Below are 49,411 nucleotides of genomic sequence, written 5' to 3'. Positions count from 1 at the left end.
GGTGTTAGGTTACACCTCGGAGCCTTCCGTTCCCCGCTTCAATTCCAGAGTTGTGATTTCTGAAACTGGGGGTGGCTATCGCCGTTACTCTCAACTTGTAACGATTATTACAAGTGTATTGACCTTGAGTTCCCTTGCCTAGTTTGGTATCTGACGATACTAAACGTCGGGACATATAAACAGTTATAAGGTTGGTCATGGTTGACCTCTTAGATTCAGTCGGGGGACTGAAGACCTTACTAGGCGGTTATTTCAGGCATTTCAGCCCTATTTCATGCCTAAACGTTTCGCACCATATTGTCCATTCTACCAAGCCGGAAGGAGCCGCATTCCTAAAACTCACCCTTGGCTCATTTTGTTGTTTCTCCCTACTCCCATCACCCCATCACCCCTGCGCCGGCACTCCTGCGGAAACCTTTTTAAGTGGCTAGAAGCTAGATATATCAATGGTCTTAATTAATTCTTATCAATCGAATTAAATTTTTGTAAATAAAATTCTCGATCGGATTAATTATTTTTTCCAAATTCCGCTAGACTTATTTAGTAAGTTCAATCGAGATTCAATATTCCATAGCTAAATTTCTATAGCACGGGCTAGAAGGGAAGTTTAGCGAGGGATTCCTTTACCCATAATTCAGCACACATACTTGCTTTAGCAGCAGGCAGGAGAATTCTATGTCAAATTTTTCGAGACGGAAATTTTTAACCACGGCGGCAGTTTCAGCGGCAGGGGCTGTTGTCCTCAAAGGTTGTGTGGGTAATCCCCCCGACAGTACCGGTGGAACCAGCACCACCGCGCCCGCTTCCCCGGTTGCTTCTCCCGTAGCGGTAGCCCCCGGAGAGGCCCCCGAAACCACCAAAATTAAATTAGGTTATATCCCGATTGTTGAATCAGCACCCTTAATTATTGCCAAGGAAAAAGGCTTTTTCGCCAAACACGGGATGCCCGATGTGGAAGTCTCCAAACAAGCAAACTGGGGATCCGCTAGAGATAACGTCGAAATTGGGTCAGATGCGGGCGGAATTGACGGGGGACAGTGGCAAATGCCCATGCCTTACCTAATTTCCGAGGGACTAATCACCAAAAATAACGTTAAAGTCCCCATGTATGTGTTAGCGCAGTTAAACACCCAGGGTAACGGAATTGCGATCGCAGGTAAACACGAGGGCAAAAATATCGGTTTAGACCTGAAACCCGCCAAAGATTACATCCTCGGCATGAAAACGACGGGAACTCCCTTTAAAGCCGCCTATACTTTCCCGAAAGCTAACCAAGACTTCTGGATTCGTTACTGGTTAGCGGCTGGTGGTATTAACCCCGATACGGATATTAACCTAATTGCCGTACCCGCAGCCCAAACCGTGGCCAACATGAAAACGGGAACCATGGATGCGTTTAGTACCGGTGATCCTTGGCCGGCGCGAATTGTGGCCGATCAGATCGGTTTTATGTCAGCTTTAACCGCAGAAATCTGGCCCTATCACCCGGAAGAATACCTCGCTGTCCGCGCCGATTGGGTGGATAAAAACCCGAAAGCCACCAAGGCCCTATTAAAAGGAATTATGGAAGCGCAGCAATGGCTCGATCAAGAGGCAAATCGGGCAGAAGCGGCGGCAATTCTCGCTAAACCGGCTTATTTCAACCTCAAAGAAGAAATTATCGCCGGTCCCCTCAAAGGAATGCAGAAAATGGGTGACGGCAAACCGGAAATCACCGACAAAAATAAAGGAGTTTTCTACTGGAAAGATCCCGCCGGTAGCGTCTCCTATCCCTACAAGAGCCATGATCTCTGGTTTTTAACCGAAAGTGTTCGTTGGGGTTTCTTGCCGAAAGAAACTTTAACCACTGCCGCCGCATTAATCGACAAAGTTAACCGCGAGGATCTTTGGAAAGCGGCAGCTACAGAATTAGGAGTTCCCGCAGCCGATATTCCCACCACTACCTCCCGGGGTGTCGAGAAATTCTTTGATGGCAAGACTTTTGATCCTGCCAATCCCCAAGCTTATCTCGATAGTTTGGCGATCAAAAAAATCTAGAAAGAAGGCTAAAGATGGACTAGGCTAAAAATTTTGTCTAGTCCATCACCCGAAAGGGTGCTTTTTTCTGTAAACTATTCATCAACCCCGATCACGATCCCAAAGATTTTATTAAAAAAAAGGAAAACGGCAAAATGGCAAGTAGCGTCAGCAGAACAGGTAAAGGTGGTTTCAACTTCGGTAAATTCTGGAAAAAGCATTCCCATGACATTCTTCCCCCCATTATCGGTACCTTGGGTTTTCTGATTGTTTGGCAATTAGTCTCCATGGTGGGATTAATCAAATTACCCCCCCCATCCGACCTAATCACCAATGAGCGTACCCGTACTTATTTAATGTATCCTTTCTTTGATCGTGGGGGCATTGATAAAGGACTATTCTGGCAAACTTTAGCCAGTCTGCAACGGGTATTAATCGGTTATTCTTTAGCCGCAGTGGTGGGTATTGGCGTTGGGATTATGGTCGGTTTAAATTCTTTCTTAAATAAGGCACTCGATCCCCTTTTCCAATTCCTGAGAACAGTTCCTCCTCTTGCTTGGGTTCCCCTATCTTTGGCCGCTTTACAACAAAATCAACCTGCCGCTTTATTCGTTATCTTTATTACCGCAGTTTGGCCGATTTTGATTAATACTACCGTTGGTGTCCAACAAATTCCCCAAGACTATATCAACGTTAAACAAGTCTTGCAATTGTCCAGCAAAAAATTCTTCTTCAAGATATTAATTCCCTCGGCCCTTCCCTACATCTTCACTGGTTTGAGAATTGCGATCGGTTTAGCTTGGTTAGCGATTATCGCCGCTGAAATCGTTATGTCGGGTATCGTCGGTATCGGTTTCTTTATCTGGGATGCCTACCAAAATAACTACATCAGTGATATTATTCTCGCGCTGTTTTATATCGGTGGTGTGGGTTTATTACTCGATCGCTTTATGGCTTGGTTGCAAAATCAAATCGTTCGTCAATAGGGAATCGATGGGGAAAATTTCCCCATTTTCAAATAACTGAAACTTGAGGAAATTTAAGGAGAAAAAAATATGAGTTTGTTTGTCGCTGTCGATAATATTGATAAAGTCTTCCCCCTCAGTGGTGGCGGTGAATATGTGGCCTTGAAAGGGATCGATTTACAGATAAAAAAAGGGGAATTTATCTCCCTCATCGGTCACTCTGGTTGCGGAAAATCCACCCTCTTAAACATGATCGCTGGTTTAGATTTGCCCACAGAAGGGGTGGTGACTTTGCAAGGTCAAAGCATTCAAAAACCAGGGCCCGATCGCATGGTAGTTTTCCAAAACTATTCCCTTTTACCCTGGTTAACCGTCAAAGAAAATATCACTCTGGCCGTCGATCAAGTTCTCGCCCAACTATCAGAAGACGAAAGAAAAGCTGAAGTCGAAAAATATATCGATCTGGTCAATCTTCGTCATGCAGTGGATAAACGTCCCAACGAATTATCGGGGGGGATGAAACAACGGGTAGCGATCGCTCGCGCCCTAGCCATCCGTCCGAAAGTCCTCCTTTTAGATGAACCCTTTGGGGCGTTAGATGCCCTGACTAGAGGTAATCTACAGGAACAGTTAATGCAGCTGTGCGAAGAATACCAAATGACCTCGGTAATGGTGACGCACGATGTGGATGAAGCGGTGCTATTATCCGATCGCATCGTTATGCTCACCAACGGCCCTGGCTCAAAAATTGGCGGTATTTTGGAAGTGGATATCCCCCGTCCCCGCAAACGTATGGAAGTGGTGGAACACCCCAGTTACTACAGTCTCCGGAGCGAGATTATCTATTTCCTCAACCAACAAAAACGGATCAAAAAACTACGCGCCCGCAAAGTCGAAGTTATTGCCCGTCACGGTTTAGAAAAAGTCAATCTAGAAATCGGTTTTGTTCCCCTCACCGCTTGCGCGCCCCTAGCAGTGGCCAAAGAAAAGGGATTCTTCACTAAACATGGTCTAGATGAGGTGAATTTAGTCCGGGAAACCAGTTGGCGAGGCATTGTGGACGGGATCGCAGGGGGATTCCTCGACGGGGCGCAAATGCCTTCGGGAATGCCCACCTGGTTAACCGTCGGTGGTTATCAGGAGCAACCTTTGCCGATTGTCAGCGCCCTGACTATGACTCGTAACGGTAACGGTGTCACCCTCGCTAAACGCTTCTATGACGAGGGAGTGATTGACGGTAACGCCTTAAAACAGATGCTATTGGAATCGCGGGAACAGCGCCATATTTTTGGCATGGTTCACCCCTCCTCCATGCACAATTTGCTCCTGCGTTACTGGTTAGCGGCCTCTGGTATTGACCCCGATCAAGACGTTCACCTCGAAACTATTCCCCCGGCCCAAATGGTAGCCGACCTGAAAACCGGTAGTATTGACGGTTACTGTGTCGGTGAACCCTGGAATCTAAGGGCCGCCATGGAAGGTATCGGTTACACCGTCGCCACCGACTTAGAAATCTGGCAGGGCCACCCGGGTAAGGCCCTGGGAGTCCGGGAAGATTGGGCCAATAAATACCCTAATACCCATGTCGCTTTAGTCAAAGCACTGCTGGAAGGTTGTCGCTACTGTGCCGATGAAACAAATCAGGAAGAAATTCGTCAAATCCTCGCCAGTCGTCAGTACCTTAGTACCAATATCGATTATATCCAACTGGGTGATCCCAACTCCTACGCGTGCAGTCTCGATCAACCGATGAAAGAATATGCACACCATCTGTTCTATGGAGAAGGGGTAAATCGTCCCAGTCGTACCGAACACCTCTGGATGATGACCCAAATGGCGCGCTGGGGCCACATTCCTTTCCCCCGTAACTGGGTAGAAATTCTCGAACGCGTCTGTCGGGTGGGTGTCTTTAGTACCGCGGCCCGGGAATTGGGTCTAGGGGATATTAAATATCGTCGCACACCGATCCTGTTATTCGATGGTATCGAGTTTGATGCCGAAGATCCGATCGGTTATCTCAATAGTTTAGAGATCAAACAAAACGTCACCATGGCCGAAGTGGCTATTGATGCTCGTCCTAGTGCCAGTGAATCTCGCAAAATTGCCTAACCAGAGGTAAAAGGGGAGATTTTCTACCCTTTTACCCCTAAAATATGATCCCATTGGATTAAGCCCTGCAACTCTGCCACTTTCTACCTGTCTTTCGACTTTTTAGCGACTATAATCATGTACACCACCACCGACACAGTTAACCAGGCAACCCAGGCCCCCACTAAAGAAGCTTTTGTTACCATTGAAGGAGTTTCTAAGGTTTATCCCACTCCCAGAGGCCCCTACACCGTCCTCAAGGACGTTAATCTCAGCATCAATGAAGGTGAATTTATCTGTGTGATCGGTCACTCCGGTTGCGGTAAATCGACCCTATTAAATATGGTGTCGGGTTTTTCTTCTCCCACCGATGGCATTGTTAAAGTTAACGGTAAGAAAATTACTAAACCAGGACCCGATCGCATGGTAGTGTTTCAAAACTATGCTTTATTGCCTTGGTTAAGCGTTTTTGAAAATGTCTATCTCGCGGTAGATGCGGTGTCTCCCAATGCTCCAGAGGCGCAAAAACGCTCGATCGTGCGGGAACATTTAGCTATGGTGGGTTTAACCGAAGCTATGGACAAAACCCCTCCCCAAATCTCCGGGGGGATGAAACAACGGGTTTCGATCGCCCGGGCTCTTTCTATCCGTCCGGAGGTGTTGATTCTTGATGAACCTTTCGGTGCGTTGGATGCGATTACTAAAGAGGAATTACAGGAAGAATTGCTGAAAATCTGGCAAGATAAACGCTGTACGGTGTTGATGATTACCCACGATATCGATGAGGCTCTTTTCCTCGCTGATAAGCTGGTGATGATGACCAATGGACCGGAAGCAAAAATCGGCGAAGTGATGAATATTCCTTTCCCCCGTCCCCGCGATCGGGAGAGAATTATGGAGGATCCTGAATATTATCGTCTGCGTAACTATGCCCTCGACTTCCTCTATAATCGTTTCGCTCACGATGATGTTAGCTAGATGTGAGCATTTGTATTAGTTTGGGGTGCGGTTGACTTAATAGCGATCGCACCTAGACTTTTTTCTGGGGAAGCCTTCTTCAAGTAAAATCATTTCTAAGTAGGTAGATTTTAAAAATTGTCAGATACTCCCCTTATCAAGGGGGGATCAGCACCCCCCTTATTAAGGGGGGATCAAGGGGGGATCAGCACCCCCCTTATCAAGGGGGGATCAAGGGGGGATCAGCACCCCCCTTATTAAGGGGGGATCAAGGGGGGATCAGCACCCCCCTTATTAAGGGGGGATTAAGGGGGGATATACTTACTTGTTAGCTAAATAGAACAATTAGCAATCAAATACAATAACAATTTTTACTTTTTACTTAATCGATCATGCTCAAACAGATACGGAAACTACTTATCAATTTCGGTCAACAATGGCGCGATGAAGATTTCATGAGGTCGATTCATCTCATTGAAAACATAGTTTCTAAGGTTTTATCCGTAGCCTTAATTGTTGTTATTATTGTTTCTCTTTATGACCTAGTAGTTATCTTAATCCAAGATTTATTTACTACGGAACCCGTCGGTTTTTTTAGTAAAACTTTAATTGAAATCTTCGGATTATTTCTCAATATTTTGATCGCTTTAGAGTTATTAGAAAACGTCACTGCTTACCTAAGAAAACACATCGTACAGGTTGAATTAGTCGTAGTTACGGCTTTAATTGCCATCTCTCGAAAAATTATTATTTTTGACCCCAATAAATACAGTAAAGATGATTTAATTGCCCTCACCGTCGGAACCTTAGCTTTAGCGGCAAGTTATTGGTTAATCAGAAAAGTTAATCGCGATAATCGCTCTTGAAGTAGTGATTAAGTACCCAGACAGGATTAATCACAGATATTTTTGACTTCTGGAGTTTAGCAGTTCTGGGGTTCTCTCCTGCCAGAGTGTCAATTTAACTTTGTCCAATTACTGATTAGGGAAAGGGGTAGATTTAGAAAACCTAAAACCTAACCCTTCTAAATATTTACTCGACTCTAGAAATATTACCCGCTTTAATCCAACCTTCGCGACCATCGGACAGACGCACGCGATGCCATTGGCCATCGCTGCTGGTTCCCACCACACTGACTTTAGTATTATAATCCAGACCGCCGAGACGAGTCGATTCACTGGTAGGTTCAGAGCGCAAACTTAAACCGCTTTGCCATGTCACCCGCGCTTGATAACCCTCGGATGTAGTTTCTTTTTTTCTTGCTTCGGGACTGGGTTTCGGGGCAGCTTTTGGTGCCGGTGCAGCTGTGGGAGACTCTTTCACCTCAGCTTGGGGTTGTTCTTGGACGGGAGTAGTGGGGATGGATTTAGCAGCTTTTTCCTCCTTAGTTTCCTCTTTTTTCTCCTCGGTAAAGACGGGTTTAGGAGGATTAGAATTCATGCCAGAGAGAAGCATATAGGCGACAGCAGTGGCCCCACCGACTAAAATCGCCACTCCTAGGACAAAACCGACCATGAATTGCAATAAACCAGATAAACGCTTCATATTGGTGCTAAATTAACTGTTAGGATTAACATTAAAACGATCATCGCGAGAGGCTAAACGAGCTTTACCGGACTTAGCCCAATCCTGTAGAAATTGAATCTGTTCTTGGGCAGTGCGGGCCAGGGGTATAATCTGACTAGCGGCCTCAAGCACATCATCGGTGCTAAAGTCGCGATTTTGACTAAAACCGATGTGCATCGCTTCCACGATGGTTTGTTCGATTTCCGCCCCCGAAAAATCGGGAGTTTCGTAGGCTAATCGCTTTATATCATAACTTTTCAGATTATGGGGCCGCACTTTCCCTAAATGAACGCTAAAAATCTCCTCGCGGGACTTTTGGCTAGGTAGTCCGACAAAAAATATCTCATCGAAGCGTCCTTTTCGCAACATTTCCGGGGGCAGAGATTGGATGTTATTAGCTGTAGCGACGACAAAAACCGGCGATTGTTTCTCGGCTAACCAAGTGATAAAAGTCCCGAAAACCCGCCCGGTGGTTCCCCCGTCGCCTTTCCCATCCACTCCGGCGAAAGCTTTATCGATTTCGTCTATCCACAGCACACAGGGAGCTAAAGCTTCGGCGAGATTAATCATCTGACGGGTACGCGATTCCGATTCTCCCACCAATCCGCCAAATAAACGCCCCACGTCTAGACGCAGTAGGGGTAAGTGCCAATGATGGGAAATAGCTTTCGCTGTCAGGGATTTACCCGTCCCTTGAATTCCCACCAATAGTAAACCCCGGGGATTGGGTAAACCGTAGGCGCGGGCGCGTTCACTAAAGGCACCACCGCGACGAATCAGCCAATCTTTGAGGTTATCTAGGCCGCCGATGTCAGAAATCTGCTCTGTGGCGGGATAAAAGTCTAATATCTGGGTTTGACGAATCGATTGGCGTTTTTCTGCCAAAATTAATTCCACGTCCTCTGGCTCAATTTTGCCGTGACTGGCTAAACATTTGGCTAAAACCCGACGAATTCTCTCTAGGGATAATCCTTGGGCAGAAAGCACTAATTCATCAAGGAGTGGTTCTTTGACGGGTTGTCCGGTGGCAGCGATTAATCGCTGAATTTCCTGTTTAATTTCTTCGCCACTGGGGAGGGGAAAATCGACGACGGTGATTACTTCGGTTAGATCCGAGGGGATAGACAGTTCGGGAGCGACAATAATTAGGTTTTTGGGCTGAGATTTCAGGGAACGGGCCAGATTTCGCAATTTTCTGGCGATGGCAATATCTTCTAAAAAGCGCTGGAAATCGCGTAAAATTATGATCGCGGCGATGTTAGTCGGCAGCTTTTCGACGAATTCAAGAGCTTGGAGGGGATTACGCCGAGCAAAGTTCTCATTATTGGGATTATCTTGATAACCATCCACAAAATCCCAGACATAGACAGCACGGTTATGGCTCTGTTTGGCAATATCGGCGATCGCTTTTTCGAGACGTTCTTCTTCTAGGGTGGTAATATAGATGAGAGGGTAACGGGCCCGCAGCAGTAATTCAAATTCTTCACCAAAGCTCATAGCTATTCGTCTATAGTTTTTGCTATTTATATCGTCATCAGAAAATATAGCAGTTAGCCGTCTATTAGATATTTTAGTACAAATGCTCGGACTTCTTCTCCGCAGCTCCCTGTTCTGGTGTAGTCTTAACGAGTAATTGACCGCCTTTATCCTAAAGATGAAGTGTAACCTAATTTTGATATCGACGGCCGGCGACCGACTCCCCAAAACGAAAACTTTCTACCTCACCATTAGGATAACTGCTATGTATGAATAATATTATTGACCATGATCGTTTATTTAAGGAATTAATTTCGACTTTTTTTGTTGAATTTATTCAGTTGTTTTTTCCCGAGGTTATTAATTATTTAGAGCCTAATCAGATCACATTTTTAGACAAAGAAGTCTTTACCGATGTCACGGAAGGAGAAAAGTATGAAAGTGATTTAGTCGCCCAAGTTCAATTTCGAGGACAATCATCATTTTTCTTAATTCATCTAGAAGCACAGTCTAGCTCTCAACCGGAATTTAATCGGCGAATGTTTACTTATTTCGCTCGTCTGCATCAAAAATTTGCCTTACCAGTTTATCCCATTGTCATATTCTCCTATGATCGTCCACAAAAAGAAGCAATTCGTCAATACAAAATTGAGTTTCCTGACTTAAAAGTGTTAGAATTTAACTATCAAGTTGTCCAGTTAAATCGCTTGCATTGGCGAGATTTTCTCAATCAAGCTAATCCCGTCGCCGCCGCTTTGATGGCGAAGATGAAAATTGCCCCTCGGGATAGAGCAAAAGTTAAGGCACAATGTCTAAGATTATTGGTAACATTAAGATTAGATGCTGCTAGAATGCAATTGATTTCAGGCTTTGTCGATACCTATCTCAATCTCAACTCGTCCGAGGAGATAGAATTTCAACAGGAGATTAGCACATTTATTCAACCCGAACAGGAGGGAGTTATGCAGATTACCACCAGTTGGATGCGCCGCGGTTTAGAACAGGGTTTAGAACAGGGTTTAGAACAGGGTTTAGAACAGGGTTTAGAACGGGGTTTAGCAAGAGAAAGAAATCTAATTGTTCGCCTGATTAAACGTAAGTTAGGAGCTATTGATGTGGATATAGAGAGTCGGATTATGACCTTGAATATTGATGATCTGGAACGAGCGGGGGAAGCTTTATTTGATTTTTCGACAGTGGAGGATTTAACTAATTGGTTGAATGCTTTAGATGCTTAGTATTTTTCTCTTAAACTTCACAGAAGGCTAGGTATGGGTATGAGTATAAGCTTTGAAAATGCTATCCAACAAACTCAAGATTTACTACTTCAAATTGAGTTTTTAGATGCCAATACAATCACTCAAAAACTTACTGAGTTAGTCTCGACAGAAAATGGAGCCAGAGGATTTTTTGTCACTTACTTAACCAGCGATTTATCCTATACGGAATATCCTAGTTTAGAAGTAATCACTGCTTTAAAAACTTCCCCGATATTGGTGAATGAATTATTAGTCAAAAATCTGGCTATGTCCACGGCAATGGTTATCTATCATCGCGGTCAAGGAGATGAAGAAAACGCTCAAGGTTCTGAGAGAGTCCAGGAAAAAACTGGTCAACTAATTAAGCAGTTATTATCGCCAGCCCTGGGGGAAAAATTACAACAATTAGCCACCAGTTTAAATAGGGAACAAGGAGAATATCAAGCCTTTCTAGAGCGCTGGGGATATGACGATTGCCAACGTCAAGCGATCGCAGAAATTATTCAACCTTTTCTTCAGTAACTAGCTGATTTTTTCCCAAAGCTTTCGCCCGAAATAGGGAGCGATCGGTTCGAGCAATTAACTCTTTTACCTCTTGTTTGCTGCTAAAATGGCTTATTGAAGCAAATCGGCTCTCTTACTCTTTGTGTGATAAGTTTAACTTATATAGGAGCGATCAATCTTTGTGTCCTTTGTGTCTTTGTGGTTCGTTCCATTCGCTCGCCAGTAGGAATGTATCTGAGCATAGATTTTACCCACCAAACCCAAGAGAGCCGCAAATCCGTTGCCATAGCCGCAACAAAATCAAGGCATTTAACCACTGTACCAGTATTTCTTAGTCAAATTTGGGGAGGTAAAACCCCAAGCCGATGATGGGATTTGAACCCACGACCAATTGATTACGAATCAACTACTCTACCACTGAGCTACATCGGCACATTGCCAACTTCCGATTATATCACGGACAATAGATACACAGCTAGAAAAATTTTTTTATGAGCAAATCCCCTCGACTTGATCCCCAAAAATACGCCCGCTTGAAAGCGGAAGCGGCCAATCCCTATCGAGGGCTGCGGCAATTTCTCTATCTCGGTTTAGGGGCTTCTGGTTTTATCGGTGCGGTGGTTTTTCTGGCCCAATTAGCGGCAGCAAGGGACGTAGCCACCGCCTTACCCAATTTTGCCCTACAAATCGGTGTGGTAGCCCTGATGATTTGGTTATTTCGTCGGGAGAAAAAAGCTGGCGGTTGAGGGAGTAGCCACCGATAGCCAAAACAGTCTCTTCCCCCGGAGAATAAAAGTTAACATTAACTCTAGTCTTTTCGTGTTATGATCGAGGCGAGAGTCAAGATTGGTGTTCAAGTTCGTTTTCAGTATTAACTCGGTAAGTCTTTTACTTTAGTATTGTTCGGCTTCTCCCTGAATTTTGTGTCTCCACACCGTTTCGAGTATTGATCGAGGATTCAAGTATTATGTCTATTTTTGTTGGTAATCTCTCTTACGAGATTTCCCAAGAGGATCTAACCGAAGTCTTTGCAGACTACGGCAAGGTTCAAAGAGTCCATATTCCCGTGGATCGTGAGACAGGCCGCAAACGCGGTTTCGCCTTCGTGGAAATGGAAAATAAAGCCCAGGAAACCGCCGCAATTGCCGCCCTGGATGGTGCTGAATGGATGGGACGAGCAATTAAAGTTAACCAGGCCCGCGAGCGTGAAGAGCGTGCGCCCTTCAATGGTGGTGGTGGTGACAGAAAAAAACGCTATTAAGCTTTTTTTGTGAATAATTGTCGGAGGGTGAACAGGGTTCACCCTTTTTTTGGCGGCAATTGCGATCGCCGTTCCCCTCAAAACCAATAGAAATCTAAATGTCTGAGTCTCTCCAAAAGGTAACAAGTAAACTATAAAGGATATCGTCATCAGAATCTGAGCGGCGATCAACTCCCGAATATATGGACAACAAAAACCGATGGAGACAACCTACACCCTAGCTGATGGGACTGAAGCACTTCAATGCCCCACTTTAGTCGAAGATGATCGCACGGGCATGAGTCCCGAAACCCTAAAACGGGCTTTTCTGGACAATCTGTTTTATTTGCAAGGGGTTAACCGCACTAATGCCAGTCCCTACAATTACTATGTCGCCCTTGCCTACACCGTTCGCGATCGCCTGCTGCGTCGTTTTCTGAAATCCACCGACACCTACAAACAAGAAAAAGTTAAACTCGTCTGCTATTTCTCCGCCGAATTTCTCATGGGGCGGTATTTAGGTAATAATCTCGCTAATTTGGGTATTTACGACCTAATCAAAGAGATGATCGAGGAATTAGGTCTTGATTTTGAGGAAATCATCGAACAGGAACCAGATCCCGGCCTCGGAAACGGCGGTTTAGGGCGTTTAGCGGCTTGTTTCCTCGATTCCCTCGCTTCCCTAGAAATTCCCGCTATCGGTTACGGTATCCGCTACGAATTTGGCATTTTCCATCAAATCATCCAAGACGGTTGGCAGGTGGAAATCCCCGATAACTGGCTGCGCTTCGGCAATCCTTGGGAATTACCCCGTCCCGATGAAAGTGTGGAAGTAAAACTGGGAGGCCGGACGGAAATCTATCACGATGATAAGGGACAGGAACGGGTACAATGGCTGCCGGAACGTCGGGTTTTAGCCATTCCCCACGATACCCCCGTCCCAGGTTACAAAACCAACACGGTTAACGCTTTGCGTCTCTGGAAAGCAGAAGCGAGTGAATCGTTTAATTTTGAGGCTTTTAACGCCGGGTTATACGATCAATCCGTGGCCGAAAAAATGGACGCGGAAACCATTTCTAAAGTCCTTTATCCCAACGATAACACCCCCGCCGGTCGCGAATTACGTCTCGCCCAACAATACTTTTTTGTGGCCGCTTCCCTGCAAGATTTAATTCGCATTCACCTAAAAAGCCACAAAAATCTGCAAAATTTCCACGAAACCGCCGCTATTCAACTGAACGACACTCACCCCGCCATTGCGATCGCCGAGTTAATGCGTTTGTTAGTGGATGAAAACGGCTTAGAATGGTCAAAAGCTTGGGCAATTACCCAAAAAACCTTCGCCTATACCAATCATACCCTATTGCCGGAAGCCCTGGAACGTTGGTCGGCGGATTTACTTGGCAAACTGCTGCCCCGACATCTAGAAATTATCTATCTGATCAATCACTTTTTCCTTGAGGATGTGCGGACTTGGTTTCCCGATAACGAGGAGTTATTGGGCAAATTGTCGATAGTTGAAGAAGCTGGTTGGGGTAATAAACAAATTCGCATGGCTAATTTAGCCTGTGTGGGTAGTCACTCGATTAACGGAGTCGCTGCCTTACACACGGAGTTACTGCAAAAAGACACCCTGAAAGAGTTTGCCATGCTCTGGCCAGAAAAATTCTACAATAAAACCAATGGTGTCACCCCGCGCCGGTGGATTTTATTGAGCAATCCCCAATTATCGGCACTATTTACCGAAAAAATCGGCGATGATTGGTTAAAAGACCTGAAGGAATTGCGAAAACTGGAACAATACCTTGATGATCCTGAATTCCGTCAGCGTTGGTATGAAATTAAACAGGCGAATAAGGCCGATTTAGCGGCTTATATGCTGAAAACCCGCAATATCGAGGTGGATGTTAATTCGATTTTCGATGTGCAGGTAAAACGGATTCACGAATACAAACGCCAACATCTGGCAGTTCTGCACATTATCGCCCTTTATAATCGCATTAAACAGAACCCTCAGATCGATATCGTGCCGCGCACTTTTATCTTTGGTGGTAAGGCAGCCCCCGGTTACTTTATGGCGAAGTTAATTATTAAGTTAACTAATGCTGTGGCTGAAATTGTGAATAAGGATCCTGATGTCAGAGGTCGTTTAAAAGTGGTTTTCCTGCCTAACTTTAACGTTTCTTTGGGTCAACGCATCTATCCGGCGGCGGATCTGTCCGAACAGATTTCCACGGCGGGTAAGGAAGCTTCCGGAACCGGTAACATGAAGTTTGCCATGAATGGCTCCCTCACCATCGGGACTCTGGACGGTGCTAATATCGAAATTCGCGAGGAAGCAGGAGCAGAAAATTTCTTCCTTTTTGGCTTGACAGCAGGAGAAGTTTATGCTAAGAAGGCCCACGGTTATGAACCGATGAGCTATTACAAAAATAATCGCGAATTGAAGGGAGTGATCGATCGGATCAAGAGTGGTTATTTTAGCCATGGTGACACGGAATTATTCGGGCCGATCGTCGATTCTCTCCTCTACGATGACCAGTATATGCTTTTAGCTGATTATCAATCCTACGCTGATTGTCAGGAACAGGTAAGTGAAGCTTATCGCGATCGAGACAAGTGGACGCGGATGTCGATTCTCAACTCGGTTCGTATGGCCAAATTCTCTAGCGATCGCACAATCTGGGAATATTGTCAAGAGATTTGGAAAGTTAATCCGGTCAAGATTAGTTTAGAGGATTAAAAAACTCGGTCAAGTTCGGGTTTAGTCCTTGACTAGCCCGAATTCTGGAACCGTCGCCCCAAAAATGCTTTGTAAAAACGTCTAAACTATGATTTTTATGATTGTTTGATGGACTAGGATTTTAAGTTTTATACACTTCAATTATTTCTAGTTATAGTTAGGTTTTCTTTTAGGCTTGTGAACTCTTTTAAACTGTAAACTGATATTTCCAAAATTAAGCAATAATCCAATATCTAACCCATAAGCTTCGAGATAATTGATAGCTTGTGCTAAGTGAACATCTTCAAGTTGAATAACGGCTTTTAATTCTACCATCACTTTACCTTCAACAAAAAAGTCAACTCGTCTTGTACCTATTTGATCATCTTTATAAAAGATCGGCATTTCGTGTTCTCTCGAAAAAGATAATCCCTGTAGGTTCATTTCTTTTGCCAAAGCACGTTGATAAATTACTTCTTGAAAACCATTTCCTAAGATACGGTGAACTTCCATTGCACAACCAATAATTTTACCTGTTAGTTCACTTTCAGGGTATTGGGGATTAATAAAAGTCATGGCTAGGATTTAGATGATGAAGTGAGGATTTTGATTAGATTGTCTTTGATAATTCAATGTCAAAACTATGATTATAATGATTGAATGATGGACTATGATTGGGTTGTTTTTGACAATTCAATGTCTAAACTATGATTTAGAATGATTGAATGATAGACTATGATTAGGTTATCTTTCGACAATCACGACGATTTATTGTATTATATCACATCATGGGGTCGCTCTCTCGAAAAAAATCACAGTCGCTCACATAATCACAAAAATCATAGTTAAGACGATGATTATAATGATTGAATGATGGACTATGATTAGGTTGTTTTTGACAATTCAATGTCTAAACTATGATTTAGAATGATTGAATGATAGACTATGATTAGGTTATCTTTCGACAATCACGACTATTTATTGTATTAGATCACATCATGGGGTCGCTCTCTCGAAAAAAATCACAGTCCCTCACATAATCACAAAAATCATAGTTAAGACGATGAATGAACAACGCACCCAAGCTTATGTTAATTTAATTGAACAGTTGCTTGCTTGTACTGATGATGAGGAACTCAATAATATTCTGCAAGCAAATCAGGAATTGATTGACCCCGAATTTTTGCAGGTGATGGAAAACTATGCAACAGGGTTAGAAGAACAAGGAAATAATAATCCTGCGGCTTGGTTACGGAATATGGCGCAACAGTTGGGGACATATCTCAACCCTCAAGCGGGAACTATAGAGGAATATCAGGGGTTTTTATTAGAAGTATTACAAGCAGAAGCAGAGATTAATGATGGCCGTGCTATAATAACTGACAACGATTATTATTATAAAAATATGCAGTATAAAGTCAGTCTTAAGCAAACAGAAGAAGGATATGCTGTTTGGTGTCCTGGTTTACCCGGCTGTGCTTCTCAAGGTACAACAAAAGAAGAAGCTCTCAATAATATTCAAGATGCTATTGTGTCTTATTTAGAAGTTGCCGAGGAATTGAATCAAGGTGTAGAATCTTGTTATGTGGAAGTTGAATTAAATCATGCCTAGTCTTCCCGGAATTAATCATCAACGAGCCATTAAAGCCTTTGAAAAAGCAGGATTTAGGATTGTTCGACAGGGTAAACATATTACAATGACTGATGGAGAGCATATCTTAACAATTCCCAGAGCTAATCCAATTAATGCTTATACAATGGGAACAATTATTAAAGGTGCTGGAATGTCTATTGAAGAATTTAAAAAACTTTTGTAAAAGCATCGGATTAAGGTTATGGACGAAAAACGCCCCCAAGCATATATTAATTTAATTGAATAGTTGCTCGCTTGTACTGATGATGATGAACGAACTAATATTCTGCAAGCTAATCAGGAATTGATCGATCCCGAATTTTTGCAGGTGATGGAAAACTATGCAACGGGGTTAAAATAATAAGGATACAATAATAACCATGCAGATTGATTTAACACAAAACTTTGGGCAATATCTCAATCCTCAAGCGAGAAATATAGAAGAATATGAGGTGTTTTTAACTGTTGGGGACATTGACAATAGGCTAAGGTGTTGTTAGTATATCCAACATGAAGGCTACCGCGCTCATTCGTCGTCGCGTCATCTTGGCCCCAGACGCATTCGCAGAAGTCCCTGTCTGGCCTGTTCCCCAACCAGTTCTGCCATTGGAGCATCCTTACGTCATATACTTAGAAGTAGGATAAGAAATTGTTTAGAGAGTGATCCAAAACTTTAAAGATAAAGAAGCTCAAAAAGTTTTTGAACGTAAACATTCGCGTAAATTGCCATTAGATATCCAACAAGTGGCATTGCGAAAATTGCGGATGCTTAATCGTGCGGAAACCCTGCAAGATCTTCGTGTCCCACCAGCAAATCGATTGGAACGTCTGGTTGGTGACAGGGAAGGTCAATATAGCATTCGGGTTAACGATCAATGGTGAATTTGCTTTGTCTGGCAAAACGGTGATGCTCTAGACGTAGAAATCGTTGATTATCATTGAGGTAAAATAATGAATGAAGATAAACTAATGCCAATTCATCCCGGTGAGGTTCTTTTAGAGGAATTTATCAAGCCAATGAACCTTAGTCAGAATCAAATAGCTCTGGCTCTTGGAGTTCCTGAACAATGTATTAACGAAATCGTTCACGGAAAGCGGTGTATCACGGCGGATATAGCTCTTCGGTTAGCTCGTTATTTTGATATGTCACCGCGATTTTGGCTGGGATTACAAATGGATTACGATCTGGACGTTGTTGAAGATGAAATAGGAGATCAATTGGACAAAGAAGTTGCTGTAATGACAGTTATTTGTGCAGAAAAGTAATTTGTTTGATATGTTCTAAGGCAGAAACTTGGAATATATCAAACAAATTTGGCAGCGACCACCCTTGACAATCACGAATATTTATTGTATCACACTATATCATAAGGTCGCTCTCTCTCAAAAAAAATCAAAGTTCATCACATAATCACATCAATCACAGTACAGACAATGATGGAAGACTATGCAACAGGGTTAGAAGAACAAAGAAATAATACTCCTGTTGCTTGGTTACGGGATATAAAGTATAGAATCTTGTTATGTAGAAGTCTAAAGCATGATCTATATGATTATTTAATTGACTGTCATTCTAGCCTGACCTATAATCATGGAAAGCTCAATCAGGAAAGTGAAAATGAGACAGGTACTTACAGCGAGAATTTTTCAAGAAGATAATTGGTTTGTTGCCCAATGTTTAGAGGTTGATGTTGCTAGTCAAGGGGAAACGGAAACCGAGGCGTTAAACAATCTGCAAGAGGCTTTAGAATTACATTTTGAACCGCCTTGTGCGACAGTTATTCCCCGATTACAGAAGATAGAGGTAGAAATCAATGCCGCTTAAGCCTTTATCTTATCGTGAGATTAAACGCAAGTTGGAAGCGGCAGGGTTTGAAGTTGTTAGTCAAAAGGGGAGTCATGTTAAGTTTGCCAAGGATACTCCCGAAGGAAAAATGACAAGGATTGTTACCTCCTTATAACAGGGAACAATCGGTACAATTAGCAGTATTTTAAGGCAAGCGGGATTAAGAGTTGATGAGTTTGAGCGTTTATAGTTAATATCCTCTATAGCATTCTGTGTCATAATCGCCCTATATCAAGGGGACTCATCCTATCATAGAGTCATCCGCCAAAAAACATCATAGTCCCTCATTCAATCATTCTAATCACAGTACAGACAATGAATGAACAACGCGCCCAAGCTTATGTTAATTTAATAGAAAAGTTGCTCGCTTGTACTGATGGTGAGGAACCCAATATTCTGCAAGCAAATCAGGAATTGATTGATCCCCAATTTTTGCATATGATGGAAAACTATGCAACAGAGTTAGAACAACAAGGAAATAATCATGCGGCTCGGTTACGGAATATGGCGCAACAGTTGGGGCAGTTTCTCAACCCTCAAGCGAGAAGTATAGAGGAATATCAGGGGTTTTTATTAGAAGTATTACAAGCAGAATACGAGAGTGATAGCGATCCTGCGGTGGTTTATCCTATCCTACAACGCCGTCAACATCTGTTAGATGATACTTTTGCCCAACTGTTGCAACAATTCGCTAGAAAATGTTTTTCTAAAAGGAATATCGAAGATGTAGCAGATATTGTGGGGGTTATTGAAAACTTACGCAATAAACTTCAAGATGCTGGAGTAATTGGAAATTTATGTCACATAATTCAAGATTTTCCCTTGGGAAGTCGGGCTAATAATCTGGAAATTGCCATTACAGGCTATCAGACCCTTTTTGAAGTATATACTCGTGAAGCTTTTCCTGAATATTGGGCAATATTAAAAAATAATCTGGGAATAGCTTATAGTCAACGCATCAGAGGGGAAAAGGCAGATAATCTAGAGTTAGCGATCGTTTCTTTAAACCAGTCTTTAGAAGTCCGTACCCGTGAAGCCTTTCCTTATGAATGGGCAATGACACAAAATAATCTAGGGATAGCTTATGGAGATCGTATCCGAGGAGAAAGGGCTAATAATTTAGAGTTAGCGATTACCGCTTATAACCTGTCATTAGAAGTATTAACTCGTGAAGCCTTTTCTTATGAATGGGCGAGTACACAAAACAATCTGGGAATAGCTTATGGAGATCGCATCAGAAGAGAAAGATCCGATAATCTAGAGTTAGCGATTGCTTCTTTAAACCAGTCTTTAGAAGTCCGTACCCGTGAAGCCTTTCCTTATGAATGGGCGAGTACACAAAACAATCTGGGAGAAGCGTATAGAAATCGTATCAGAGGGGAAAGGGCTAATAATTTAGAGTTAGCGATCACCGCTTATAACCTGTCTTTAGAAGTAGTAACCCGTGATAGCTTTCCTTATGAATGGGCAATGACACAAAATAATCTAGGGATAGCTTATGGAGATCGTATCCGAGGAGAAAGGGCTAATAATTTAGAGTTAGCGATTACCGCTTATAACCTGTCATTAGAAGTATTAACCCGTGATAGCTTTCCTTATGAATGGGCAAGGTCACAAAATAATCTGGGGAATGCTTATCTAAATCGTATCAGAGGGGAAAGGGCAGATAATCTAGAGTTAGCGATTACCGCTTATAACCTGTCATTAGAAGTCCATACCCATGAAGCCTTTCCTTGTGAATGGGCAAGGTCACAAAATAATCTAGGGAATGCTTATCTAGATCGCATCAGAGGGGAAAGGGCAGATAATTTAGAGTTAGCGATTACCGCTTATAATCTGTCATTAGAAGTATTAACCCGTGAATCCTTTCCTTATGAATGGGCAAGGTCACAAAATAATCTAGGGAATGCTTATCTAGATCGTATCAGAGGGGAAAGGGCAGATAATTTAGAGTTAACGTTCGCCACTTATAACCTGTCTTTAGAAATATATACCCGTGAATCCTTTCCTTATGAATGGGCAACGACACAAAATAATCTGGGATTAGTTTATCTATATCGTATCAGAGGGGAAAGGGCAGATAATTTAGAGTTAGCAATCACCGCTTTAAACTTAACATTAGAAGTCCGTACCCGTGAAGCCTTTCCTGAACATTGGGCAAGTACACAAAATAATCTGGGGTTAGTTTATAGAAATCGCATTAAAGAGGAAAGGACAGATAATCTAGAGTTAGCGATCGCTGCTTTTAACCTTTCTTTAGAAATAAGAACCCCGACTGCTTTTCCTATAGACTGTTTAAGAACAGGACGAAACTTAGGAGATACTGCTAACCTGATCGAAGACTGGGAAACCGCCATCAAAGGCTACAACTTAGCTATCGAAGCAGTAGAAAATACCCGACTCGAAGCCTTAAACCCCCAACGACAACAAGAAATTCTCTCCGAGGCAATGGATGTTTATCATGGCATTGTTCAATCCTATCTCAACCTCAATCAACCAGATTGCGCCTTAGAATACGTTGAACGCAGCAAAACCCGCTATCTAGTCCAATTGCTTACCGACCGCGATATCTATCCTAAAGGTAATATCCCCCCAACTATTATCACGGAATTAGATCGCCTCCGTCGTGCCATTATTGGGGAAGAACAACAGTTAGCCATCCAAGAACAAACCCGCAATCGGGGAGGAATTTTAACCCTAGATCAACAAAGACAACCCATCTTAAATGACTATACTCACCTCAATCAGTTAAAACAAGAATTAAATCAACTCATTGACCGTGAAATAACTCCCATAGATCGCACTTTTAGCTTAACTCAAAAGGTTGAAAGCATTCCTCTAAGTGACATTCAATCCTTAATTGATCAAGATACTGCCATCTTAGAATGGTATATTGCAGGGGATAGTATTATGGCGTTTATTGTTATCCCCCCTAGCCCCCCTTTGAAAGGGGGGAATAGTGAGGTGAAAGGGGTTAAAGTTTGGCAATCTTCAGCAGAAGATCGAGAAAAATTGATTAATTTTATTAAAGATTATCGTGACGCTTATGAAAATAATAAAACCGCGTGGATTAATAATCTTAATGATTGTTTAAATCAACTATCAGAAATTCTCCACATTGATGAACTTTTAGAACTGATTCCTAAATCCTGCGATCGTCTCATCCTAATTCCCCATTGGTTTTTACATATTATTCCCCTTCATTGTTTACCCCTAAACAATGGACAATTTCTCTATCAACGCTTTACTAAAGGTGTAGGATACGTTCCCAGTTGCCAACTTTTAAAACTGGTAAAATTATCACAGCGAGAAAACTTTACTCGTCTTTTTGCCATTAAAAACCCCACCAGAAAAGACCTAAAACCTCTCTTAGGTGCAAATCTAGAAATCGAGAGAATTAGTCAAGGATTTGCCACTGAAAAAACCATTATTATTGGGGAATTAGAAGCATCAGAACAAACCCTAGAAAATCGTCGTCAAGAGTTACAAGAATCTCATTGTATTCATTTTTCCTGTCATGGTAAATTTAATAATGAATCCCCTAGAGATTCCGCTTTAATGTTAGCAGATCCAGACGGTAACTTAGGAAAATCAGCTAACCTTACTCTAGCAGAAGTATTTGAAAAATTTGACTTAAGAGAATGTCGTTTAGTCACTTTTTCTGCTTGTGAAAGTGGTATAATAGAAAGTAAAGCTGATAGTATTAGTGATGAATATGTGGGTTTACCGAGTGGGTTTCTATTTGCAGGAAGTTCTAGTGTCGTTAGCACCCTTTGGACAGTAGATCCCCTAGCAACCACGTTATTTATGGCTAAATTTTATCACGATCTTAAACAGATTTCTATCCAAGATCAAGGGAGTATTGCCATTGTTTTAAATAATACACAAACATGGTTAAGAACATTGAACAGTAAAAAATTAGCCAGAATTAAAGATAGTCAAAAATTCCAGCAATTACTCGATCGAGTCTTTGAGAGTAAACGGGATAGAAGAAAATTCCAAGACTTATTAGAAGCTGCGGTTAAACGTCAACCCTATCCCTTTGCCAATCCCTATTATTGGACAGCATTTATCGCAACAGGGATTTAACTCAGATATTGCAGCATTATCCAAAAGTCCAAAAAACCCGATTTTTTCTGCCTCTAAAAATCGGGTTTTTAATATCAGGGGTAAGATCTGAGTTTAAGAATCAGGATAATTTTGACAAAATTTATCCAGTCCTTGATCCTGAATATAAACAGCAACTATAGCAGATAAAATTCCCGCGACTTGCGGAGGACACATCAAATATCCTACAATAATACCTGTTAAAGTAGGGATAAGTGCGGGTAAATATTTTTCTCGCAACTTCGGTTGACAAATAGAATCCCGACATTTATTAAGAACAATAGCAAACCAACGAAAATCAGCATTATCTTCTACCCCTTCAATCCCGTTACGAGTGGCAATAGACTCAGCAGCATCTGCTAAATCTCCCTCCCATTCCTCAATAACATCAAGTGCAATTAAAGCGTTCTCATTGTCCGCAAATTGAATACGGTACTGAGCAATTTTTTCCGGTGTTAACTGCGTTGCGTCTGACATAATATGATTCTTAAAGCTAAAACCAATTTTTTCCCATTATCTCACCTTATAATCGTCTCGTCGCTAAAGTTTTTGACTTTACCGATGGCAAGTTAATCCGGTCAAAATTAGCTTAGAAGACTAAGAATAAGCGAATTTTTTGGGGTGAGAATTTACTTTTGTCAAAAATTATTACATATTCGCCAAAAAATACACTTTTTTGAGCAAATTAATGTACCCTAATTATACAAGGCGATCAATTATTTTGTCCCAAGAATTACGCGCTAAACTTATCTCCTGTTATCCCCAAAGTCAGGAAAAAGAGGAAGTCTTAATGAAGATGATTTCTGAAAGTTAATTAATCGAGGATAGGGAGAGGTTGCTAACGGTCAATATTGCCACCTGAATCGCTTTTTCGATAGCCTGTTGTTTGCTTTCTAAACTAATCCCTTCCTCTTTGCTTCTTTCGGCAATCACAGCACAAATACAAGCGGCAGTAAATCCATAAACCCCCGCCATTTTAAATAAAGTTCCCGCTTCCATTTCATAATTGAGAATATTTAAACGTCGATATTCTTCCGTGATTCCCTCTAAATGGCGCTGAAGATAAGGGTTAGCAGAAGACAGGATTCTTTCCTGTCCTTCATAAAAACTATCCACAGAAGCGGTAATACCTACATGATAATTTACTCCCAAAAATTGAGCCGATTTGACTAGAGCAACTGTCAAAAAAGGATCCGCCACTGCGGGATATTCCGGAGGAGCAATATCATTAGCTGCACCTTGCCTACATAAAGCCGCTTGGGAGATAATAATATCACCAATTTTTATTCTATTTTGAATTGCGCCACAAGTACCAATACGAATAATAGTTTTAATTCCCACCTGTATTAATTCATTAACCACAATACTCAAAGATGGCGCACCCATGCCACTGGTAGCCAGAAGGATTGGGGTAGAATTATCTAGATAGCCAAGATAACTATTTAATCCGCGATAATCCGATAGTAAACGTGCATTTTGTAAATAAGTTTCAGCAATATAGCGTGAGCGTTCTGGTTCCCCCGATAATAGGGTGATAGTCGGTTTTGCCGTGCCTAAATCCTCACTGCTAAAGTTGAGATGATAGGGTTTTTGGTGAGATAAGTTATTGGACATTTAAATCAAATTAAGAGCAGTTACTTTGGTTAAATAGGCTTTTAGTTATTATAACAACTTTAGGTTTTAATTAAAATTAAATATTTAATTATTGACAAAAGAAAATCAAGCTTAAGGACGACTATTGATGTTAAGTTCTTGCACTAATTCCTGTACTGTGGTTGAGGGATTGGCATCAAAAGGATGTTTTTTGGCTTCATCTCTATCTTGAATAAGTTTTGCTGCATTAGTGATTGCTGTTGTCTGGTATGGCTTTAATTTTTCGTACATATCCTCTCGATTTTTTGCATATTGTTCTTTTTCGTTTAATAATTTACACTTTTTCATCTGAGTATTTAAAATTTTTGGGTATTCACTTCGGGATGTGGCAATATCCAGATATTGAAAGTGTAAAATAAACCAAATTTCAAAAGCTTCATTAGAATAGGCAATCTTGATATTGTTTTCTTTAGCCAGTCTTTCTGCTTGATTAAATTGCTCTTTAGAACAGTTATCTTTATCAAAAATACACCAGATTTGATCAAATGAGTCATCTTTTTTTAGATTATCTATCATCTTAATAGCTTTTTCTACTAAACTCAAGCTATTTTTACCTTCACCTTTCACCCTAACTTCAATTTTCTTAGGAACAGTAAAAGCCTTAAAATAGTTAACTTCAGTTTTTTCTCCCTCGCAAATAATTAAAAATCTTTTTCTTGTTTCTCTAGTCTTAGTTTGGCGACGCAAATAATCGGAAGTATTCCTGTTGTTACTCATACTAATTACCAATAATTGTACTTAAATCACCAATAAAAGGTATTGCTCCATAACGACCTTGAATATAATCTTTTTCAAATGTATTATTATTATTAATATCAGCAAATTCCACCAAAGAATATAAATCTGTTGCTCCTTGATGATTTTTTTCGGTAAACCAAATTTGATCCCTCCTCAAAAATTTATGACTAAGTAAATTAATATCGTGAGTAGTAAAAATAAGTTGAGCATTTTTGGGATTAGTTTTCTGAGAATTAAATAATTCGATTATACTTCTAGTCATTAAAGGATGAAGTCTGGCATCCAATTCATCAATTACTAAAACTTCCCCTCTTTGCAAAGTGTCTAAAATCGGTGCTGACAGAGCCAAAATCTTTTTAGTTCCATCAGATTCATGATTGTCCATATCAAAAATTTCTAACTCAATCATTTTACCTGTTGAGTCATACTTTGGATGATAGGTTTTTATGGTAGCGGACTTTATTTCACCGCTAGAGTGACTGATGATATTTCTGACAACATCCGGTAAATCTTGCGGGAGACTGTCTAAGGAAATTTTTCTGCTTTCTATTTCTAGGTTGAGATTGTCAATACTTAAATCTAATTTTTTAATTAACTTAGTCACATCATCAATCAAATCTTGTCTATTAGAAAGATGCTCAAGCGTAATCGCTTTTAATAATTCCACATCTAACCCAGACACAACACCTAAGTGACTAAACCAAGAGACAATTTCCACCGCTAGAGAATTATTAAATTGAGCCGCTAGTGATAAAAACAGAGTATTTTTTTTTGTCAATCCTCTTAGTATATTACCTTGTTCAATATTTTTGCTATATTCTATTTTATCGCCTTGCCGATTAAAAATTTTAGTTTCACGACTTCTGGGTGTACAAAATAACCATTCGGAAACTACTCGCTTTTGAGTTACTTCAAATCCATATCTATAAGTTTTATTTTTTAGCTGAAAAACTATTTCAAAAAAGGATGGTTTATCAACAGTTTCGGTACTTAATCTAAAGGGTTCCACATCTATTTTGTCAGTGATTTGTAATTTTGCAGAATTCATGACAAACCGTCGCATAAAATTGAATGCCAGAATTAAATTACTCTTACCACTGGCATTTGCTCCATAAATAGCGGCACTTTTAAGTAAACTAAATTGTTGATTAACCTTAAAAACATTATTTTTATCAAGCTCATCATTACCGTAGGCATCCTCTGCAGCTACCATACTGAGAGTTACTACATCTTTAAAAGAGCGATAATTGCCGACACTAAATCCGATGAGCATTGCATATTAACCCTAACAGTCTCTAAGGAATAAAGGAGACGATACTTTTATTTTATGCACTTGTTGAGCATTTGAACAAGAATTGTCCCCAGAATCGGCAAACAATCACAGAAAAAAGGTAAGGAATTAATTTTCCTTACCTGATGATTGTAGCCTTTTGAAAACAAATTTACACTTTTGCTGACTCTTTAACTAACTTATCCCAACCCAATTCCTTGAGGTTATTGTTGCGACGCAGGGGACGAGTAGCTAATTCTAAAATATCTCGCGCATTGGTAAAACCATGGATTTGAGCAAAAGTAAATTCTACCGACCATTTAGTGTTAATTCCCCGCGCTTCTAAGGGATTTGCATGGGCCATTCCTGTAATCACTAAATCAGGTTTTAACTCGTAAATGCGCTGAATCTGATTGTAGTTATCAGGTTTTTCGATGATTTTCGGGATGGGAACACCCATATCATTACAGGTTTTTTCTAGTAATGCTAATTCGGCTGCTTGGTAGCGTTTATCCATGTAGGGAATACCGATTTCATCACAAGTCATCCCGCAACGAATTAGGAAACGTGCCAGAGAAATTTCTAGTAAATTATCCCCCATAAAGAAGACCGATTTACCGCGCACAAGTTGCAGATAATCCTCTAAACTTTCCCAAATTTTTGCCTCTCTTTCTTCTAATCCCTGCGGTTGTACTCCCAAAACAGAACAGATTTTTTCTATCCAAGCGCGGGTTCCATCCGGACCGATGGGAAAGGGTGCGCCAATTAATTTACACTTACGACGACGCATTAAAGTGGTGGCAGTTCGTGATAGAAAAGGATTGACACCAGCGACATAATAACCTTCTTCAATTACTGGTAATTCAGTAAACCGTTTGGCCGGCAACCAACCATCAATTTTAACTCCTTGTTTTTTCAATTCTAGGGTTAAATTGGTCACAATTGGGTCGGGAACGGAACCAAATAAAACTAAAGGAGGATGGTCTTTATATTCCGATTCTTCCTGTTTAATTTCTTCTTTTTTACGTCCAAAAGTTAGGAGTTTCTGGATGGCATTCCGTTCTTCTTTTTCATCTTCGTGCTTAACTTTTTCGGGACATTTATGCACCATGGAAGCGAGGACGGTATCTTCCCCTTGGGTAAAGGCATAATCTAAACCATTAGCGCGCGCTGTCACGATAGGAATACCGATTTCTGACTCTAGTTTCGGTGCTAATCCTTCCAAGTCCATTTTGATGATTTCGGTGGTACAAGTACCGATAAAAACGATAACGCTAGGGTTTCTATCTCGTTTAATTTGTAAGCAGAGGCGTTTTAATTCTTCGTAGTCTTTTAGTTGAGCGGAAATATCCCCTTCTTCTAATTCAGCCATGGCATAACGTGGTTCAGCAAAAATCATCACCCCCATGGCATTTTGCAGGAAGTAACCACAGGTTTTTGTGCCGATAACAAGGAAGAAACTATCTTCGATTTTTTGGTATAACCAAGCAACACAGCTAATCGGACAAAAGGTGTGATAGTTGCCGGTTTCACAATCAAATTGTAAAGCGCTCGGTTCTTGAGTGGCAGTCATGTTTTTAGGTTCTCCTTTAAATTGGTTTATTTACAGCCTTTCTCGTTGTAACTCTTGGCGGATTTTTTGCAGTACAGGATCCTCAGTAGGATATAAAGAATTACTTAATTCTCTTTCTTTTTTTTCTAGTTGTTTCTTCTCAGGATCAAAATTTAATCCTAAAACTTCTAGCAGTTTGTTCCCATCGGAATTAAGCTGACAAAAGGGATACATCCACACTGATAATTGAGATTCTAAAACGGTCATTGCACCTATAATGATGTCAGCACTAGGACGTTTACCACCGTCGGGAGTTTTTCGCCACGAATCTTTAGAATCCATTAAAGACTTAATCCACGGTTGATTATTTTGGTAGTAATCTAACCATTTATCTGGTAAGATTTCTTGCAATTCCTCGAAAATAATTACTTTGTTTTTTTCGACTGATAATTGTTTTTCTCGGAATCCGTTGAGATATTCAGTGTGCGAATTAGACATCAGTAATTCTTTTTCCGATTTTTCCAACTCCTTTTTTTCAGAATCAAAATTTAGTCCTAAGACTTCTACCAGTTTGTCCCCATCGGAACTAAGTTGACAAAAGGGATACATCCACACTGATAACTTAGGTTCTAAAGCTGTTGCTGCCGCTATAATTATGTCAGCACTGGGACGTTTACCACCGTCGGGAGTTTTTCGCCACCAGCCTCTAGAATCCATTAAAGACTTAATCCAAGCTTGATTATTTTGGTAGTAATCTAACCATCGCCTCGGTAAGGTGGCTTTTAATTCCTCAAAGTTGCTCATTTTGTCCCATAAGTTAGGCTATTAACTAATAAGTTAATTCTTCGCCGTAACCCACCCAGAAAAAGAGTTTATTGGTGGTTATTGGTGGGTTTTGGTGGGTTACGCTGTCCCTAACCCACCCTACAAAATAATCTAAACCATCATCAGGTCTAATTCTTCCTCGGCGTTAACTTTGGGTTTATCGGCATTAAGATAGAAATCCGATAATAAAGTGAATAATTCCCGGTCGGCAGATTCTTTGGGAATAACTCCTTCTGGTTTGGCTAAAATCTGATCGGCAATGTTGAGATAATAGTCACAAACATAACTTAACATCGGATCCTTGTCGGCCATTTCAAAGAGAGTTTGACCTTTAACTCTGGAGACGCGAATATCTTCAATTAAGGGTAAAACTTCTAACACTGGCATGGGAACATGATCTACATATTTATTAATTAAATCGCGTTTTGAGGTGCGATTACCAATTAATCCGGCTAGTCGCAGGGGATGGGTGCGCGCTTTTTCGCGGACGGAAGCGGCGATGCGATTGGCGGCAAAAAGAGCATCAAAGCCGTTATCTGTGACAATTATGCAGTAATCGGCGTAATTTAAGGGTGCGGCAAATCCTCCACAGACCACATCCCCCAAAACATCGAACAAAATCACGTCAAATTCATCAAAAGCGTTCAATTCTTTTAATAATTTCACCGTTTCCCCGACGACGTAACCGCCACAACCAGCACCGGCCGGGGGTCCCCCCGCTTCTACGCATTTGACTCCACCGTAACCTTCATAGATAACGTCTTCGGGCCAGATGTCTTCGTAGTGAAAATCTTTTTCTTGTAGGGTATCGATGATTGTGGGAATCAGAAAGCCTGTCAGGGTGAAGGTGCTATCATGCTTGGGGTCACAGCCTATTTGTAGGACTTTTTTGCCTCTTTTGGCTAAAGCAGCCGAAATATTACAGCTTGTTGTCGATTTACCGATGCCACCTTTTCCGTAGACTGCGAGTGTTAAAGGCATGGAAGTTCTCCTAAATTTGCGCTTGAATGGTGAGTTTGTTTATCAGTGCTTTGATCGCCATTATTAACCATCTACCCACTCCTTGGAAAGAGGCTCAATTTTTATCTGCTATAGCTATAGTGAGATTTAAAGCGTAAAAATTAGATAAATAATTTTTTAGAGCTTATAGAGTTTCTGAAATTGATAAAAACTTATAAAAACAGCTTTGTTTATACGTTTACTTTAAATGCAAACAATAAACAAAAAACCGCCAAAGCTTTACAAAAACTCGATAAACAGGGTTTTACCGTGCCAAATCCAGATAAAAAAGGTCAAGATAGAGCCAGTCTAGAGACTGATGTCAGATTTTCGTGAATAATCATTACAATTTTCCCCGTCAGCAGATTAAATAAATCGATCCTGAGAAGGATGCTGAAAAAAGCTGTAGTACAATTAGAACAAAGTACCTGTAGGGTTTCCCATGCGAGTTAAGCAAAAAACGCTGACTACACTCTTATTAGAGAATAAAGCTCCTAAATATCGTCCTTTTCTGGGTTTTTTTCTCACTGGTGTTCCCTTGCTGTTTTTAGCCTATGTGGTTTCTTTCCAGCGCGCTTATCTCGACTGCATTCGGTTAAGTACAAAAAGGATAGATTGTCAATATGTCCAAGAGTATAATTTTCCTGTTTCTAGTCGGGAAAATTTTTCTTTGACTCACATTAAAGCTACGGCTGTCTATCAAGAAGTTTTTATCAGTGTTGAGCAGGAAAAAACTGTTAATAACACGGTTTTATTGGTCGGGAGAAATAACCATCTCTACATCGAGAATTTTCGGGATGTGCAGTCGGCTAGTGATTTTAAAACTCGATTTGAGAGTTTTGTGAATAGATATCAAACTCAGGAAATTATTGCCAAAAGTCCCCTAGATACCTTGTCAGCACTGCTAGAACACCACCATAATTATCCCTATTATCTTTGGGGTATGTTATGCTTATTGTCTGGTCTATTGTTACTTTATGATGCCAGCTATCGGGAGAGTTATGTCTTTAATCAGGGTACCGCTACCCTAACCCGTAAGCGACAACATTTAATTTTTAGAAGTGAAAGTGAATATCTTCTAGAGAGAATTGTTGAGGCAAAAGTAGAAGAGTACAAAGGCTTTTTGGGGTCTAATTACCGACGGATTATTTTAACCTTATCCAACGGGGAAAAAATTATTCTCAATTGCCGGTTACTGGAATCTATCAGTAACGGAAAAAGGGAAGAAAAAATCCTGGCAATGATTGCCGAAAAGTTAAACTTAACTCAAGAGGAACTGTTAATCTAAGTAAATGCGCTCTAGTTATTTAAAGTCTCTTTTTTTCTGTTTCCTATTAGTGACCGTGTTAGTTTATATATTGCGCGGCATGGGAATATTATCTTTTTTACCCGGAGGATTAATTTTGTTATTAATTCTCTCTTCCGTGGTGACGGGAATTATCTACGGAATCGATAAAACCCGCCGTTTTTAGGAAAATATTGGCTCTCCAGACAGAAACGAGAAGAGCCGAACGGTTCTACTGATAATGGTAAACCCAAACGTCAGTTTGTCAGCAATCCCACGGATAAAAATAACTGATGGTGAGCAATAGATATTTCTTTAAAATTGAGATGCAGCCGTTGCCAAAGGCTAACAGACCTAGGCTAATTAACCGGGGACTAAAGAAGATTTGAGCGCAAAAATTTTCTCGATTACCTCTTCTACCACCTTATCAGGAGTGGAAGCGCCAGAAGTCACTCCGACGACAATTTTTCCCTCATTTAACCAGTTATCGGTGATAATTAAATCGTCCCCTAAAGGTTTATGTTCGATGCGATTACCGGGGAGAATGCGCTCGGCACTATCGATATGATAGGAGGGAATGGCACGCTCGATCGCTATTTCCTGTAGGTGAGTGGTATTAGAGGAATTATAACCGCCAATTACCACCATTAAAGAAAGCGGTTCTTTCACCAGTTCAAACATGGCATCTTGACGCTCTTGAGTGGCATCACAGATGGTATTAAAACTCATGAAATGATCTTTAAAATCGATCGGCCCGTACTTTCTCAACATAGTATGCTCGAAGAGTTTGCCAATTTCCTCCGTTTCACTTTTCAGCATCGTGGTTTGATTGGCAATACCGATATAATCTAGATCGCGATCGGGATCGAAACCCTGGGAATGTGCATTTTTAAACTTCTCTAAAAACTCGTTTTTATCGCCACCGTGGAGAATATAATTAGCGACATAATTAGCTTGAGCCAAATTTAAAACGATCAGATAAGTGCCAGCAAAAGAGCTAGTGGCGATCGTTTCTTCGTGATTATATTTGCCGTGAATAATCGAAGTGTGGTCGCTTTTTTTGTGCTTTTCCACGGAATTCCACACCTTAGAAACCCAGGGACAAGTGGTGTCCACAATCATGCAACCCTTATCGTTAAGTATTTGCATTTCCGAGACACTGGCCCCAAAAGCGGGTAAAATCACCACATCCCCCGATTCCACCACACTAAAGTCTTTTTGGCCATTTTCCACCGGAATAAAACCCACGGCCATGGAGCGCAGACGCTGATTAACCGAGGGATTGTGAATAATTTCGTTAGTAATCCAGATACGTTCCTGGGGAAAATGTTGACGAGTTTCGTAGGCCATAGCGACAGCGCGTTCTACCCCCCAACAAAAACCAAAAGCTTGAGCGAGATAGATCGTCACGTCCCCCCGTTGCAAACGATAATTATTTTCACGAATTTCTTGGATCAGGTCGCTTTGATACTCATTGGTCATCGCATCCATTACTTCCTCTTTATGACCGAATCCCTTGCGGTTATAGTTATCCGATTGCTGTAGGGTACGTTTAAAGGATTTTGTATCCATGATTCTCTGATAGGGGTATTGGTGGCGCTAAATTGGGCGAGACAGTAGCTTGCCATATATTAAACATACCTTATCTAGTCAGCGCAGGAGGCTTTTAGAGACTAGAGAGAAATTCCTCGTCGATATCGTAACCAAACTGTTGAGCGAAAAATTTTAAGCGAGATAAAGCAGGAATTTGCTGACTTTTCAGCCAATCAGACAAAATAAAGAGTTTTTGCATCACAAAAATCTCCAAAGCTTCGGGATTATATTGAATTCCTTCCCCGCGATGGAATTGATGGGGGACTAACATAGCAGCATAACGGGCGATTTCTCCCTGTTTTGGGTCAAGAATAAAGATTAGCCAGGGATAAACCGCATCTAAACGCAGAAACCACAGCCTGACTTCCGGTATCTCCGATAATTCCCGCATATCACCCTCTGCGCGAGGATAATCTATCTCTAATTGTAGAGCTTGTTCCAGTTCGGCGATCGCTGATCGGGACCGATAATCTTGAATAATAGTCTCTAAAGATGATAGATCCAGATTTTGAATCTGATTGGGGTTAAGAGCGATTTTGACAGTCATAGGGGCAAATAAAAGGTTATATCGGGCAAAATTACGGTTTTTTATCCCCAGATCGGCAATGATCTATCTCAGAAAATACTCTCGATCGGGACAAAAAAACTAAGTATGACTATTCTCTCACTCCGGAGCGAGAGAGGGAAACTGGACTAAAATCCTCATCATTGGATTTCTCCGACAATTTAACCTCCCTTGCACACCAGGGTTTTTTAGATTGATAACTATTAGGGTGATATTGTCCTCGTTTGCTCATCAGTTCCGCTTGACAAAGAGCTAATCGATGACTAATTACTATGGTTATTTTATCGGTGGCTAAAGTGCGAAACATTTGCTAGATTTCCTATTCTCCATTGGCAGCAAGGGAGCCAGTCTTTTACTCAAAAATGAGCCATGCTAAGGATAATTATTTTAGAGGATTTAACCCTTTTTCTCTTAACTTAATTAAGTTCAATCAATCGGGATTATCAAAGAGAGTTATATCGGGGAAATTAGCTACTTTATCAATTACTTTACCCTGAACAAATCCTCGAACTCGATCGCGCAAAGAAGCAAAGAGTAAACCGGTAATCGTGCTGAGGGAATCGGTGAACAAGCTCAGGAAAATTAATCCGCTCACACTTGCGACTACATTTAAAACAAACAACGGTTGAGTCTTGTCTGACGAATAATACACATTATTACAGTCCCCAGCACTCGAACCAGGAATAAAGGTAGAATAGAACTGTAGAGATCTGGAGGGTTGCTATGTTTACACACAACTTAGATGACAGAAAACTGCCCCTCGATCGAGAAGGGAAAACACCGCAAAAACTCACCTATCGCTCACCAAAAATCTACCACCTTGGTCACCCTAGCAATTTGTCAACGGAAGGGAATTCAAGGATTGTGGGATTTAGAAGGAAAATTTGCCCTCGTTATTCTTGATGGAAGTCCTGCGGCAACATTCCCTAGGCATTGGTGGTGTCGAAAGTGGCAGTCGCATCAGCAGTTCCCTAGCTGTGATCCCATGGTTGCCACCAAGCAACTGAAGTAAGACGAGGATATCATCTTGGATCGGCAAGGGAAACTGGACTAAAATCCCCAAGGTTGGATTTCTCCGACAATTTAACCCCCTCTGCACACCGGGGGTTTTTTAGTCGGCAAAATCGGGAACCAGGGACAAGAATAAATTAGTCAATTTATGGTAAAATAAGCGCATCTTCTCCGCTTTTATCCCATGCAAGCCAACTTTTTTACTAATATCCTCTTACCCGTTGGCCTAGGCGTTTTAATGTTAGGCATGGGATTGGGATTAATTCTCGCCGATTTTCAGCGTATCACCCGTTATCCCAAAGCAGTCCTGATCGGTTTAGTCAATCAAATTATTATTCTACCGATCATCGGCTTTATTATTGTTTCTCTTTTGCCTCTCCGGCCAGAAATTGCCGTCGGTTTAATGATTGTCGCCATTTGCCCCGGCGGTCCTTCCTCCAATGTTTTAACCTATTTAGCTAAGGGAGATGTGGCTCTTTCTGTTACTTTAACCGCTTTTAGCAGCATCATCACCATTTTCACAATACCTTTTTTAGCTAGTTTCACTCTCCAGCATTTTATGGGAGAAAGTGCCGCCATCTCCCTACCCATTGGTTCCACTATGGCGCAGATATTTTTGATTATAGTTTTACCCATGGTTATGGGTATGACTATCCGCCATTACTTCCCTTTACTGGCGACAAGTCTCGAACCGATAACTAATCGTTTAGCCGTGATTTTTCTAGCAGTTATTATCTTCTTATTAATCCTGAGAGAATGGCAACGTTTACCTTTATTTATCGCTCAAACTGGCCTGGCAGTGATCATTTTAAATACGATTGCTTCCCTAATTGGTTTTTTCAGTGGTCGTTTATTTCAATTAACTATTCCCCAAAGAATTTGTATCGCCATCGAAGTGGGTATTCAAAGCGGCACTTTAGCTATTGCTATCACTGCCGGTTTATTAAAGAATCCCGATCTAGCCATTCCCGCAATTGTCTATAGTTTATGGATGTATGTCAGTGCTTTTATAGCTGTTTATTATGGTCGCAAAAAAGCAGCTTTGGCAAAATAGCTAAATCTGGTGATAGGATCTAGCTAAAAACTGATAACTGATTATGTTAATTGGTAAATATTTAACCCTAGAAGAATTATCTACCTGTTCCCAAACCTATCAAAAGTATGCATCACAAATCGATCCCTACCCAAAAAATCCCGCAACGATAACCGCTTGGCAAAATCTCGCTCACTTTATTATCGATCCAATTATTGATAATTTTGGTCGAGAAAAATTTCAATTAACCTACGGATTTTGTTCCAATGATCTGAGAAAATTTCTCCAAAAAAAAGACCCGATCACCGGCTTAAAAAACGGTAGAATCGATCCCAGTCGTGATCAACATTGCGCCCACGAAATTAATCAAAAAGGTCAATATTATTGTCAGCGATTGGGGGCAGCCTGTGATTTTCGGATTATCGATTTAACTAGCGATCGCCTGATAGATTGGATTTTAACCCAAAAATTACCCTTTGATTCTCTCTATTTTTACGGAATTAATCGCCCAATTCATATCAGCTACGGACCCCAACATAAACGAGATCTATGGACTTTTACCCCTAAAGGAACACCGACTAAAAAAGGTTTACAATCATGGGTAGAAGCCACTAAATCTATCGATTCTGAAGCTAAAAAATCCCCCAAAATAGGGGGATAACCAAGACCTAAAACCCTCTTCTTTTAGATTTCTGGTTCCAGATCGTCCTCCTCGTCTTCATCGGCCGGTTCCGTGGGTAAAGGAACCGAACCCATGTCTAATTTATCCCGCAATAACTTCTCAATTTCTGCCGCTACTTCTGGCCTTTCTTCGAGATATTTAACGGCATTATCGCGACCCTGGGCAATATTTTCGCCATTATAGCTATACCATGCTCCTTTACGAGTAACCACGTTAGTTTGTTCGGCGATATCGAGCATACAACCCACTTGGGAAATGCCTTTACCGAAGATAATATCAAATTCAGCAATCCGGAAAGGAGGCGCGACTTTATTTTTAGCCACCTTAACTTTAGCCCGAATTCCGTATTCCCCTTCCGTGCCTTTTTTCAAAGTTTGAATGCGACGGATATCTAAACGTACCGAGGCATAAAATTTTAAGGCCGTTCCTCCGGTGGTCACTTCAGGATTGCCGTAGGTGACACCGATTTTTTGCCGCAGTTGGTTGAGGAAAATCACCACACAACCCGATTTACCAATATTACCAGCAATTTTTCGCAGGGCTTTACTCATCAAACGGGCCTGCAAACCCACCTGATTATCCCCCATTTCCCCTTCAATTTCCGCCCGCGGCACTAAAGCGGCCACCGAGTCGATGACAACGATATCCACGGCCGAAGAACGCACTAACTGGTCAACTATTTCTAAGGCAGCCTCCCCCGTATCCGGTTGTGCCACCAGTAAATTATTGATATCTACCCCTAAATCTTCCGAATAGGTGGGATCTAAAGCGTGTTCCGCATCGACAAAGGCCGCCACTCCCCCAGCTTTCTGCACTTCTGCGATCGCATGGAGGGCTAAGGTGGTTTTTCCAGAACTTTCTGGCCCGTAAATTTCGACGATGCGGCCCTTCGGTAAACCGCCACCCAACGCCATATCTAGGGTTAAAGCACCACTAGGCACGGTTTCCACCCGCATCCGGGTGGCGTCTCCTAAACGCATGATCGAACCTTTGCCAAAGTTGCGCTCGATTTGATTTAAGACTAAACCCAAGGCTTTATCTCGATCGGGATTACTTGTCATTGTCGCCATTAATTTTCTCCCCAGTTTTCTTAAGTAGTACAGCAGTATGCAAAGATTGTAGCCTGTTTTAATCTTGATCACCAAAAAGTTAGAAACTTTTTCCAGAATGGTGATCAAAAATCAAAAGTTTTGATTTTTACAGCCAAGGCCGGCTCATCTGTTCTAATTGCGTCACCTCTTGCGCTTCTAAACTCCATCCTAAGGCCCCGGCATTTTCCCTCGCTTGGGCCGCAGTTTTTGCCCCCGGAATGGGAATTACATCCCCTTGGGCGATTAACCAATTGAGGGCGACTTGTGCGGGGGTTTTTTGGTATTTTGCGCCCAATTCTTGCAGTACCCTTAAAATTGGGGCTATTTTCTCCAAACCTTCTTTTTTGAACCGCGAGTCAACTTTTCTGGCTCCATCGGGCAAATTCTGGCTTTCTGGGCTATATTTACCCGTCAGTAGTCCTTGAGCGAGAGGGCTGTAGGCGAGGATGGTGACACCTAATTCCTTGGCCGTGGCTAAAATTCCCTTAGTTTCTATTTTGCGATACAAAAGCGAATACTGCACCTGATTGACCGCTAAGGGAACCTCTTTTTTCGCCAAAATCTGGCTTGCTTGACGCATTTGCTCGGCGGAATAATTACTTACACCCACGGAACCAATCCGGCCGCTTTTTACTTCTTCCCCTAGGGCATTGATTAGGGTTTCTTGGCTAATTAGGAAGGTGAAGGGCCAATGTACTTGGTAAAGGGCAATTTTATCGGTTTTTAGACGGTTTAAGCTCTCGGTAATGGCATTATGCACCGCATTCGCCCCCAATCGCCACGGTACGGGGGCAAATTTGCTGGCAATATCGATGGCAATATCGGTCTGTTGGGTAAATTTTCCTAAGAGTCGTTCCGATTCCCCCAGTCCATAGACTTCGGCAGTGTCAAAAAAGGTGATTCCTGCCTCTACTGCCGCTTTAAAGGCCTCCTCTACCTGACTAGCTCCGTATTCCTTGCCATAGTTCCAGAATAGTTTATCTCCCCATGCCCAAGTCCCGATTCCCAAGGCACTGACGGCAATTCCTGTTTGTCCGAGATTAGCGGTTTGTCTAGTCATATTCCCTACAAAGAATGACAGCGTTTCTCATTTAAAGTTGAAGTGTAACCTATATTTGGTCTGACTCCCCACTAACCCCCTTTTTTGATTCTGGGAAATTCGCACCCATAAGTAATGGGAAAGGACTTGACTTTGCCAGCGATTTGCGCTATGCTTTTCTTATAATGGGAATCCGTGCAAATTTTTTTAGACCCACAGATTTCCATTATGAATAAAATCCTTTAAAAATATTATCCCAAAATCTGCCGACAAAAGCAAGCAAAATTTTGCCGATAATTGTTAAGTTTTGTTAACAAAAAAATACAGAAAGGTAAAAAAATCGAAATCTCTTGCTGATTTTGAAGGACGAAGCATTCGGACAATAACCTATCGCTGAAACCGTAGATTTTCTATCCCAATGCTTCGCCCCTACTTTTTCAGCCAATACTAGGTAACTAGCTGACATCCATCGTGTTGACACTCCCATCGCGCTCATGCGAGGGATTCTTGGTTCACTGAGTTTCCTTAATCTGGCAGGACGTATCCAGCCAAACCAGAGGGAATCTCTCCCCAAGCGTATTAGTTTCGGTATGCCCTACCGTACTTAGTCCCTTTTTGAGAATATTGATAGCGGCGTTAATATCTCTATCTTCTACATAGCCACAATGGGGACAAGTATGGGTTCTCGTAGATAGAGATTTAGGGACTTTTTGACCACAATTAGAGCAATTTTGACTCGTGTTATGAGGCGGTACTGCTACCGTAGCCTTACCATATTTAAAGCCAAAATATTCTAACCATTGCCGAAAAGTTGACCAAGCCACATCATTAATAGATTTAGAGAGTTTAGAGTTTTTTACCATGCCTTGAATATTTAAGTTTTCGTAGGCGATGAAATCGTTAGATTTAATGACGTGCAATGCCTCTTTTTCGACAAAGCCTTTACGTTGCCTACTTACTCTTAAATGCTTTTTAGCATATCTCTTTCTAGCTTTTTGGTAGTTGTTTGATTGGGGTTGACCTTTTCTAAACTTTTTAGATTTCTTCCGATTCAGTCGGTTTAATCTTTTTTCCGCCTTACGATAGTATTGCGGTATTTCTACCGTTTCCCCATCACTGTTAGCGTAGAAAACTTTTAAGCCTACATCCAATCCTACACATCTTTTTGTTGGTTCTAGGGGTTTAGCATATTCCCGAATATCAACACTTAGACAAAATTGGACATAATAACCATCTGCTCGTTTAACAATCCTAACTCGTTTAATTTGGTCTAGAGGGTAAAAGTTTAGGTCTCTAGTTCCTTTTAGTTTAACCGTGCCAATGTTTTTCTTATCTGTGAAAGTAATTTGCTTTCTATCCTCCGATAGTTTCCATCCGGAGTTTTTGTATTCCACAGAACGATTATTTTTCTGAAACTTGGGATAACCTTTTTTACCTTTAACCTTTTTCTTACAATTGTCATAGAAACGAGCAATAGCTGACCATGCCCGTTCAGCCGATGCTTGTCTAGCAGTAGAATTTAGAGTATCGACAAACTTGAACTGTTTGGCGAGAACTGCACAATATTTATTGAGAGAATATTTATCGATTTTGTCTTCTCTCTTGGCATCCATCCAAAGCCTTAAAGCCTTATTACGGATGAATTGTACTGTACGAATAGCTTCATCAATGGCAGAACACTGACTTGGTTTAACCACGGCTTTCATTTCTAAGACAATCATTGTTTATCGACCTCAAACAACTTATTTTATTCTAACCTGTAGAGCATCGGATTATCAAGATTTTAGTGAACACTGAGATTGTCGAAATTTGAACACTGAGATTTTACATTGAGCCTTTACATTGAAGCCCCTCGAAATGTGTCGAAATGTCGTGCTTCGTGTCACTGAGCTTGTCGAAGTGCTGTTTTGTAATGGTCGGGGTTTCATCCCGTCTCTAAAAGCGAGGGTCTTTACCCCGACATCTGTGATAAAATCGGCCTTGTCTTTCTTCTGCCCGCGCAACGCCGAGCGGCGGTATGTTGAGCTTATTTCCCCTTTTACTTTTTACTTGGTATAAATCGTGCAGGTTTTCATTTATCACACTCCCGAACTTACCCCCGTCCATACTCTACCCGATTGCGCCGTCGTTATCGATGTTTTAAGAGCGACAACCACGATCGCCACTGCCCTCAATGCCGGTGCGGAAGCAGTGCAAACCTTTAGCGATCTGAAAACCCTGATGCAGGTGAGTGATACCTGGCAACCGGAAAAACGTCTCCGAGCAGGAGAAAGAGGTGGCGCGAAAGTAGAAGGCTGCGATCTGGGCAATTCTCCCCTCGATTGTACCCCTGATTTAATGAAAGGTCGTCGTCTGTTTATCAGCACCACTAACGGCACCCGCGCTCTGCAAAGAGTGGAAGAATCCCCAATCGTGATCACTGCGGCCATGATCAATCGGCAAGCTGCCGTTAATTACTTATTGGATAGGCAGCCCGAAACCGTCTGGATTGTTGGCTCTGGTTGGGAAGGGGGTTATTCTCTGGAAGATACGGCCTGTGCTGGAGCGATCGCCGATGCGCTACAAGAACAATCGGGGCAAATGGCGATCGGTAATGATGAGGTGATTGCCTCGATCGCTCTTTATCGTCAATGGCAAAATGATCTTTTAGGAATGTTCCACAGTTGTAGTCATGGTCAGCGCCTCTTGCGTCTCCACTGTCAAGAAGATTTAAAATACTGCGCTAATATTGACTCTCTTGATGTTTTACCGATCCAAAAAGAACCGAGCATTTTAGTCAAACTTTAGACATTATCACCCAGAGAAAGGGTCATCAGTGCCGGTAGGAGTATCGATCCTAGCCGGATTCCTTTATTTAGGGTCTGCTGAATAAATCTAAAAACCTTGTTGGATAAAACTTTTAGACCTTTTTGAAATCCAAAAGTGCCTCGTCTGGGAGTGATCAGGGGGAAAATCCCTGGACTTTTTCCCTGAAAATTAGGTAATTGAGCAGATGAAAATCGGTAAAACCCCACACCCCACACCCCACACCCCACACCCTACCCCCACCGAAAAACTTTTTGCCGCAAACCCTATTTATAGTTTGCCAACCATGACTATCGATTCTTTACTGCAACCTTTTCAGCGTTTTGGTGTCAATCTCGGTTTAGAAAGAATAAAAAATCTGCTGGAGATTTTAGGCAATCCCCAAGATAAAATTCCGATTATTCATGTCACGGGAACTAATGGCAAAGGTTCAGTTTGTGCCTATCTATCCTCTATTCTCAGTACCGCCGGTTACAAAGTCGGACGTTATATTTCTCCCCATTTAATTGATTGGACAGAAAGAATCTCTATTAATGGCGAAAATATTGAAACCGCAACTTTAGAAAACCTGCTTAAATATATACAATCGCTTATCGATCCCCAGCAGGAAAGTCCTACTCAATTTGAGGTAATTACTGCCGCTGCTTGGCTGTATTTTGCTCAGGAAAAGGTGGATATTGCCGTAATGGAAGTGGGTTTAGGAGGAAGATTAGATGCGACTAATGTTTGCGCTCAACCTTTAGTTACTGTCATCACTTCTATTAGTCGGGAACATTGGCAAAATTTAGGTCCCACGGTTGCCGATATTGCCGGGGAGAAAGCGGGGATATTAAAAGCGAATTGTCCCGCAGTTATCGGACAATTACCGGAATCAGCGCAGGGGGTAGTTAGGGAGAGAATCAAGCTGTTAAATTGTCCGACGGTATGGGTAGAAGCTGCCGAAAAAATTGCCGATAATCGGGCCAAATATCAAGGGTTAGAATATCCTTTATCCTTAGCGGGAGATTTTCAATTAACTAATTCGGCTATAGCGATCGCTGTTGTTAATATTTTACGTCAGCAAGGTTGGCAAATTAGCGATGAAGTCGTGCAAGAAGGAATGGCAAAAACTCGCTGGTTAGGACGTTTACAAACCGTTAATTGGTGTCAGCGAGAAATTTTAATAGATGGCGCTCATAATCCCGCTGCTGCTATTGGTTTAAGGCAGTATGTAGATAGTTTAAAGGCTCCAAAAATTATCTGGGTGATGGGTATTTTATCGACTAAAGATCATCGAGAAATATTCCAAGCTTTATTAAGAAAAGGCGATAGTTTATATTTAGTTCCTGTCCAAGATCATAGCAGTGCCAATCCTGAAACCTTAGCGGAATTAGCGGCTTCAATTTGTCCAGAATTATCTCACCTAGAGACTTGTTCCGATGTATTTTTAGGACTAAAAAAAGCAATCCAAGAATCTGCCGATAGTCAGATAATTCTCTGTGGATCGCTTTATCTAGTCGGTTACTTTTTAGGGAGTTTGTTTCAGGGAAAATAAAACATCAATTTTACTGGTGGTTTTATCAGGCATAGTGGCAGTAATTCCGATCCCGCGTACCGATTCTAAAAAGGCCTTTGCTTCCGGGGTTAATTCCCCGGCAGGAAGATTATTAATTCCCCCTGCTTTAGCGATAATTTGCTCCACATCGATGAAGAAATAACCGAGATTATTTTTAGGCAAATTTGCGATCGATGCTTGGAAATTCTCACTTTTGCTAATCGGTTGATTCGGTTGCGGTTGATAGGGAATTCCGACGGTCATTTTTAAGGTATCATTATTAGACCAAGCATAGGTTAAAATCGCTTGTTCTTCCGCTTTCCATTCAGTCACATCTTCACCAGAAATTTTACTGTTTTCTATGGTGATAAAGGGAACAGTTTTCACCAATTGATTTAACTTATCGAGGGTAGTTTTGGCCGCTTTATGATCGCCGGTTTGCCAGATCATCATTCCCCCAAAACCTAACCCTCCCACTGCTTGCTGGTTGGGGATAATTCCGAAGGCAAATTCTCGATCCATCCAGTTGAAAACTTCTTTATCCGCGTCAAGGGTTGCCATCTGAAAATTCTCACGGATCTGACGCAGAAAAACTTGTAATTCTGGGTTAGTTTGGGACTGTTTTTCTGCTTCTTCCCATCCCTGTTTAAGATTATTACCGCTCCAGAGTGCGATGGTATCTCCGGGTAAATAATTTAAAACTTGATTTCTGCTAGGGGAAGGTAGGTTAGAAATAGTTTCAGGAGCAAGTTTAGCCACCATTTGTAATTGTAATCCCGTATCGGTGACACCCACTCCTGCGACAATATCTTGAATTTTTGCTAATTCTTGCCGACTTTGGGGGGATAAATTAGCATCTGGTCCCAAGATTTTGGCATAATCATCGATATAAATTGTCGCTAGGGTATTGGGTAGGTTGAGGGATTGGGAAAGCAGTTTTCTCACTTCCGGTTTACTGCTAAAAGATGGCTGTCCTTGATAGGTATCGATCGCCGCTTCTAACACCTTTTTATCGTAGGATATCAACAAAAAATCGCCAGTAACAGCAGTATAAATAGTGGTGTTATCCTGCCAATCTATAGCAGTAATTGTAATACCTTTGTAGTCACTGGTGCTAGTTTTGCGATTAACTTCTTGTCCTAGTTTTTTCTGGAATTCCGACGCTTTAATTTTATCTTTGATCCCGATAACCGTTAATAATTCCGATTGTCCGGGGGTAGCTGCGGGAAGGAAAGCAAAGCTAATACTACCGATCCAAGGTTCGATATCCCGTTGATAATCAATCTTATCGGTGAAGATATTTTTTTGTAACTCTTCTAGTCCTTGACTAACCGCAGTTCGTGATTCTGGTGTACCATATTTAGCTAACACTGACCAAGCTTTTGCATCCGTGGAGACAAAACTACTAGCAAAGGCAGTTTCTGGGATAACTTTTGCCGATTGCAAGGGGGTGAATCTTTGCCAAGGAAGTTGTCCTCGTAGATAAAGATAGACACCTCCTGCGGTTACTGCTGTTAGTCCTAGGACGACTAAACAACCGGGTAAAAATGATTTTTTTGACATAAAATTGTGGTTTGGTTAAAAAAGTTCAATACTTGGCGATCAATTTGTCTGCGGTTGTAGTCTCTAGATCAGTCCTATTGTAGTTATCTTAATTATCTTATCTTATCCCCAAAGGGAACGGGTAACATTTTAGCTAATTTTTCCGACATTCTTGCTAATTACCAGAGAAAATTGGCTCATTCTTGGTTAGCTTGCCAACCCACCGCTTGATTAATGTTAGTTAACCCATTGGCCTCTAATTTTTCTGTTAATCCTTGTAAAATATTTGATACTAGCCAAGGACCCTGGTATAACCAACCGGTATAAATCTGTAATAAACTCGCACCGGCGGTAATTTTTTCCCAAGCATCATCGAGAGAAAAAATGCCTCCCACTCCAATTATTGGTAAATTGCCTTGGGTTTGCCGATAGATAAAACGGATCACTTCCGTGGCACGTTCCCGCAAAGGTTGCCCACTAATTCCCCCTGCTTCTTCAGTGATTGGTTTACCAGTTTCAGGCAGAATTGTAGTTTTTAATCCCGTGCGTTTAGTGGTGGTATTAGTAGCGACAATTCCAGCTAATTGATAGGAGAAAGCTAACTCAACAATCGTTATGATATCTTCCCATTCTAAATCGGGAGAAATTTTCACTAATAGGGGTTTTCTGCCTTGATTTTCTGTTTGTAAAATGTCGAGGATTTTATCGAGTTGTTCCCCACTTTGCAGGGAACGCAAACCGGGAGTATTGGGAGAACTAACATTAACGACAAAATAATCAGCATGGGGGAATAAATAGCGAAAACTGCCGAAATAGTCCTCCGGGGCCTTTTCTAGGGGCGTATTTTTCGATTTACAGAGGTTAATGCCGATGGGAATCTGTCGGGGTTGTCGTTGCCAAGATTGCTGGAGAGTTGCCGCTAGAACCGGCGCTCCGAGGTTATTTGCCCCCATACGGTTTAATCCCGCCAAATCTTCTGGTAAACGAAATAATCTCGGTTTTGGGTTGCCCGGTTGCCCTTCTAGGGTGACAGCACCCACCTCGGCAAAACCAAAGCCGAAATTATGCCAAAGTCCTGCCCCTAAACCGTCTTTATCGAATCCTGCCGCCAATCCGACGGGATTGGGGAAATTTAACCCCCAGAGGCTTTGCGATAGGCGAGAATCGCTAAAACTGAGGGATTCTGATAATTGTGAGATTAACCATTGTCCCCAAAATCCCCCTCGCGAGCGATCGATTTTTTGGAGAGTATTTAATAATTGTTTTTGTGTTCCTTCTAAATTGCCCCGAATAGCCTTGAAAGCTAGAGGATAAAAAGGTTTAATTGTATCAATTATATTGATCATAAAAAGACAGGAATTAAGGGTTAGGTGTAGGGTGGGTTAGGCAAGAACAAGTTATGTTTTTGACAAAAAATTTCAAATTTGCCGTAACCCACCTAGCATAATCTTTATAAACCTTGGCGAGGATTAAAAGTTTCAATCGCCCGTATTTTTTGATAAAGTTCTAATTCTTCAGGGCTAGGATTGGGAGGATTAACTAAGAGAATTTCCACTAATTGATCACCCCTTTCGCCTTGGGAAGTGGGATAACCTTTATTAGCCAAACGTAATCTTTGACCGCTTCTAACCCCCTTAGGAATCATCATTTTAACTAAACCGTCAATGGTAGGAATTTCCACAAAACCGCCCACAATTGCCTCGCTAGGAGTAATCGGCACTTGACAGACAATATCAGAACCTTGAATCCTAAAAAAAGGATGCCTAGCGATAGTTATTTTTAAATATAAATCACCCCCTTCAATCCCCTGACCTTTGAGACGAATTTTCTGCCCATCGATCATGGCTGCCGGCATATCAACCTCGATTGATCGGCCATCTTCCAGACGAATTCTTTGTCTGCCACCTTGATAGGCTTTCTCCAAAGGTAAAGTCAATTTCGCCTCCACATCTCGACGAGTTAAACGGGGAGAGAAGGCAATTTTAGCGCGCTTAGTATTAAGGTTATTAAAATCTCTAAACTTCCATAAATCCTGTTCTGTACGGGGCATTTTTCCATTACCGTTACTATTGGCTTTTTCCCACGGACGTATCCCAAGACGCTTATTACCCGTCAAGGAACGATTATACTCAACTCGTTTTTCTTCATCGGAAAGAACATCGTAAGCTTCATTAATATCTTTAAACTTTTCTTCGGCCGATTTATCCCCCGGATTAACATCAGGATGATATTGGCGAGCCAGTCGTCGAAAAGCCTTTTTTATCTCGTCACTGGTGGCCGTGCGAGATACTCCTAAAAGATCATAATAATTAACTAATTGTGGCATATATTCAGTTATCAGTTATCAGTTATCAGTTATCGGTTATCAGTTATCAGTTATCAGTGATCAGATTTGAGTTCTAAGTGAGCAGTATGTATTAAGCGAGCAGTATTAAATAGTAGTTTCCCACTGTTTTTTTACTGATTACTGTTTACTGTTTACTGTTTACTGATCACTGTTTACTGATCACTGATTAAAACCAATCATCATCGTCATCATCCCAGTTATTTTGGGGGGGAATATTGCGGGAACGATTGCCGCCGCTGCGGCTACTTTTACTATTGTTATAACTTTTTTCCTCCGAACGGGGGGGACTTTGCCAATCGCTATCGCGGCCATTGTCGTAATTGTCCCGATCGCGGGGGCGATAACTATCTTGATTAGCCGAATAATTGGGTCGATAATCGCTTTGATAACCCGGAGTACTGGGACGATAATCCTGACGATAACGATCGCGGCGCGGTTCGGAGGGAAGATCATCTTCCTTATCCCCGGTAAAAGTCTTGCGAATAGCGCTAAAAAAGCCCTCGTCTTCCTCGTCGTATTGTAGCCGTACCTCGCGATTTAATTCATAGATAACATCCTGTAGATCCGCCTGGGCGCGATCGATGCGGCGGTCATCATTTTTCTCCAAAGCGTCGATAATTTCAGTACTCAAAGACTCAATTTGACGACGATAAGAACGGGTGAACTCATTACCAAAATCGAGAGTAACATCTTTTAAGCGTCGTTGAGCTTGATCCACCAGAGAGCGGGCGCGATTGCGTTTATCGACCTTTTCGCGACGGGTACGATCTGCTTCGGCAAATCGGGCAGCATCACCGATCATGCGGTTAATTTCCCCTTCGCTGAGGGTAGAAGCGCCTTGAATGGTGACACTTTGCTCCCGTCCGGTCATTTTATCCCTAGCGGTGACTTGTAGAATCCCGTTAGCATCGATATCGAGGGACACCTGCACTTGGGGAATACCCCGGGGTGCGGGGGGAATACCGGTTAATTTAAAACGTCCCAGGGATTTATTATCGCTGGCCATTTCCCTTTCCCCCTGCAAAACGTGGATTTCCACCACAGTTTGATTATTTTCGGAAGTGGAAAAAAGGTCAGCTCTGCGGACGGGAATAGTGGTATTGCGGGGGATTAACTTTTTCATCACACCGCCGATGGTTTCTAAACCCAAGGATAAAGGGGTCACATCGAGGAGCAGCACGTCTTTGACCTCGCCGCCCAAAATTCCCGCTTGAATAGCCGCTCCGACCGCTACAACCTCATCAGGGTTAACATTTTGATTGGGTTCCCTATCGATAAAACTCCGCACCAAATCCTTAACCACCGGCATCCGCGTGCCGCCGCCCACCAGTACCACTTCATCTAGTTGGACGGGGGACAAACCAGCATCAGAAAGGGCGCGTTTGAGAGGACGACGGAGACGACTGATTAAATCGCCACATAATTCCTCAAATTGGGCCCGACTCAGGCGAGTTTCGATGTGTTTGGGTCCGTCTTCCGTGGCGATGATAAAGGGCAGATTAATATCGGTGACGCTGACCCCAGACAGTTCAATTTTGGCTTTTTCTGCCGCTTCTGTCAGTCTTTGTAGGGCTTGCCGGTCTTGGCGCAGCTCCACGCCTTCCTGTTCCAAAAATTGATTGGCTAACCAATCGACGATTCTTTTATCGAAATCATTACCGCCTAATTGGGTGTCGCCACTGGTGGCCTTCACCTCAAAAACGCCGTCACCCACTTCCAGGATAGAAACATCAAAAGTACCGCCCCCCAGGTCAAAAACGAGGATTTTCTTGCTTTCTTCTTCATCGAGACCGTAGGCAAGGGCGGCGGCGGTGGGTTCGTTGAGAATCCGCATCACTTCTAACCCCGCAATTCGGCCCGCATCCCGGGTGGCTTGACGTTGGGAGTCGTTAAAATAGGCGGGGACGGTGATTACAGCCCCGGTGACTTCTTCCCCTAGATAACGGCCGGCTTCTTCGGCTAATCGGCGTAAAACTAGGGCGGAAATTTCTTCGGGGGCGAATTCTTTTTGCAGACGGGGGCATTTAATTTTGATATTGCCCATCTCATCCCGGCGGATGGTGTAGGGGACGCGCTTCGATTCGGGGTTTAATTCCGAGTAGCGACGACCTATGTAGCGTTTGATTGCATAGTAGGTGTTTTGGGGATTAAGTACCCCTTGTCGCCGGGCCATTTGACCGACCACTAACTCCCCATCTTTATTAAAACCGACCACAGAAGGAGTGGTTCTCATGCCCTCCGAGTTGGCGATGACCACTGGCTTTCCGCCTTCCATCACGGCGACGACGGAGTTAGTTGTCCCTAGATCAATGCCTACTACTCTACCCATGCTTGTTTTTGTCTCCCCCTAGATTTCGATAACTTCGGGACTTTTACCTTCGATCGATAGTTTAAATCGCTTAATGCTTGTTGACAATATTGTATCGAATTGTCTTAGGTTCTCGCTCTCAGTTCGGGGCGATTGAGGGTGTGATTACCGAAGTGGTCTTTTAGTGATCGCTGGCGATCGGGCTTGGGGGGGTGAAAATATGGCTAGATTTCCAGATTTTCCCTTAATTCCGGCGGCGCTGGACAACAAATAGAGATTCTTTCCCCTGTACTGGGATGATTAAAAAGGATTTGATTGGCATGGAGATAATAACCACAATCTCCCGGGACTGCATCCGGTCGCGGTAATCCCCCCAGACCATACAAGGGATCACCGATTAAGGGATAGCCAAAAAAGGCCAGATGAATGCGAATTTGATGGGGTCTGCCCGTAAAAATTTGTACTTCTAATAGGGTACTATCGGGATGTTTTTTTAAGACTCGACCATCGCTGCGGGCCGATAACCCATCTGTGAGCGCACCGTAAACGTAGCCTAAAATGGGATGGGCGATTTTCCCGATCGCTTGATTAATAGTAAAATTATCTGGTATGTCGCCCTGACCAACTAAAGCTCGATATATTTTGGTAATTTTCCCCTCTCGCATCTGTTGACTCAATTTAGCTCTAGCGGGCTTTGATTTCGCCATTAAGACTATGCCCGAAGTGCCGCGACCAAGACGATGAATTGGATAGGGAGTGACCTCGGCATAATGCTGATGTACCAGATGGATAAGAGTATGTTCGAGAAATCCACCCCCCGCTAACACGGGTAATCCCGAAGGTTTCGCCACCACTAACACCTCGGCATCCTCGTAGAGTACCTCAAAAAAGAGCGGTACATCCGGTTCTGTCCAAGGCGGGCGCTGATAGGTCAATTGCTGCCCGATTTCCAAGATTGTATCGGGGCAAGCGGGACGACCGTTGACGAGAATTGCTGCTGATAAAATGCGATCGAGCCATTCTTCTGGGCTAGAATGGGGATATTTGCCCGCATAGTAGGCTAATAGGCTTAATCCTGCCTGATTTCTGCTAATTTTATCTCGATAAATCCAACCTTGATTGGCCATTGGGGAAGTGGGGTGTGGGGTGTGGGGTGTGGG

The 49,411-nt window shown here is 42.1% G+C and carries 47 protein-coding genes and 1 tRNA gene; 25 read left to right on the top strand and 23 right to left on the bottom strand.

The genetic code is table 11. From position 1 onward, the window contains the following. The first annotated feature begins 675 nt into the window (after positions 1-675). From IM475_RS15360 to IM475_RS15340, 5 genes are all read left to right on the top strand, one after another. On the top strand, positions 676-2,037 hold the full coding sequence (locus IM475_RS15360; RefSeq protein WP_287728125.1) for a CmpA/NrtA family ABC transporter substrate-binding protein: 1,362 nt from the start codon (positions 676-678) through the stop codon (positions 2,035-2,037). 134 nt (positions 2,038-2,171) lie between these two features. Beyond that, positions 2,172-3,002 (top strand): nitrate ABC transporter permease, encoded by an 831-nt coding sequence (gene ntrB / locus IM475_RS15355; RefSeq protein ID WP_287728124.1) that lies wholly within the window; start codon positions 2,172-2,174, stop codon positions 3,000-3,002. A gap of 69 nt (positions 3,003-3,071) precedes the next feature. Further along, the gene (locus IM475_RS15350) at positions 3,072-5,090 is read left to right on the top strand and encodes an ABC transporter ATP-binding/substrate-binding protein (protein ID WP_287728123.1); all 2,019 of its coding nucleotides are present in this window, start codon (positions 3,072-3,074) and stop codon (positions 5,088-5,090) included. A gap of 117 nt (positions 5,091-5,207) precedes the next feature. Continuing rightward, positions 5,208-6,047, top strand: a complete 840-nt coding sequence (locus tag IM475_RS15345) for a nitrate ABC transporter ATP-binding protein (protein WP_287728122.1) — start codon at positions 5,208-5,210, stop codon at positions 6,045-6,047. Positions 6,048-6,418: 371 nt separating this feature from the next. Further along, positions 6,419-6,892 (top strand): phosphate-starvation-inducible PsiE family protein, encoded by a 474-nt coding sequence (locus IM475_RS15340; protein WP_066030004.1) that lies wholly within the window; start codon positions 6,419-6,421, stop codon positions 6,890-6,892. Positions 6,893-7,058: 166 nt separating this feature from the next. Here the strand turns inward: IM475_RS15340 and IM475_RS15335 are convergent, their stop codons facing one another. Continuing rightward, on the bottom strand, positions 7,059-7,571 hold the full coding sequence (locus tag IM475_RS15335) for an SH3 domain-containing protein (protein WP_287728121.1): 513 nt from the start codon (positions 7,569-7,571) through the stop codon (positions 7,059-7,061). Positions 7,572-7,583: 12 nt separating this feature from the next. Continuing rightward, the gene (locus IM475_RS15330) at positions 7,584-9,089 is read right to left on the bottom strand and encodes a Ycf46 family AAA ATPase (protein ID WP_287728120.1); all 1,506 of its coding nucleotides are present in this window, start codon (positions 9,087-9,089) and stop codon (positions 7,584-7,586) included. Between the two features lie 248 nt (positions 9,090-9,337). Here IM475_RS15330 and IM475_RS15325 point away from each other — a divergent pair, with 248 nt between their 5' ends. After that, on the top strand, positions 9,338-10,306 hold the full coding sequence (locus tag IM475_RS15325; protein WP_287660329.1) for a DUF4351 domain-containing protein: 969 nt from the start codon (positions 9,338-9,340) through the stop codon (positions 10,304-10,306). Between the two features lie 39 nt (positions 10,307-10,345). Continuing rightward, entirely contained in the window at positions 10,346-10,849 is a 504-nt protein-coding gene (locus IM475_RS15320; RefSeq protein ID WP_287660330.1) for a sll1618 family protein, read from the top strand. A 342-nt stretch (positions 10,850-11,191) separates the two neighbouring features. On the opposite strand, the gene IM475_RS15315 is transcribed toward IM475_RS15320, so the two are convergent. Continuing rightward, positions 11,192-11,263: transfer RNA gene (locus IM475_RS15315), tRNA-Thr, on the bottom strand. A gap of 59 nt (positions 11,264-11,322) precedes the next feature. Here IM475_RS15315 and IM475_RS15310 point away from each other — a divergent pair. From IM475_RS15310 to IM475_RS15300, 3 genes are all read left to right on the top strand, one after another. Further along, complete coding sequence (locus IM475_RS15310) at positions 11,323-11,577, top strand: DUF3493 domain-containing protein (RefSeq protein WP_149985955.1); 255 nt, start codon at positions 11,323-11,325, stop codon at positions 11,575-11,577. A 221-nt stretch (positions 11,578-11,798) separates the two neighbouring features. Further along, positions 11,799-12,092: an RNA-binding regulator gene (gene rbp, locus IM475_RS15305; RefSeq protein ID WP_287660331.1), complete on the top strand. Its 294-nt coding sequence runs from the start codon at positions 11,799-11,801 to the stop codon at positions 12,090-12,092. Between the two features lie 199 nt (positions 12,093-12,291). After that, positions 12,292-14,814, top strand: a complete 2,523-nt coding sequence (locus IM475_RS15300; protein WP_287660332.1) for a glycogen/starch/alpha-glucan phosphorylase — start codon at positions 12,292-12,294, stop codon at positions 14,812-14,814. 147 nt (positions 14,815-14,961) lie between these two features. On the opposite strand, the gene IM475_RS15295 is transcribed toward IM475_RS15300, so the two are convergent. Continuing rightward, a complete protein-coding gene (locus tag IM475_RS15295) occupies positions 14,962-15,369 on the bottom strand; it encodes a GxxExxY protein (RefSeq protein ID WP_002759175.1) in 408 nt (135 codons plus the stop codon). An 829-nt stretch (positions 15,370-16,198) separates the two neighbouring features. Here IM475_RS15295 and IM475_RS15290 point away from each other — a divergent pair. The 7 genes from IM475_RS15290 to IM475_RS15260 all read left to right on the top strand — a co-directional run bounded on the left by IM475_RS15290 (position 16,199) and on the right by IM475_RS15260 (position 22,361). Further along, positions 16,199-16,405: a type II toxin-antitoxin system HicB family antitoxin gene (locus IM475_RS15290; RefSeq protein ID WP_012264985.1), complete on the top strand. Its 207-nt coding sequence runs from the start codon at positions 16,199-16,201 to the stop codon at positions 16,403-16,405. Beyond that, a complete protein-coding gene (locus IM475_RS15285) occupies positions 16,398-16,610 on the top strand; it encodes a type II toxin-antitoxin system HicA family toxin (protein WP_002759169.1) in 213 nt (70 codons plus the stop codon). Before IM475_RS15290 ends, IM475_RS15285 begins: the two co-directional genes overlap by 8 nt. A gap of 476 nt (positions 16,611-17,086) precedes the next feature. After that, positions 17,087-17,308, top strand: coding sequence for a type II toxin-antitoxin system RelE/ParE family toxin (locus IM475_RS15280; protein ID WP_287728119.1), 222 nt, complete (start codon positions 17,087-17,089; stop codon positions 17,306-17,308). Between the two features lie 69 nt (positions 17,309-17,377). After that, on the top strand, positions 17,378-17,692 hold the full coding sequence (locus tag IM475_RS15275; RefSeq protein ID WP_002737909.1) for a HigA family addiction module antitoxin: 315 nt from the start codon (positions 17,378-17,380) through the stop codon (positions 17,690-17,692). Between the two features lie 352 nt (positions 17,693-18,044). Continuing rightward, positions 18,045-18,251 carry a type II toxin-antitoxin system HicB family antitoxin gene (locus tag IM475_RS15270; RefSeq protein WP_002740815.1) on the top strand — a complete coding sequence of 69 codons (207 nt, stop codon included), beginning with the start codon at positions 18,045-18,047 and terminating at the stop codon, positions 18,249-18,251. Next, positions 18,241-18,387, top strand: a complete 147-nt coding sequence (locus IM475_RS15265; RefSeq protein ID WP_287728118.1) for a type II toxin-antitoxin system HicA family toxin — start codon at positions 18,241-18,243, stop codon at positions 18,385-18,387. Before IM475_RS15270 ends, IM475_RS15265 begins: the two co-directional genes overlap by 11 nt. 200 nt (positions 18,388-18,587) lie before the next feature. Further along, positions 18,588-22,361, top strand: a complete 3,774-nt coding sequence (locus tag IM475_RS15260) for a CHAT domain-containing protein (RefSeq protein WP_287728117.1) — start codon at positions 18,588-18,590, stop codon at positions 22,359-22,361. A 93-nt stretch (positions 22,362-22,454) separates the two neighbouring features. On the opposite strand, the gene IM475_RS15255 is transcribed toward IM475_RS15260, so the two are convergent. After that, complete coding sequence (locus IM475_RS15255) at positions 22,455-22,856, bottom strand: hypothetical protein (RefSeq protein ID WP_287728116.1); 402 nt, start codon at positions 22,854-22,856, stop codon at positions 22,455-22,457. Between the two features lie 211 nt (positions 22,857-23,067). On the opposite strand from IM475_RS15255, the gene IM475_RS15250 reads away from it, so the two are divergent. Further along, positions 23,068-23,193: a hypothetical protein gene (locus IM475_RS15250; RefSeq protein WP_287728115.1), complete on the top strand. Its 126-nt coding sequence runs from the start codon at positions 23,068-23,070 to the stop codon at positions 23,191-23,193. Here IM475_RS15250 and IM475_RS15245 read toward each other — a convergent pair. The 6 genes from IM475_RS15245 to bchL form a co-directional block, all read right to left on the bottom strand. Continuing rightward, positions 23,190-23,993, bottom strand: a complete 804-nt coding sequence (locus IM475_RS15245; protein ID WP_287728114.1) for a nucleoside phosphorylase — start codon at positions 23,991-23,993, stop codon at positions 23,190-23,192. The two genes, IM475_RS15250 and IM475_RS15245, sit on opposite strands and share 4 nt — an antisense overlap. Before the next feature lie 111 nt (positions 23,994-24,104). Continuing rightward, positions 24,105-24,749, bottom strand: coding sequence for an RloB family protein (locus IM475_RS15240; protein ID WP_353737456.1), 645 nt, complete (start codon positions 24,747-24,749; stop codon positions 24,105-24,107). 1 nt (position 24,750) lies between these two features. Beyond that, positions 24,751-26,043, bottom strand: a complete 1,293-nt coding sequence (locus IM475_RS15235) for an AAA family ATPase (RefSeq protein ID WP_287728112.1) — start codon at positions 26,041-26,043, stop codon at positions 24,751-24,753. 169 nt (positions 26,044-26,212) lie between these two features. Then, positions 26,213-27,613 (bottom strand): ferredoxin:protochlorophyllide reductase (ATP-dependent) subunit N, encoded by a 1,401-nt coding sequence (locus tag IM475_RS15230; protein ID WP_002740797.1) that lies wholly within the window; start codon positions 27,611-27,613, stop codon positions 26,213-26,215. 30 nt (positions 27,614-27,643) lie between these two features. Continuing rightward, positions 27,644-28,396 (bottom strand): DUF5331 domain-containing protein, encoded by a 753-nt coding sequence (locus IM475_RS15225; RefSeq protein ID WP_287728111.1) that lies wholly within the window; start codon positions 28,394-28,396, stop codon positions 27,644-27,646. Between the two features lie 132 nt (positions 28,397-28,528). After that, positions 28,529-29,398, bottom strand: coding sequence for a ferredoxin:protochlorophyllide reductase (ATP-dependent) iron-sulfur ATP-binding protein (gene bchL / locus IM475_RS15220; protein ID WP_108936572.1), 870 nt, complete (start codon positions 29,396-29,398; stop codon positions 28,529-28,531). Positions 29,399-29,858: 460 nt separating this feature from the next. Here bchL and IM475_RS15215 point away from each other — a divergent pair, with 460 nt between their 5' ends. Continuing rightward, on the top strand, positions 29,859-30,704 hold the full coding sequence (locus IM475_RS15215) for a hypothetical protein (RefSeq protein WP_287728110.1): 846 nt from the start codon (positions 29,859-29,861) through the stop codon (positions 30,702-30,704). A 4-nt stretch (positions 30,705-30,708) separates the two neighbouring features. Next, positions 30,709-30,888: a hypothetical protein gene (locus tag IM475_RS15210; protein ID WP_287657351.1), complete on the top strand. Its 180-nt coding sequence runs from the start codon at positions 30,709-30,711 to the stop codon at positions 30,886-30,888. 176 nt (positions 30,889-31,064) lie between these two features. Here IM475_RS15210 and IM475_RS15205 read toward each other — a convergent pair whose 3' ends face one another. The 4 genes from IM475_RS15205 to IM475_RS15190 all read right to left on the bottom strand — a co-directional run bounded on the left by IM475_RS15205 (position 31,065) and on the right by IM475_RS15190 (position 33,454). Continuing rightward, positions 31,065-32,273: a 4-hydroxy-3-methylbut-2-enyl diphosphate reductase gene (locus IM475_RS15205; protein ID WP_287728109.1), complete on the bottom strand. Its 1,209-nt coding sequence runs from the start codon at positions 32,271-32,273 to the stop codon at positions 31,065-31,067. A 94-nt stretch (positions 32,274-32,367) separates the two neighbouring features. After that, entirely contained in the window at positions 32,368-32,841 is a 474-nt protein-coding gene (locus IM475_RS15200) for a CRR6 family NdhI maturation factor (RefSeq protein WP_287657353.1), read from the bottom strand. A 109-nt stretch (positions 32,842-32,950) separates the two neighbouring features. Continuing rightward, entirely contained in the window at positions 32,951-33,166 is a 216-nt protein-coding gene (locus tag IM475_RS15195; protein ID WP_287728108.1) for a hypothetical protein, read from the bottom strand. Between the two features lie 123 nt (positions 33,167-33,289). Continuing rightward, positions 33,290-33,454: a hypothetical protein gene (locus IM475_RS15190; RefSeq protein ID WP_287728107.1), complete on the bottom strand. Its 165-nt coding sequence runs from the start codon at positions 33,452-33,454 to the stop codon at positions 33,290-33,292. 147 nt (positions 33,455-33,601) lie between these two features. Between IM475_RS15190 and IM475_RS15185 the strand changes: the two genes are divergently transcribed. The 3 genes from IM475_RS15185 (at position 33,602) to IM475_RS15175 (ending at position 35,564) form a co-directional block, all read left to right on the top strand. Continuing rightward, entirely contained in the window at positions 33,602-33,871 is a 270-nt protein-coding gene (locus IM475_RS15185) for a hypothetical protein (RefSeq protein WP_287728106.1), read from the top strand. Between the two features lie 183 nt (positions 33,872-34,054). Beyond that, entirely contained in the window at positions 34,055-34,924 is an 870-nt protein-coding gene (locus IM475_RS15180; RefSeq protein WP_287728105.1) for a bile acid:sodium symporter family protein, read from the top strand. Positions 34,925-34,967: 43 nt separating this feature from the next. Next, positions 34,968-35,564 (top strand): hypothetical protein, encoded by a 597-nt coding sequence (locus tag IM475_RS15175; RefSeq protein ID WP_287728104.1) that lies wholly within the window; start codon positions 34,968-34,970, stop codon positions 35,562-35,564. A gap of 23 nt (positions 35,565-35,587) precedes the next feature. On the opposite strand, the gene recA is transcribed toward IM475_RS15175, so the two are convergent. The 3 genes from recA to IM475_RS15160 form a co-directional block, all read right to left on the bottom strand. Further along, complete coding sequence (gene recA / locus IM475_RS15170) at positions 35,588-36,655, bottom strand: recombinase RecA (protein ID WP_002800964.1); 1,068 nt, start codon at positions 36,653-36,655, stop codon at positions 35,588-35,590. Between the two features lie 127 nt (positions 36,656-36,782). Then, complete coding sequence (locus tag IM475_RS15165) at positions 36,783-37,736, bottom strand: aldo/keto reductase (protein WP_287728103.1); 954 nt, start codon at positions 37,734-37,736, stop codon at positions 36,783-36,785. Positions 37,737-38,227: 491 nt separating this feature from the next. Next, positions 38,228-39,436 carry an RNA-guided endonuclease InsQ/TnpB family protein gene (locus IM475_RS15160; protein ID WP_287728102.1) on the bottom strand — a complete coding sequence of 403 codons (1,209 nt, stop codon included), beginning with the start codon at positions 39,434-39,436 and terminating at the stop codon, positions 38,228-38,230. A 340-nt stretch (positions 39,437-39,776) separates the two neighbouring features. On the opposite strand from IM475_RS15160, the gene IM475_RS15155 reads away from it, so the two are divergent. After that, positions 39,777-40,502 carry a 2-phosphosulfolactate phosphatase family protein gene (locus IM475_RS15155; protein ID WP_002759138.1) on the top strand — a complete coding sequence of 242 codons (726 nt, stop codon included), beginning with the start codon at positions 39,777-39,779 and terminating at the stop codon, positions 40,500-40,502. A 304-nt stretch (positions 40,503-40,806) separates the two neighbouring features. Further along, positions 40,807-42,054, top strand: coding sequence for a bifunctional folylpolyglutamate synthase/dihydrofolate synthase (locus tag IM475_RS15150; RefSeq protein WP_287728101.1), 1,248 nt, complete (start codon positions 40,807-40,809; stop codon positions 42,052-42,054). Here the strand turns inward: IM475_RS15150 and IM475_RS15145 are convergent. From IM475_RS15145 to IM475_RS15125, 5 genes are all read right to left on the bottom strand, one after another. Next, complete coding sequence (locus IM475_RS15145) at positions 42,028-43,617, bottom strand: DUF3352 domain-containing protein (RefSeq protein ID WP_287728100.1); 1,590 nt, start codon at positions 43,615-43,617, stop codon at positions 42,028-42,030. The genes IM475_RS15150 and IM475_RS15145 overlap by 27 nt on opposite strands. Positions 43,618-43,793: 176 nt before the next feature. Beyond that, complete coding sequence (locus IM475_RS15140; protein ID WP_287728099.1) at positions 43,794-44,942, bottom strand: quinone-dependent dihydroorotate dehydrogenase; 1,149 nt, start codon at positions 44,940-44,942, stop codon at positions 43,794-43,796. 104 nt (positions 44,943-45,046) lie between these two features. Next, positions 45,047-45,922: a DnaJ C-terminal domain-containing protein gene (locus tag IM475_RS15135; protein ID WP_287728098.1), complete on the bottom strand. Its 876-nt coding sequence runs from the start codon at positions 45,920-45,922 to the stop codon at positions 45,047-45,049. A 187-nt stretch (positions 45,923-46,109) separates the two neighbouring features. Beyond that, positions 46,110-48,272: a molecular chaperone DnaK gene (gene dnaK, locus IM475_RS15130; RefSeq protein ID WP_287657370.1), complete on the bottom strand. Its 2,163-nt coding sequence runs from the start codon at positions 48,270-48,272 to the stop codon at positions 46,110-46,112. 203 nt (positions 48,273-48,475) lie between these two features. Beyond that, positions 48,476-49,378, bottom strand: a complete 903-nt coding sequence (locus tag IM475_RS15125; protein WP_287728126.1) for an RluA family pseudouridine synthase — start codon at positions 49,376-49,378, stop codon at positions 48,476-48,478. Between the last annotated feature and the right edge of the window lie 33 nt (positions 49,379-49,411).

It is taken from the genome of Microcystis sp. M061S2, assembly GCF_020245605.1.
In the GTDB taxonomy this organism is placed as follows: domain Bacteria; phylum Cyanobacteriota; class Cyanobacteriia; order Cyanobacteriales; family Microcystaceae; genus Microcystis.
The sequence above is the reverse complement of the archived record's forward strand: the minus strand, read 5'-3'. Positions and strand labels throughout refer to the sequence as shown.

Coding starts and splice junctions, on each gene's coding strand:
- IM475_RS15360 (WP_287728125.1), top strand. CDS start 676: ATGTCAAATTTTTCGAGACGGAAATTTTTAACCACGGCGGCAGTTTCA.
- ntrB (WP_287728124.1), top strand. CDS start 2,172: ATGGCAAGTAGCGTCAGCAGAACAGGTAAAGGTGGTTTCAACTTCGGT.
- IM475_RS15350 (WP_287728123.1), top strand. CDS start 3,072: ATGAGTTTGTTTGTCGCTGTCGATAATATTGATAAAGTCTTCCCCCTC.
- IM475_RS15345 (WP_287728122.1), top strand. CDS start 5,208: ATGTACACCACCACCGACACAGTTAACCAGGCAACCCAGGCCCCCACT.
- IM475_RS15340 (WP_066030004.1), top strand. CDS start 6,419: ATGCTCAAACAGATACGGAAACTACTTATCAATTTCGGTCAACAATGG.
- IM475_RS15335 (WP_287728121.1), bottom strand. CDS start 7,571: ATGAAGCGTTTATCTGGTTTATTGCAATTCATGGTCGGTTTTGTCCTA.
- IM475_RS15330 (WP_287728120.1), bottom strand. CDS start 9,089: ATGAGCTTTGGTGAAGAATTTGAATTACTGCTGCGGGCCCGTTACCCT.
- IM475_RS15325 (WP_287660329.1), top strand. CDS start 9,338: ATGAATAATATTATTGACCATGATCGTTTATTTAAGGAATTAATTTCG.
- IM475_RS15320 (WP_287660330.1), top strand. CDS start 10,346: ATGAGTATAAGCTTTGAAAATGCTATCCAACAAACTCAAGATTTACTA.
- IM475_RS15310 (WP_149985955.1), top strand. CDS start 11,323: ATGAGCAAATCCCCTCGACTTGATCCCCAAAAATACGCCCGCTTGAAA.
- rbp (WP_287660331.1), top strand. CDS start 11,799: ATGTCTATTTTTGTTGGTAATCTCTCTTACGAGATTTCCCAAGAGGAT.
- IM475_RS15300 (WP_287660332.1), top strand. CDS start 12,292: ATGGAGACAACCTACACCCTAGCTGATGGGACTGAAGCACTTCAATGC.
- IM475_RS15295 (WP_002759175.1), bottom strand. CDS start 15,369: ATGACTTTTATTAATCCCCAATACCCTGAAAGTGAACTAACAGGTAAA.
- IM475_RS15290 (WP_012264985.1), top strand. CDS start 16,199: ATGCAGTATAAAGTCAGTCTTAAGCAAACAGAAGAAGGATATGCTGTT.
- IM475_RS15285 (WP_002759169.1), top strand. CDS start 16,398: ATGCCTAGTCTTCCCGGAATTAATCATCAACGAGCCATTAAAGCCTTT.
- IM475_RS15275 (WP_002737909.1), top strand. CDS start 17,378: ATGAATGAAGATAAACTAATGCCAATTCATCCCGGTGAGGTTCTTTTA.
- IM475_RS15270 (WP_002740815.1), top strand. CDS start 18,045: ATGAGACAGGTACTTACAGCGAGAATTTTTCAAGAAGATAATTGGTTT.
- IM475_RS15265 (WP_287728118.1), top strand. CDS start 18,241: ATGCCGCTTAAGCCTTTATCTTATCGTGAGATTAAACGCAAGTTGGAA.
- IM475_RS15260 (WP_287728117.1), top strand. CDS start 18,588: ATGAATGAACAACGCGCCCAAGCTTATGTTAATTTAATAGAAAAGTTG.
- IM475_RS15255 (WP_287728116.1), bottom strand. CDS start 22,856: ATGTCAGACGCAACGCAGTTAACACCGGAAAAAATTGCTCAGTACCGT.
- IM475_RS15250 (WP_287728115.1), top strand. CDS start 23,068: ATGTACCCTAATTATACAAGGCGATCAATTATTTTGTCCCAAGAATTA.
- IM475_RS15245 (WP_287728114.1), bottom strand. CDS start 23,993: ATGTCCAATAACTTATCTCACCAAAAACCCTATCATCTCAACTTTAGC.
- IM475_RS15240 (WP_353737456.1), bottom strand. CDS start 24,749: ATGAGTAACAACAGGAATACTTCCGATTATTTGCGTCGCCAAACTAAG.
- IM475_RS15235 (WP_287728112.1), bottom strand. CDS start 26,043: ATGCTCATCGGATTTAGTGTCGGCAATTATCGCTCTTTTAAAGATGTA.
- IM475_RS15230 (WP_002740797.1), bottom strand. CDS start 27,613: ATGACTGCCACTCAAGAACCGAGCGCTTTACAATTTGATTGTGAAACC.
- IM475_RS15225 (WP_287728111.1), bottom strand. CDS start 28,396: ATGAGCAACTTTGAGGAATTAAAAGCCACCTTACCGAGGCGATGGTTA.
- bchL (WP_108936572.1), bottom strand. CDS start 29,398: ATGCCTTTAACACTCGCAGTCTACGGAAAAGGTGGCATCGGTAAATCG.
- IM475_RS15215 (WP_287728110.1), top strand. CDS start 29,859: ATGCGAGTTAAGCAAAAAACGCTGACTACACTCTTATTAGAGAATAAA.
- IM475_RS15210 (WP_287657351.1), top strand. CDS start 30,709: ATGCGCTCTAGTTATTTAAAGTCTCTTTTTTTCTGTTTCCTATTAGTG.
- IM475_RS15205 (WP_287728109.1), bottom strand. CDS start 32,273: ATGGATACAAAATCCTTTAAACGTACCCTACAGCAATCGGATAACTAT.
- IM475_RS15200 (WP_287657353.1), bottom strand. CDS start 32,841: ATGACTGTCAAAATCGCTCTTAACCCCAATCAGATTCAAAATCTGGAT.
- IM475_RS15195 (WP_287728108.1), bottom strand. CDS start 33,166: ATGTTTCGCACTTTAGCCACCGATAAAATAACCATAGTAATTAGTCAT.
- IM475_RS15185 (WP_287728106.1), top strand. CDS start 33,602: ATGACAGAAAACTGCCCCTCGATCGAGAAGGGAAAACACCGCAAAAAC.
- IM475_RS15180 (WP_287728105.1), top strand. CDS start 34,055: ATGCAAGCCAACTTTTTTACTAATATCCTCTTACCCGTTGGCCTAGGC.
- IM475_RS15175 (WP_287728104.1), top strand. CDS start 34,968: ATGTTAATTGGTAAATATTTAACCCTAGAAGAATTATCTACCTGTTCC.
- recA (WP_002800964.1), bottom strand. CDS start 36,655: ATGGCGACAATGACAAGTAATCCCGATCGAGATAAAGCCTTGGGTTTA.
- IM475_RS15165 (WP_287728103.1), bottom strand. CDS start 37,736: ATGACTAGACAAACCGCTAATCTCGGACAAACAGGAATTGCCGTCAGT.
- IM475_RS15160 (WP_287728102.1), bottom strand. CDS start 39,436: ATGATTGTCTTAGAAATGAAAGCCGTGGTTAAACCAAGTCAGTGTTCT.
- IM475_RS15150 (WP_287728101.1), top strand. CDS start 40,807: ATGACTATCGATTCTTTACTGCAACCTTTTCAGCGTTTTGGTGTCAAT.
- IM475_RS15145 (WP_287728100.1), bottom strand. CDS start 43,617: ATGTCAAAAAAATCATTTTTACCCGGTTGTTTAGTCGTCCTAGGACTA.
- IM475_RS15140 (WP_287728099.1), bottom strand. CDS start 44,942: ATGATCAATATAATTGATACAATTAAACCTTTTTATCCTCTAGCTTTC.
- IM475_RS15135 (WP_287728098.1), bottom strand. CDS start 45,922: ATGCCACAATTAGTTAATTATTATGATCTTTTAGGAGTATCTCGCACG.
- dnaK (WP_287657370.1), bottom strand. CDS start 48,272: ATGGGTAGAGTAGTAGGCATTGATCTAGGGACAACTAACTCCGTCGTC.
- IM475_RS15125 (WP_287728126.1), bottom strand. CDS start 49,378: ATGGCCAATCAAGGTTGGATTTATCGAGATAAAATTAGCAGAAATCAG.